The sequence below is a fragment of the Lactobacillus sp. ESL0237 genome (genome assembly GCF_003692985.1).
Lineage (GTDB): Bacteria > Bacillota > Bacilli > Lactobacillales > Lactobacillaceae > Lactobacillus > Lactobacillus bombicola.
In genome coordinates, this window is sequence record NZ_REHE01000006.1 from 173,014 (window position 1) to 230,684 (window position 57,671).

General features: G+C 35.3%; 52 protein-coding genes (1 of these 52 running past the window's edge). 39 read left to right on the forward strand and 13 right to left on the reverse strand.

The genetic code is table 11. The features are described from left to right. The first annotated feature begins 59 nt into the window (after nucleotides 1–59). The 3 genes from rapZ to whiA are packed head-to-tail and all read left to right on the forward strand — an operon-like array spanning nucleotide 60 to nucleotide 2,913. Nucleotides 60–938 carry an RNase adapter RapZ gene (gene rapZ, locus F5ESL0237_RS02450; RefSeq protein ID WP_122021481.1) on the forward strand — a complete coding sequence of 293 codons (879 nt, stop codon included), beginning with the start codon at nucleotides 60–62 and terminating at the stop codon, nucleotides 936–938. 3 nt (nucleotides 939–941) lie between these two features. After that, nucleotides 942–1,970: a gluconeogenesis factor YvcK family protein gene (gene yvcK, locus F5ESL0237_RS02455; RefSeq protein WP_122021482.1), complete on the forward strand. Its 1,029-nt coding sequence runs from the start codon at nucleotides 942–944 to the stop codon at nucleotides 1,968–1,970. Nucleotides 1,971–1,977: 7 nt separating this feature from the next. After that, nucleotides 1,978–2,913 (forward strand): DNA-binding protein WhiA, encoded by a 936-nt coding sequence (whiA, locus tag F5ESL0237_RS02460; RefSeq protein ID WP_122021483.1) that lies wholly within the window; start codon nucleotides 1,978–1,980, stop codon nucleotides 2,911–2,913. 43 nt (nucleotides 2,914–2,956) lie between these two features. Here the strand turns inward: whiA and clpP are convergent, their stop codons facing one another. Continuing rightward, on the reverse strand, nucleotides 2,957–3,544 hold the full coding sequence (gene clpP, locus F5ESL0237_RS02465; RefSeq protein ID WP_122021484.1) for an ATP-dependent Clp endopeptidase proteolytic subunit ClpP: 588 nt from the start codon (nucleotides 3,542–3,544) through the stop codon (nucleotides 2,957–2,959). A 170-nt stretch (nucleotides 3,545–3,714) separates the two neighbouring features. On the opposite strand from clpP, the gene F5ESL0237_RS02470 reads away from it, so the two are divergent. From F5ESL0237_RS02470 to F5ESL0237_RS02480, 3 genes are all read left to right on the forward strand, one after another. Continuing rightward, on the forward strand, nucleotides 3,715–5,451 hold the full coding sequence (locus tag F5ESL0237_RS02470; RefSeq protein ID WP_233551855.1) for an SH3-like domain-containing protein: 1,737 nt from the start codon (nucleotides 3,715–3,717) through the stop codon (nucleotides 5,449–5,451). A gap of 704 nt (nucleotides 5,452–6,155) precedes the next feature. Next, nucleotides 6,156–10,064, forward strand: coding sequence for a DUF1542 domain-containing protein (locus tag F5ESL0237_RS02475; RefSeq protein WP_122024539.1), 3,909 nt, complete (start codon nucleotides 6,156–6,158; stop codon nucleotides 10,062–10,064). A gap of 234 nt (nucleotides 10,065–10,298) precedes the next feature. Continuing rightward, a complete protein-coding gene (locus F5ESL0237_RS02480) occupies nucleotides 10,299–12,197 on the forward strand; it encodes a BspA family leucine-rich repeat surface protein (RefSeq protein WP_122024540.1) in 1,899 nt (632 codons plus the stop codon). 323 nt (nucleotides 12,198–12,520) lie between these two features. Here F5ESL0237_RS02480 and F5ESL0237_RS02485 read toward each other — a convergent pair whose 3' ends face one another. Next, entirely contained in the window at nucleotides 12,521–13,957 is a 1,437-nt protein-coding gene (locus F5ESL0237_RS02485; RefSeq protein ID WP_118897981.1) for an APC family permease, read from the reverse strand. Nucleotides 13,958–14,129: 172 nt separating this feature from the next. Here F5ESL0237_RS02485 and F5ESL0237_RS02490 point away from each other — a divergent pair, with 172 nt between their 5' ends. The 7 genes from F5ESL0237_RS02490 to F5ESL0237_RS02520 all read left to right on the forward strand — a co-directional run bounded on the left by F5ESL0237_RS02490 (nucleotide 14,130) and on the right by F5ESL0237_RS02520 (nucleotide 21,879). Further along, on the forward strand, nucleotides 14,130–15,656 hold the full coding sequence (locus tag F5ESL0237_RS02490) for an SH3-like domain-containing protein (protein WP_122021487.1): 1,527 nt from the start codon (nucleotides 14,130–14,132) through the stop codon (nucleotides 15,654–15,656). Between the two features lie 482 nt (nucleotides 15,657–16,138). Continuing rightward, complete coding sequence (locus tag F5ESL0237_RS02495) at nucleotides 16,139–17,170, forward strand: sugar-binding transcriptional regulator (RefSeq protein ID WP_122024541.1); 1,032 nt, start codon at nucleotides 16,139–16,141, stop codon at nucleotides 17,168–17,170. 62 nt (nucleotides 17,171–17,232) lie between these two features. After that, nucleotides 17,233–18,249, forward strand: a complete 1,017-nt coding sequence (gene gap / locus F5ESL0237_RS02500) for a type I glyceraldehyde-3-phosphate dehydrogenase (protein ID WP_090093108.1) — start codon at nucleotides 17,233–17,235, stop codon at nucleotides 18,247–18,249. A 99-nt stretch (nucleotides 18,250–18,348) separates the two neighbouring features. Then, nucleotides 18,349–19,560, forward strand: a complete 1,212-nt coding sequence (gene pgk / locus F5ESL0237_RS02505) for a phosphoglycerate kinase (protein ID WP_122021489.1) — start codon at nucleotides 18,349–18,351, stop codon at nucleotides 19,558–19,560. 22 nt (nucleotides 19,561–19,582) lie between these two features. Then, nucleotides 19,583–20,338 (forward strand): triose-phosphate isomerase, encoded by a 756-nt coding sequence (gene tpiA, locus F5ESL0237_RS02510; RefSeq protein ID WP_122021490.1) that lies wholly within the window; start codon nucleotides 19,583–19,585, stop codon nucleotides 20,336–20,338. A 328-nt stretch (nucleotides 20,339–20,666) separates the two neighbouring features. Further along, entirely contained in the window at nucleotides 20,667–20,978 is a 312-nt protein-coding gene (locus F5ESL0237_RS02515; protein WP_122021491.1) for a YxeA family protein, read from the forward strand. 244 nt (nucleotides 20,979–21,222) lie between these two features. Continuing rightward, nucleotides 21,223–21,879, forward strand: coding sequence for a hypothetical protein (locus F5ESL0237_RS02520; protein WP_122024542.1), 657 nt, complete (start codon nucleotides 21,223–21,225; stop codon nucleotides 21,877–21,879). A gap of 183 nt (nucleotides 21,880–22,062) precedes the next feature. Here F5ESL0237_RS02520 and F5ESL0237_RS02525 read toward each other — a convergent pair whose 3' ends face one another. Together F5ESL0237_RS02525 and F5ESL0237_RS02530 are read right to left on the reverse strand one after the other, a co-directional pair. Next, nucleotides 22,063–22,584, reverse strand: a complete 522-nt coding sequence (locus tag F5ESL0237_RS02525) for a hypothetical protein (protein ID WP_122024543.1) — start codon at nucleotides 22,582–22,584, stop codon at nucleotides 22,063–22,065. An 8-nt stretch (nucleotides 22,585–22,592) separates the two neighbouring features. Next, a complete protein-coding gene (locus F5ESL0237_RS02530) occupies nucleotides 22,593–23,468 on the reverse strand; it encodes a Cof-type HAD-IIB family hydrolase (protein ID WP_122024544.1) in 876 nt (291 codons plus the stop codon). 160 nt (nucleotides 23,469–23,628) lie between these two features. On the opposite strand from F5ESL0237_RS02530, the gene F5ESL0237_RS02535 reads away from it, so the two are divergent. From F5ESL0237_RS02535 to tsaE, 3 genes are read left to right on the forward strand one after another with little or no spacing between them, the layout of a single operon-like run. Continuing rightward, the gene (locus F5ESL0237_RS02535; protein ID WP_090093120.1) at nucleotides 23,629–24,324 is read left to right on the forward strand and encodes a uracil-DNA glycosylase; all 696 of its coding nucleotides are present in this window, start codon (nucleotides 23,629–23,631) and stop codon (nucleotides 24,322–24,324) included. Between the two features lie 10 nt (nucleotides 24,325–24,334). Beyond that, entirely contained in the window at nucleotides 24,335–25,321 is a 987-nt protein-coding gene (gene pta, locus F5ESL0237_RS02540) for a phosphate acetyltransferase (RefSeq protein WP_122024545.1), read from the forward strand. Nucleotide 25,322: 1 nt separating this feature from the next. Next, entirely contained in the window at nucleotides 25,323–25,805 is a 483-nt protein-coding gene (gene tsaE / locus F5ESL0237_RS02545; RefSeq protein WP_122024546.1) for a tRNA (adenosine(37)-N6)-threonylcarbamoyltransferase complex ATPase subunit type 1 TsaE, read from the forward strand. Between the two features lie 91 nt (nucleotides 25,806–25,896). On the opposite strand, the gene F5ESL0237_RS02550 is transcribed toward tsaE, so the two are convergent. Then, nucleotides 25,897–26,430 (reverse strand): 3'-5' exonuclease, encoded by a 534-nt coding sequence (locus F5ESL0237_RS02550; protein WP_122024547.1) that lies wholly within the window; start codon nucleotides 26,428–26,430, stop codon nucleotides 25,897–25,899. Nucleotides 26,431–26,527: 97 nt separating this feature from the next. Between F5ESL0237_RS02550 and murB the strand changes: the two genes are divergently transcribed. The 8 genes from murB to F5ESL0237_RS02590 all read left to right on the forward strand — a co-directional run bounded on the left by murB (nucleotide 26,528) and on the right by F5ESL0237_RS02590 (nucleotide 34,794). Then, complete coding sequence (murB, locus tag F5ESL0237_RS02555; protein WP_122024548.1) at nucleotides 26,528–27,427, forward strand: UDP-N-acetylmuramate dehydrogenase; 900 nt, start codon at nucleotides 26,528–26,530, stop codon at nucleotides 27,425–27,427. Nucleotides 27,428–27,460: 33 nt separating this feature from the next. Beyond that, nucleotides 27,461–28,306, forward strand: coding sequence for a diadenylate cyclase CdaA (gene cdaA, locus F5ESL0237_RS02560; RefSeq protein ID WP_122021498.1), 846 nt, complete (start codon nucleotides 27,461–27,463; stop codon nucleotides 28,304–28,306). Further along, nucleotides 28,303–29,280, forward strand: a complete 978-nt coding sequence (locus F5ESL0237_RS02565) for a YbbR-like domain-containing protein (RefSeq protein WP_122021499.1) — start codon at nucleotides 28,303–28,305, stop codon at nucleotides 29,278–29,280. The genes cdaA and F5ESL0237_RS02565 overlap by 4 nt, the downstream gene beginning before the upstream one ends. 24 nt (nucleotides 29,281–29,304) lie before the next feature. Beyond that, nucleotides 29,305–30,654, forward strand: a complete 1,350-nt coding sequence (glmM, locus tag F5ESL0237_RS02570) for a phosphoglucosamine mutase (RefSeq protein ID WP_122024549.1) — start codon at nucleotides 29,305–29,307, stop codon at nucleotides 30,652–30,654. Nucleotides 30,655–30,868: 214 nt separating this feature from the next. Next, a complete protein-coding gene (gene glmS, locus F5ESL0237_RS02575) occupies nucleotides 30,869–32,680 on the forward strand; it encodes a glutamine--fructose-6-phosphate transaminase (isomerizing) (protein WP_122021500.1) in 1,812 nt (603 codons plus the stop codon). Nucleotides 32,681–32,770: 90 nt separating this feature from the next. After that, nucleotides 32,771–33,586, forward strand: coding sequence for a Cof-type HAD-IIB family hydrolase (locus tag F5ESL0237_RS02580; RefSeq protein WP_122024600.1), 816 nt, complete (start codon nucleotides 32,771–32,773; stop codon nucleotides 33,584–33,586). 24 nt (nucleotides 33,587–33,610) lie between these two features. Continuing rightward, entirely contained in the window at nucleotides 33,611–34,048 is a 438-nt protein-coding gene (locus F5ESL0237_RS02585) for a CopY/TcrY family copper transport repressor (RefSeq protein WP_090093134.1), read from the forward strand. A 26-nt stretch (nucleotides 34,049–34,074) separates the two neighbouring features. Further along, on the forward strand, nucleotides 34,075–34,794 hold the full coding sequence (locus F5ESL0237_RS02590; RefSeq protein ID WP_122024550.1) for a hypothetical protein: 720 nt from the start codon (nucleotides 34,075–34,077) through the stop codon (nucleotides 34,792–34,794). A gap of 120 nt (nucleotides 34,795–34,914) precedes the next feature. On the opposite strand, the gene F5ESL0237_RS02595 is transcribed toward F5ESL0237_RS02590, so the two are convergent. Beyond that, on the reverse strand, nucleotides 34,915–36,060 hold the full coding sequence (locus F5ESL0237_RS02595; protein WP_122024551.1) for an IMP dehydrogenase: 1,146 nt from the start codon (nucleotides 36,058–36,060) through the stop codon (nucleotides 34,915–34,917). A gap of 293 nt (nucleotides 36,061–36,353) precedes the next feature. On the opposite strand from F5ESL0237_RS02595, the gene add reads away from it, so the two are divergent. The 3 genes from add (at nucleotide 36,354) to F5ESL0237_RS02610 (ending at nucleotide 39,807) form a co-directional block, all read left to right on the forward strand. Then, nucleotides 36,354–37,379, forward strand: coding sequence for an adenosine deaminase (gene add, locus F5ESL0237_RS02600; RefSeq protein ID WP_122024552.1), 1,026 nt, complete (start codon nucleotides 36,354–36,356; stop codon nucleotides 37,377–37,379). Between the two features lie 130 nt (nucleotides 37,380–37,509). Then, a complete protein-coding gene (locus F5ESL0237_RS02605) occupies nucleotides 37,510–37,881 on the forward strand; it encodes a cupredoxin domain-containing protein (protein WP_122024553.1) in 372 nt (123 codons plus the stop codon). Nucleotides 37,882–37,899: 18 nt separating this feature from the next. Beyond that, nucleotides 37,900–39,807 (forward strand): copper-translocating P-type ATPase, encoded by a 1,908-nt coding sequence (locus tag F5ESL0237_RS02610; RefSeq protein WP_122024554.1) that lies wholly within the window; start codon nucleotides 37,900–37,902, stop codon nucleotides 39,805–39,807. Between the two features lie 95 nt (nucleotides 39,808–39,902). Here F5ESL0237_RS02610 and F5ESL0237_RS02615 read toward each other — a convergent pair whose 3' ends face one another. The 3 genes from F5ESL0237_RS02615 to F5ESL0237_RS02625 are packed head-to-tail and all read right to left on the reverse strand — an operon-like array spanning nucleotide 39,903 to nucleotide 42,125. Then, on the reverse strand, nucleotides 39,903–40,625 hold the full coding sequence (locus F5ESL0237_RS02615) for an antibiotic transporter permease (RefSeq protein ID WP_122024555.1): 723 nt from the start codon (nucleotides 40,623–40,625) through the stop codon (nucleotides 39,903–39,905). Then, on the reverse strand, nucleotides 40,625–41,359 hold the full coding sequence (locus tag F5ESL0237_RS02620) for an ABC transporter permease (protein WP_122021508.1): 735 nt from the start codon (nucleotides 41,357–41,359) through the stop codon (nucleotides 40,625–40,627). Before F5ESL0237_RS02620 ends, F5ESL0237_RS02615 begins: the two co-directional genes overlap by 1 nt. 1 nt (nucleotide 41,360) lies before the next feature. Then, complete coding sequence (locus F5ESL0237_RS02625) at nucleotides 41,361–42,125, reverse strand: ABC transporter ATP-binding protein (protein WP_122024556.1); 765 nt, start codon at nucleotides 42,123–42,125, stop codon at nucleotides 41,361–41,363. A gap of 413 nt (nucleotides 42,126–42,538) precedes the next feature. Between F5ESL0237_RS02625 and F5ESL0237_RS02630 the strand changes: the two genes are divergently transcribed. Further along, nucleotides 42,539–42,694 carry a GrpB family protein gene (locus F5ESL0237_RS02630; protein WP_122024557.1) on the forward strand — a complete coding sequence of 52 codons (156 nt, stop codon included), beginning with the start codon at nucleotides 42,539–42,541 and terminating at the stop codon, nucleotides 42,692–42,694. A 201-nt stretch (nucleotides 42,695–42,895) separates the two neighbouring features. Here the strand turns inward: F5ESL0237_RS02630 and F5ESL0237_RS02635 are convergent, their stop codons facing one another. The 4 genes from F5ESL0237_RS02635 to F5ESL0237_RS02650 form a co-directional block, all read right to left on the reverse strand. Next, nucleotides 42,896–45,667 carry an FtsX-like permease family protein gene (locus F5ESL0237_RS02635; RefSeq protein ID WP_122024558.1) on the reverse strand — a complete coding sequence of 924 codons (2,772 nt, stop codon included), beginning with the start codon at nucleotides 45,665–45,667 and terminating at the stop codon, nucleotides 42,896–42,898. Between the two features lie 12 nt (nucleotides 45,668–45,679). Beyond that, nucleotides 45,680–46,381, reverse strand: a complete 702-nt coding sequence (locus F5ESL0237_RS02640; RefSeq protein WP_122021511.1) for an ABC transporter ATP-binding protein — start codon at nucleotides 46,379–46,381, stop codon at nucleotides 45,680–45,682. A 49-nt stretch (nucleotides 46,382–46,430) separates the two neighbouring features. After that, complete coding sequence (locus tag F5ESL0237_RS02645; RefSeq protein ID WP_122024559.1) at nucleotides 46,431–47,243, reverse strand: Cof-type HAD-IIB family hydrolase; 813 nt, start codon at nucleotides 47,241–47,243, stop codon at nucleotides 46,431–46,433. Nucleotides 47,244–47,350: 107 nt separating this feature from the next. Continuing rightward, nucleotides 47,351–48,952 (reverse strand): APC family permease, encoded by a 1,602-nt coding sequence (locus F5ESL0237_RS02650; protein ID WP_370448608.1) that lies wholly within the window; start codon nucleotides 48,950–48,952, stop codon nucleotides 47,351–47,353. A gap of 254 nt (nucleotides 48,953–49,206) precedes the next feature. On the opposite strand from F5ESL0237_RS02650, the gene F5ESL0237_RS02655 reads away from it, so the two are divergent. The 11 genes from F5ESL0237_RS02655 to F5ESL0237_RS02705 form a co-directional block, all read left to right on the forward strand. After that, nucleotides 49,207–49,932 carry a YebC/PmpR family DNA-binding transcriptional regulator gene (locus F5ESL0237_RS02655; RefSeq protein WP_122024561.1) on the forward strand — a complete coding sequence of 242 codons (726 nt, stop codon included), beginning with the start codon at nucleotides 49,207–49,209 and terminating at the stop codon, nucleotides 49,930–49,932. Between the two features lie 269 nt (nucleotides 49,933–50,201). After that, on the forward strand, nucleotides 50,202–51,122 hold the full coding sequence (locus F5ESL0237_RS02660; protein ID WP_122024562.1) for a nucleoside hydrolase: 921 nt from the start codon (nucleotides 50,202–50,204) through the stop codon (nucleotides 51,120–51,122). A gap of 11 nt (nucleotides 51,123–51,133) precedes the next feature. After that, entirely contained in the window at nucleotides 51,134–52,540 is a 1,407-nt protein-coding gene (gene dcuC, locus F5ESL0237_RS02665) for a C4-dicarboxylate transporter DcuC (protein WP_122024563.1), read from the forward strand. A 186-nt stretch (nucleotides 52,541–52,726) separates the two neighbouring features. Further along, the gene (comGA, locus tag F5ESL0237_RS02670) at nucleotides 52,727–53,701 is read left to right on the forward strand and encodes a competence type IV pilus ATPase ComGA (protein ID WP_122021516.1); all 975 of its coding nucleotides are present in this window, start codon (nucleotides 52,727–52,729) and stop codon (nucleotides 53,699–53,701) included. Next, nucleotides 53,667–54,671 carry a type II secretion system F family protein gene (locus F5ESL0237_RS02675; protein WP_122024564.1) on the forward strand — a complete coding sequence of 335 codons (1,005 nt, stop codon included), beginning with the start codon at nucleotides 53,667–53,669 and terminating at the stop codon, nucleotides 54,669–54,671. Before comGA ends, F5ESL0237_RS02675 begins: the two co-directional genes overlap by 35 nt. Nucleotides 54,672–54,682: 11 nt before the next feature. Next, nucleotides 54,683–55,033 (forward strand): competence type IV pilus major pilin ComGC, encoded by a 351-nt coding sequence (comGC, locus tag F5ESL0237_RS02680; RefSeq protein WP_122021518.1) that lies wholly within the window; start codon nucleotides 54,683–54,685, stop codon nucleotides 55,031–55,033. Further along, nucleotides 55,005–55,445 (forward strand): hypothetical protein, encoded by a 441-nt coding sequence (locus tag F5ESL0237_RS02685; RefSeq protein WP_122024565.1) that lies wholly within the window; start codon nucleotides 55,005–55,007, stop codon nucleotides 55,443–55,445. The genes comGC and F5ESL0237_RS02685 overlap by 29 nt, the downstream gene beginning before the upstream one ends. Nucleotides 55,446–55,464: 19 nt before the next feature. Further along, nucleotides 55,465–55,710 carry a hypothetical protein gene (locus tag F5ESL0237_RS02690; protein ID WP_147440866.1) on the forward strand — a complete coding sequence of 82 codons (246 nt, stop codon included), beginning with the start codon at nucleotides 55,465–55,467 and terminating at the stop codon, nucleotides 55,708–55,710. Next, on the forward strand, nucleotides 55,697–56,206 hold the full coding sequence (locus F5ESL0237_RS02695; protein ID WP_158592378.1) for a ComGF family competence protein: 510 nt from the start codon (nucleotides 55,697–55,699) through the stop codon (nucleotides 56,204–56,206). Before F5ESL0237_RS02690 ends, F5ESL0237_RS02695 begins: the two co-directional genes overlap by 14 nt. Nucleotides 56,207–56,375: 169 nt before the next feature. Continuing rightward, nucleotides 56,376–57,377, forward strand: a complete 1,002-nt coding sequence (locus F5ESL0237_RS02700; RefSeq protein ID WP_122024567.1) for a class I SAM-dependent methyltransferase — start codon at nucleotides 56,376–56,378, stop codon at nucleotides 57,375–57,377. 44 nt (nucleotides 57,378–57,421) lie between these two features. Beyond that, on the forward strand, nucleotides 57,422–57,671 hold the 5' end (the start) of the coding sequence (locus F5ESL0237_RS02705; RefSeq protein WP_122024568.1) for an acetate/propionate family kinase. It continues 935 nt past the right edge of the window; only the first 250 of its 1,185 coding nucleotides appear in the window; the start codon lies at nucleotides 57,422–57,424; its stop codon lies off the right edge, out of view.

A 57,671-nucleotide genomic window follows, 5' to 3' on the forward strand; every position in this document is an offset into this window, starting at 1 on the left:
TTTATAAAAAAATATGAAAACTGTGTGTGCTATAATTTAGATGATAGGAGACTTATGAAATGGCTGATGAAAAAAAGCAGTTACTGATTGTAACGGGAATGAGTGGTGCCGGTAAAACTGTAGCATCACATGCCTTAGAAGATATGGGGTATTTTGTTGTTGATAATTTACCACCGACGCTTTTACCTAGCTTTTGGGAACTGATTGTTAATTCAGATGATTTTACTAAAGTGGCAGTCGTTGTAGATTTACGCGTTAAAAATTTTTATAAAGATTTGCTCAATGAAGTAAATTCATTAGAAGATAATGGTAGTGTTCGTTCAATCATTGTTTTTTTGGAAGCGGCTGATGACACTTTAGTTGCCCGCTACAAGGAGACTAGGAGAATTCCACCATTAGGTAAAAGCGGACGTTTGCTTGATGGTATTTTAGAAGAACGTCAGATACTAACAGGTATTAAGAACCGTGCTAATTATATAATTGATACTTCAGATTTGTCTCCACAACAACTAAAGCAAAAATTGCTTAATGAGTTTAGTGATCAAGCAAAACAGCCATTTTCAGTTGAAGTAATGTCATTTGGCTTTAAATATGGTCTCCCCATCGATGCAGATATTGTAATGGATGTTCGTTTTTTGCCGAATCCTTTTTATTTGCCTGAACTTAGACCATTTACGGGTCTTGATAGACGAGTTTTTGATTATGTAATGAATAAAGAAGAAACGCAAGTTTTTTATCATAAACTGCTTAACCTAATTGAGTGTACCTTACCAAGTTACATTAAGGAAGGTAAGGCGAAGCTGACAATTGCTATTGGCTGTACTGGTGGTCAACACCGTAGTGTTGCAATTGCTAAGCAACTGGCTCATGATTTAGCCAATAATTATACAGTTGATCTTACCCATCGTGAAATTAGTCGTTATATTAGAAAAAGGTAAAGTATGAAGTATGAAGATGCAAAAGTAGTTCGGATAACTAAAAGTAGACGACCACAAGTTGTGGTGATTGGTGGTGGCACCGGCCTACCCGTGGTTTTAAATGCTTTAAAAGATCAAAATGCCGAAATTACCGCTATTGTTACCGTATCTGATGATGGCGGTTCATCAGGCTCAATTCGTAATTTTATTAATGTTGTTCCACCAGGTGATATTCGGAATGTTTTAGTTTCTTTGAGTGAAATATCGCAAGAAGAAAAGGATATTTTTCAATATCGCTTTGATTCATCTGATTCTTTCTTTTCTGGTCATGCAATTGGTAATTTAATTATTGCTGCTTTAAACGAAATGCATGGTAATATTTTTGATGCCGTTCAATCCCTTTCCAGAATGATGCGGGTTGATGGTCATGTTTTTCCAGCTTCTAATGAACCGTTAACTTTAAATGCAGAATTTATTGATGGCACAATTCAAGCTGGTGAAAAAGAAATTACTAATCAAGATAAGAGAATTAAACGAGTGTGGGTAACTAATACTAATTTGGCGGCCGAACCTGAGGCAGTGCCACCTGTACTTGATGCTATTATGCAGGCTGATGCAGTAGTATTAGGACCGGGTAGTTTATTCACTTCGATTTTACCTAATTTAATGATCCCTAACTTGGGCGAAGCAGTGCGTCAAACTGAAGCTGAAGTTATTTATATATGCAATATTATGACTCAGCTAGGTGAAACAGACCATTTTTCTGATTGCGAGCATGTTTCAGTAATTAATAAGCACTTAGGAGGGCATTATATTAACACTACCTTGGTTAATGGGGCCAAAATTGATATGTCTAAATTTAATCCTAAAGATTATGATGCGTATATTGAACCAGTTAAAAACGATTTTGCTGGTTTACGTGCGCAAGGTAGCCGCGTAATTACTGATGATTTTATTGATCAACGTAGTGGGTTAGTTTTTCATGATGGACAAAAAGTAGCTAAGGAGATTATTAATTTGGCTTTTGCTGCAATGTCTCGTAGAAAGGAATAGTTAAATAATGGCAAGCTATGCAAGCAAGGTGAAGAAAGAATTAACTTCATTAACAATTCATCCAGAACATGCTAAGGCGGAGCTGGCTGCTTTTTTACGTATGAATGGTGTTTTGAATTTTCATGATCACCGGTATAGTCTTGATATTACTACTGAAAATCCAGCAATTGCCCGCCGAATTTTTTCCTTGATAAAAACGGCTTATAAAGTAGAACCACTTTTGATTGTTTCACGTAAAATGAAATTGAAAAAAAATAATCAATACTTAGTTCGTTTGCAAAATCATGTTCATGAAATTCTAACTAATCTAGAAATCTTAGCTGCTGATTTAGGGATAATTACGCGAGTTCCTCCCCGAATTACCTCTTCCCGTGAAGGTGCTATGTCTTATTTACGGGGGGCTTTTTTGGCTAGTGGTAGTGTGAATAATCCTGAAACTAGTAGATATCATTTAGAAATTTATTCAGCTTATGAGGATCATAATAATGACTTGTTGGAATTAATGAATCACTATTTTCATCTTAATGCTAAGACGACTAAACGGCGGCGTGGTTTTATTGTTTACTTAAAAGAAGCAGAGAAAATTGGCGATTTTTTGCATATCGTTGGGGCTTTTAACGCAATGTTATCGTTTGAAGATTTACGTATTATGCGGGATATGCGTAATTCAGTTAATCGGTTAGTTAATTGTGATACGGCTAACTTAAAAAAGACAGCTACTGCGGCGGCTAAGCAAGTCGAAGACATTGAATTAATTGAACGTAAAATTGGTTTAGAAAATATTCCAGAAAAATTACAGACGATTGCCCGGCTTAGGTTAGCTAATCCGGAATTGTCTTTAAAGGAGCTAGCCCAGCAAATACCAGATGGTCCAATTTCTAAATCAGGTGCCAATCACCGCTTAAAAAAATTGCATGATTTGGCGCAAAGTCTGCAAGATTAGTAATAAAAAAAGCTCCCAGTAAAAGGGGGCTTTTTTTATTTTACTAATCTTGTTTTTGATTAACCATAATTTCATCAATTAGGCCGTAATCTTTAGCTTCTTCAGCTGTTAGATAATTATCACGTTCAGTATCTTTTTGAATTTTCTCAAGTGGTTGCCCGGTAGTTTCATGCAAAATCTTGTTAATCTTCTCACGACTCTTCAAAATTTCATTGGCTGCAATTTGAATATCAGTTTGCTGTCCTTGAGCTCCACCTAAAGGTTGATGAATCAAGACTGTTGAATTTGGCAAAGCAAACCGCTTTCCCTTAGCTCCACTGGTTAAAAGGATGGAGGCCATTGAAGCAGCCATACCAATTGCAATAGTGGAAACATCAGATTTAATGAAATTCATGGTGTCCATAATTGCCAAGCCGGAGGTGATTACACCACCAGGAGAATTAATATAAAGAGAAATGTCTTTAGTATTGTCTTGGGCGTCAAGAAACAATAATTGTGCGATTATTGTATTAGCCATGTCGTCATTAATTTCACCGCTAAGCATAATAATGCGGTCCTTTAATAAGCGTGAATAGATGTCATAAGCACGTTCACCACGTGCAGTTTGTTCGATAACTGTAGGTACTAGCATCTTTTCTACCTCCTAGTTTAAATTAAAAATATTAGCACTCTAAATAGTACAGTGCTAATTAAATCACTTACATTAAGTGCTGTCAATGAAAGTGTATCAAATTTGTATTCTCTGTAATGTTATTTTTATATTATAATATAAAGTGAATTTAAAATTTTGGAGGAACTATTTTGAAGCTTTTTAAAAAATTAGCTGCGATTACACTATTATTGTCAAATTTTGCTGTTTCAAGTCAATTAGCAACTGTTTCAGTTCTAGCGGCAGATGCAAGTGATTCGCAAGCACAAAGGCAAGATCAAGAGCAAGATGATGCTAGTAAGTCAGTTGATGATACTAAATCTGATAGTGATGATTCAAACAGTCGAGACAGGGATAAGACTGATAGCTCTGACAAGGATAAGACTGATGATAATCAGTCAGCAGTCCAAAGAAAAACTAAACCTAAGCAAACTATTACAGGTTTTTCAATGATGACTAAAGTTGCCGGTACTAAGAATTATGCGGTATGGCAAGATGTAGTTGATGGTAAAGTTAGCAAAAAAATCGCTGATGGAATTAACTATCGTTATAGCCATATTCAATCAGATCAATTAATTGAAACTAAGAAAAATCGCTACTGGCGTATATATGTAAACGGTCGTGAAGTAGGCTATGTTAATGAAAAATTCTTTGCCCGTAATCAAATTGCCGTACCCAAGACTGTAAGTCTGGTACGTAATGAGTATTATAGCTTTTTCCCTAAAGATGCAATCTCATACGTAACTAACGGCATGGGTACAGTAATCGATAATGAACAAGTTCAGGTTTCAAGAGATAGTATTGATTGCGCTACTCCTAAAACTTATAAAGTTAAATATACTTACGGTGATACTTCTGCGACCGTAAAAGTTACCGTCAGAAAGAGTACTACAGAAGGTATTGCTGACGCTGAAGTAGTCAATTCTTTTCCGGCCCAGGAAGGGACTAATGACTATAAAACTTGGAAAACACATTATGGTTCTTCTGTTAACTACATCAGCCCTAATGAATATAGCCCCGAAAATGATTCGCGCGAATTAACTAGTGGCGACTTAACACTTAGAACGCGCTTTTATCAACCTGTTTTGTTAAGTGTTAAAGATCCAAGTGATGATAATATTAACCGTGTAGGGCATATTCCAGAAGGATTAACTGTTTCACAAGGTTGGGCTTATACTAGTCTTTTAAGTCATACAAACTTAAATAATGGCCATATTGTTGGTTATGACTTAAATAATTTAAAGAGTCCTTATAATGCGCAACACTTACTTGATATGTCCCAAAAAGCTTTTAACAATTATGTCAAACATATTAAGGTTAGTCCATATATTCCAATTGGGCATGGTCAAGCCATGGGGGCTAGTGATAAATATATTTATGTTTTAAATAATATAAATACGATTCGTGATGGACGACCTGATTCAGAAGAATTAATTCAAATACGTAAAAGTGACTTACAAATCAATAAAATTTGGACAATTAAAACCTGGGTTGGTGATCAAACTAATCCGCGTTATTTCCAAAATGGAGTAATGATGTCTGATTATGAGATGTACACCGTTTACCGTGATACTAAAAATAATTGCTATGAATTTTGGCAATTAACACGCAGTGGTGATAATTGGTATCCTAAATTAGTGGGTAAGACTAGTGGTAGTTTTGTTAATAACAATGCCCCCTGCCAAGGCCTTACTTATGATCCTAAACACAAAAATTTCTATTTAGCTTTTAATGATTTAATTTTTAAACTCGGTCGTGATGGTACTTTAAAGCAAACTTACTCATTCGATACTGGACGCGAAATTGAGGGAATGTCAGTTAGTGGGAATAAATTATATGTTAATCTGGCTCAACGAGCAGAATTATTAGAAAGTATGGCTATTAAGTAAGTAGTCGAAACAAAAAAAGAGCTTTTTAGCTCTTTTTTTGTTGCTAAAATTTAAGCTTGCTAAAAATAAAAAATTATTAAAAGGTTAATCTATTTAATAATAAATGTTATTAAAACTTAAAAAAATCCAATAATTGACATAAATAATTAATTATTATATCAATTTATATTCTGAAAGCGTATACTGGAATCTTTGGTATATAAGCAAATTTAAGCGCTTGATTATTATTTAAAAATAACATTTGATATGTATATTTGTACCCTTTTATATTGCTAATTAAATTTGATTTTATATAAACTTCAACTACTTGGCTGATAGAGCTAACATAAACATAGTAATTTTATATTCAGTTTTTGATGTATAGATATAATTGCACAGTTGTCTGTATATTCATTAACTATTTATAACAAATTATCACCAATGAAAAGTGTTTGCTGTGAGCAACTGCTTTAACAGTAAAGTAAGCGCTAAGCATTAATTTGGTTACTTCTTTGTATGATAATTGGCTCTAATAATAGTGGCAGTTGAAAGGGATAGATTTTTAATTATACATGTGTATAAGATGACTAATCTAACATAAATAGTCACATTGGTAATGGTAAATTACACACGCAATGAAGATAACAGAATTTTTACAATTTAATTAATGCTTGCTACTTAAGTTACTGTTAATAACTTGCTTAGGTTTGTGAGGTTTAGAAATAATGAGTAAAAATAGTTTTTATAAAAAAATGATAATTTCTGTAGCTGGTGCTGCACTATTATCCGTTGGCGTTACTGAAAGCACTACTGCTACTAATAATGTTAGCGCTGCTACAGTAAAATCAGCTAAGAAAGTTGTTGCAAAAACCAAGGTTGTTGGTGCAACTTCTGCTGTTTACAAAAAAGCTGGTAAAAAAGTAGTTAAGACTAAGCAGACTATTAGTGCTGGTAAGAAAGTTAAGACTTATGGTAAAAAGACCATTGCTGGTGTGGCATATTACAGTATTGGTAAAGACCAATATGTTAAGGCTGCTAACCTTGATGGTAAAACCCGTCAGCTTGCTAAGAGTGTAGCTTTGTATGCTAGAAGCGGTAAAGTAATTAAAAATAGCAAGTTACGTAAAGGGCAAAGCGTTAAAGTTTATGGTACTGCTGTAACTATTAAGGGTAAAAAGTATTACTCAACTGGTAAGGGTTATGTTGCGGTAAAGGCTTTGGCTAAGAAAGTTGCCGAAGAAGTTCCAAACAACAAGACGAACATGCCAGCAACAGATACTAATAAACCAGCTGATAACAATAAACCAGCTGAAAATACTAATAACCCAAGCTCTAACAACACAAATACAAATAATTCTGGTTCAAGTTCGAATACTGGTACAGGCAATACTAATAATCCAGTTGATACCATGAAAGATGCTAAAGCAGTTGCAACTAAGGCCATTGATGATGCAGCAACAGCAACTAAGACCAGAATTGGTAAGAATGCTAGTTTAACTGATGCACAAAAAGCAGCAGCTAATAAAGCGGTTGATGCTGTAGCTAGTCAAGCTAAGGCTGCAATTAACAATGCCAAGACAATTGAAGAAATTGCTAAAGCTCAAAAAGATGGTGTTGCTAATGTTAATGCTAAAGATACAACTAAGCCAGGTGACTCCTTAGAAGATCAAAAATTAATGGCCGTTGGTGTCTTAGAAGATGCCGCAAATGAAGCTAGATTAAAAATTGTTTCATCCAATTTATCTGCAGCCGACAAGGCTAAGGCAATTGATGCAGTGAATAAGGTCCTAAGTGAAGGTAAGACTGCGATTGAACAAGGTAATACAGTTGAAGAAGTCTTACAAATGAAGGCGCAGACTGTAGCTAAAATCAAGCAACAAGTTCCAGCAGATACCTTGAAAGAAGCTAAAGCTGCAGCAGCTAGTGTTTTAGATGATGCCGCAAACGAAGCTAGAGTACAGATTACTTCTTCTAGTCTATCAAAAGATGATAAGGCTAAAGCAATTGATGCAGTGAACAAGGCCTTAAGTGAAGGTAAAGTTGCTGTTGAACAAGGTAATACAGTTGAAGAAGTCTTACAAATGAAGGCGCAGACTGTAGCTAAAATCAAGCAACAAGTTCCAGCAGATACCTTGAAAGAAGCTAAAGCTGCAGCAGCTAGTGTCTTAGAAGATGCCGCAAACGAAGCTAGAGTACAGATTACTTCTTCCAGTCTATCAAAAGATGATAAGGCTAAAGCAATTGATGCAGTGAACAAGGCCCTAAGTGAAGGTAAGGTTGCAGTTGAACAAGGTAATACAGTTGAAGAAGTATTACAAATTAAGACTAAGGCTGTAAATGAAATCAGAAAACAAGTTCCAGCAGATACCTTAAAAGAAGCTAAAGCTGCAGCAGCCAGTGTCTTAGAAGATGCCGCAAATGAAGCTAGATTAAAAATTGTTTCATCCATTTTATCTGATGCTGATAAGGCTAAAGCAATTAACGCGATAAACAAGGCTTTAAGTGAAGGTAAGGCTGCAATTGAACAAGGAAAAACAGATAAAGAAGTCTTACAATTAAAGGCTACGGCTGTAAATGAAATTAGAAAACAAGTTCCAAGTAGTACAGAAATTTCTTTGGAAGAAGCTAAGGCTACAGCAATTGAAACAATAGAGGATATTGCAAAAGCTGCTAAAGGTAACATTGGTAAAGATTTACCAGAAGATGTTTTAGCTGCTGAAAATAAAGTAATTGATGATGCTGAAAATAATGCTGTTGAAAAGATTAATAGTAGTAAATCATTAGCTGATATAACTGCAGCTATAGCTAGTGGGAAAGATGCTATTAACCTAGCCCTTCCAAAATATCAGGCAGAGTCAGAAATTATTGGTGCCGCAGCTAGAGCAAAAGCTTCAATTGGCAAAGATAATGTAGAAGGCGCAACTGCAATTGATAAGGTAGTTGAAACGATAAAGAGTAAAATTGCCGCAGCTAAATCAACTGATGAAATTTCTAAGGAAGTGGAATCCGGCAAGCAAGCTATTACTAATGCAGAAGAACTTGCTAAAATTAAACAAACAGCTAAGGTTGCAATTGATGATGCAGTAACTGCTACTAAAGAAAGAATTAGTAAGGATATTGCTTTAAATGATGCCCAAAAGGTGGAAGCCAAGAATGCAGTTGACACAGTAGCTACTCAGGCTAAAGATGCAATTAATAATGCTAAGACTGCAGAAGAAGTTGCTAAGGCTCAAAAAGAAGGTGTTGACAGTATTAATGCTAAAAGCACCAGTATTTCAGAAGATACGCTGAAAGTTTTAAAGAACGTTGCTAATGCCGCAATTGATAATGCTGCCGCAGCAGCTAATGCAGCTATAGACAAGTTAACTAATGAGAATGATAAAGCAATTCGTAAAGAATTAGTTGCAGATGCAGTAAAAGGTGCCAAGAAGGCTATCGACAGTGCTTCTAACGCTGCATTAATTGAAAGTTTAAAAAATACATGGACTGATACTATTCAAAACTTAGTTACTGTTTCAGATGCATTTAAAGAGCAAAGAACTTTAGCACATGATTTAATTAGTGATATCAAAGAATCAGTATTAAAAGTGGCTGACAAATTAGCTGATGATAAGAAGCAAGCAGCTAAAGATGCAATAAATAGTGCTTTTACAGCTGCGATAGCTGCGATTGATAAAGCTACAAAGCCTGCAGAAATTAAAAGTGCAAGAGAAAGTTTCTTTAGTGTAATTGATAAAGCTATTCCTGTAGCAGATTTGCAAACAGCAGCTATTGACGAAATTAAAGCTAAAGTTGACGAAGCTAATGGAAATATTGATAAAAGCCAAGCTAGTGATATTGATAAAACTGATCGTAAGAATTTAATTACAAAATTAGGCTCTAGTGCTGAAAAGGCAATTAAGGCATCTTCTAATGTTGCGTTGATTGAAAATGCTAAAAATACTTGGCTAAAGTCAATTGATAATTTGGGTGCCACTGATAAAGACGGTAATCTAGTAGTTCCAAATGAATTGCAAATTAAAAAAAATAATGTAGAAAACAATATTAAGGATATTATGTCTATAATTAAGGGTGTGGTTAATAAAACTATGGATCCAGCGGGTTCAATTTCCACGGGATTAGATAGTGCACAACAGATTGCTAATCTTGCAATTGATAAGGCAAGTAAATTGTCTGATATTGAAAATGCGCAAAGTATCTTCTATAAAGCAGTTAATGCTTTAATGGACATGTTTCATTTTAAGAAGGATGTAATTGATAAAGTTAAGAGTAACATATCAGATCTTGTAACTGGTTTAGCAAGTTCGATTGATGACCAAGATTATAAAGAAAAAATAACGAGTAATGCTACAAATATTAAAAATGATGCATTTAAAGAGCTCGAATCAGCTAATGATTTAGAGAAAATTATAACAGTAAAAAATCAGGCTATCTCACTTATTGAAATTGAGCAAAATAGAGCTGACGTAATTAAATCAATTAATGAGGATGTTAAAGCTAACACAACTGGAGATGCAGATAAAATCAAGCAAACAGCAGCTGACTATAAATCAAAAGTTATGAAAGCTCAATCTGTTTCTGAACTTAAAGCATTACAAGCGAGCGCTAAGAAAGAAATAAATCCTGAAAAATAAGATGCCAACCTTTTAAATGATTTTGCTATTATATATTTAGCTTATACATAGAAAGCGACAAGCTATTAAGGCTTATCGCTTTTTTTGTTACAAAGTTTACTAAATTAAAAATAATATATTTGTATATATTTTGTATACATACTTGCATATTTAATAGATATTATGTATACTTTGTTAAATAATTATCCCAACTATAGTGCCTTGAGTTATATTATTTAAAAAGAGATATTTCATATGTACGTAAACAAAAAATCATTTAAAGCAAAGCTATTATTTATTAGTATATACGTATTTGTCTTGTTCATGATTGGCTTTGATGTCATTAAAGCAGATACCCAGAATATTAGTGCAACTGACCAAGCAACAGTTACTTCTTATCAGATCCAATCCAGTGCAGATAATGGTAATAATGAAGAAATTAATTATTTTGAATCAAACCAAGATCAAGGCACAAGTGATGTATCTAGACAAGAGTCTAGTCAAATTGCTACAGAATTGCAAACTGATCCGCCTACTCCTAGGCTAGCCCTAGCACCGATTCAATGGGGAAATTCACAGTTAGCTTTTGATCAAACTACGGGTGTAGTGACAATTAACGGGGGACTAGTTAATAATCCATTACCAATTTCTCGAGTACTCCAACAAGAGCGAAATAATATCAAAAGTATAAAAATTACGGCTCCTTTAACCATCACTGGATCGGCAAGTTATCTGTTTGCCTCATTGCCGAATTTGACTACAATTGAAGGGCTAAATCTGGTAGATACTACGGCAATTACTGATATGTCAGATATGTTTAATAACTGCCGTAATTTGACAAGCTTAAAGATCCAATCCTTTAATACGGCCCAGGTTACTAATATGGGTGGTATGTTTAATGGGTGTGAAAGTCTTGCTAAATTAGATTTGGCATCCTTTAATACAGCCCAAGTTAAGAATATGAGATGGATGTTTCATAATTGCTATAGTTTGAAGCAGCTCGACTTAAGCCATTTTGACACTTCAAATACTGAAACAATGGAAATTATGTTTAATTCTTGTAAAAGTTTAACTAAGCTGGATTTGAGCAACTTCAATACTGCTAAAGTAACTAGTATGATGGCCATGTTTGATAATTGTGCCAGTTTAGTAGAATTAAATATTCGAAATTTCAATACTAAACAAGTTACGGACAAATCTTGGATGTTGGGGCTACCTAAGTTAAAGATTATTCATCTGGGTACGGAAATTACTGATTTGCAGAGAACCTATTTTTCAACTACTGGTGGTAAATGGGCTAATGTTGGTCGCGGTACGATTAATTCCCCAGAGAGTAGTAAAGTTTTTGCGGCAGCAGATTTAGAGCAAAACTATCACGGTGAAAAAGATGCGGATACCTATGTTCGTCTTGATTCAGATGTAGTTATCAGAGTCAAATACGTTGATGAAAATAATCAAGCGCTAGCGCCGGATGATATTTTAACTGGGAAACTTGGTGAAAATTATGTAACCACACCTAAGAACATTGCACAGTATTATCTTAAATACCAGCCTAGCAATGCTCAAGGAAAATTTGGCATATTTGAACAAGAAGTCATCTATGTTTATTCTCTGCTAAAGGATAGTGGCACTAGTCGGCCCCCACTTAAAGGTGCTGATATAATAATTCATTATCAGGATGCACAGGGTAATACAATAGCCTCAGATGAGATTCTTCATGGTAATGTTGGCGATGGCTATATTTCAATGAGCAAGGAAATAGCTGGTTATCAATTAAAAACTCGGCCAGATAATGCGACTGGATTTTTTACTGACCAGCCTCAAGTAGTTATTTATGTGTATACCAAATCTACTACTAGTGACAGCCCTCAATCTGGTGCTTCTATTATAGAGAAATCTAAGAATACTGATCCTGACTTGGGTCATTATGAGATAGCTTGCCCAGTTAATAAAGCAAAAAAGCAATTGGCGATTAAGGTTAATCACTTAGCTCGACCTACTAACTCAAGGCATCTTCATCCTGCTGCACCTAACAATTCTTTACCACAGACTGGCACCAATCAGAAACTGGCGAATCTATATTTTTTATTAGGAGGCATTTTATTATTAGCAAGTTTTGGCGGAGTAGTCTGGCACCTTGCTAAACAATTTTAAATAATGAAGCAATATTTTCTAAACCCGCAAACAGCGAATCAGCTATTTGCGGGTTTATTGTTGGTATTAATTATTGGCGCCACTTTTTATGAGAGCGTAACAACATCAGTTTGAAGTTGAGGTGCTGAATGATAGTAATTAGCTGTAATTTTAAAGAAGTTGTTCATGTGCGAAATTATCAGTAAATTGTGAGTTTAATTATTGGGGAAATTATATTAAAGTTTTACTTTCAAATGGAATTTTAGTACAAACTAAAAGAACTCGCTCCGACTATAGGTCAGAATGAGTTCTTAAAGTAAATCAATTTAAAATGCCCTTTGGGCTTAAGCTTTATTTTCTTGATGATTGCGAATAGCCGGCAAAATTAACCCGAGTAAGAACAAGACAATCGGTGTTGCAATGTTTAGCGTTAAAGTTACTGGATCGGTTGAGTAAACTCCCAAAAGACAGCAAGCAAAATTAATAAAGAAAGCCCAGAAACCAGCAGAATATGCTAGCCATTGATGTTTAGTCATCTGGTAATTACCAGGGGTATGGAATTTTTTGATTTGCTTACGTAAAGCAATGTAAGCCACAAATACCCATAAATAACGCATTGGCATCACAATTGAGTTAAGCTTAATTAATTGAGCCATAACTGCTTGCGCATCAGGTAGTAGAGCTTGGAAGACAATTAAACCACCGGATAGAATGACGATCATCCAGATACCATTAATATATGCGCCATGCTTGTTAACTTTGAGTAATTTTTTAGGTATGTAGTCCTTCGCTTCTTTACTACCTAAAAGCATTCTCAATGGGGCATCAATACTCAATACTAACGTAGAGAATTGACCAATCACATTACACCATGAATAGATATACATGAATAAGCCGCCAACCCCATAATATTCACCTAACTTGTTGAAGGCCATGTAAGGTCCATTAGAAATGTACTCGTTAAGGTTATTATTAACAACTTTTGGATCAAACATCATTGCTAAAGCAATTGTTCCCAGAATGGCACAGACCATAACCATTATGGCTAAACCAATCATTGCTTTAGGGAAATTCTTTGAAGGGTCTTTCAGTTTATTAACGTAAGGTGATATTTTTTCACAACCCCCTACGGCAAAAACTAAAATAGATAAGGAAGTAAAGTATTTAACGTTAAAGTCAGGGATAAGATTCTTCACATTCCAACTTATGTTCATAAAACCTGCGTGAGGATTAATTGCTGGTGCGGCAAACATCATCAAAATAAATAAAATAGACATTATAAACATTGATGATCCAGCGATTGTTGACAAAGTCTTAATAACTGGTACACCGCGACTAGCTACCCAGCAGAAGAATAAGAAGACAACTAAAGTAGCTAATTGGGTCCAGGCAGTAGGTAAACTATCATACCAATTAGTATTACCGAAAATGCCCCAAGCCATACTTCTTAAACCACCAGTACCCTTACTTGAAATGTAAACAACATGGACTGCCCAAAAAGTCCACCCGGCGTAATAAGCCCATTTTGGTCCCATGGTAGCGTTAATCCAAGAAGAAACGCCACCTTCGGAATCTTTAAAAACAGATCCTAATTCGCCGACCATTAATGAATATGGAACGAAAAATAGTAGGAAAATTAAAATCCAACTAAAAATAACTTTTGTTCCATCAAAGTAGATGAAACCATTAACTACGTTACCAAATCCCCACACGGTCGAAAAGGCCATGATTGCTAGGGTGGTCCACATCATTTTTTTTGAATTTTTTTCTGATTCAATCATAAAATTAATGCTCCTAATGAAAACTATAATAACTAGTTTATTTTAAACTAGACAAAGAAAAAAATCTATCATTTTATAGCTTAAATAAATAATTAGATAACATAATACATCTATTGCTTATAATTAATAATTATGCAAAAATACATATATAGTTTTAGAAGGTGGGTATATAATGAAGAAAAGAATTAAAAACTTAGCGTTTCTTACAAGTTTAATTTTAGTTATTGCTTTATTTATTGGAAGTAATAATTCAGCTGTAAGTGCTAAGACTTATCATAAAGCTGTTACTAAAATTGCTGGTAATGTAAATTATCCGATTTACCATCATGTTTCAAAGAAGGGACCTGCCGGTAAATTTTCTTCTACTAAATATTTTAAATTTGCTCAAATTCAGTCCAAACAGTCAATTTCTACTAAAAAAGGAGAGTATTGGAAAATTATTGTAGATGGGCGGCCGGTAGGATGGGTAAAACAAGATTTTTTTGCTTGCAATCAAATATCGGTTGCCAAAAATGTTAGTTTAGTCCAAAATAGTGCCTTTGCTTTTGATCCTAAAGATGCGATTAATTATGTTACAGATGCTCAAGGAACAGCCATTGATCTTAACCAAGTAAAAATCTCTCATTCTAGTATAAATTCTGCTTCACCAGGTAAGACGACAGTTGAATACACTTATGGTTCGGCTAAGGCCAGCGTTGACGTTGTAGTTCGCTCTGATAAGAATGAAGGGATTGCTCGGGCTGGTTTACGTCCAATGAACGGACCTAAAGAAGTTTCGACTTGGAAAGGTAGCTCTCCATCTTCTTCTCGTAATTGGAATGCTGCCCATAATTTTAGGTTAGAGACTAGAGCCAACGCCTTTAGAAGTAATGGTTTAACCTTGAAAACAATACTATTTCAACCACGATTTGTCAGCCTTGACTATAATAAGGCCGCAGATAAGATGGGACAAGTTGGGGTAATTCCAGAAGGAATAACGGTTAAGGACGCTAATTTTACGGTTGCAGTTTTTAATTCTAGCAGTGCTGCTTATGGACACCTTGTTTCATATAATTTAAATCAGATAAATAAATTTAAGGCACAAAATTTACCGCAACTTAAGTGGTCAACTTTTAAGCACTATGCAGCTAATATTAAAGTCAGTCCATATATTAAGTTGGGGCATGGCCAAGCGATTGGTTCATCAGAGAATTATATTTATGTAATTGCCAACGATAACAAGTCCAGAAATTCAAATAATTCGGAAGAAATATTGCAAATTCGCAAGTCTGACATGAAGATTAATCAAATTTGGAGTTTTCGTATTTGGAGTGGTACCTCACCTCGTTATATTCATAATGCGACATTTGCGGATGACAACACGATGTATTGTCTCTTTCATAATGGTGCTAATAATTACTATGAATATTGGAAAGTAACTCGTTCAGGTGATACTTGGACTCCTATTCAAGTTGGTGCTACTAAAGGTAATTTTATTAGCAATGGCTCGCCCGTCCAAGGCTTTACCTATGATAAAAAGCACCGTCAATTCTTTATTGGCTTTAATGATTACATTTTTAAAGTTGCAGAAAATGGTACTTATCAAGCAACCCATCATTTACATGTTAAACGTGAAATTGAAGGCTTGTCGGCCGATAAGGGTAAGTTATATGTTGAGTTTGCCCAACGAGGTGAATTAACAGCAGGAAAAATTAATTAAGTTTAAAAACAGGCTCATTGGTGTGAGCCTGTTTTTTTCAAAATATAAGTCTATGGCACTTTTGGCAAAAATAAATAATAAAAAAGCTAAGTAGGTATTTCTATACTTAGCTTTTTATTTTAATGGGTCCCCTGAGAGTCGAACTCAGATTTTAAGAACCGGAATCTTACGTGCGATCCATTACACTAAGGACCCAAACAATACTTTAGCTATTATAGCAGAAAAAGAAGGAAAAATGAAATCTTTTTTTAGCACTAAAAAAGAAAGTTGTAGTATGATTAAGTTCAAGGAGAACTTGGTTATCTTGTATAACTTTGTTTTTCTTGAATTATTTAAAATTGGTTGTTATACTATAGATGTCGATTGAGAAATGGGAGATTTAATATCTATTAGTCCACGTTTCTCTTATATTTTTAGGCAAAGCGGGACAAAAAATGACAACTGATGGGTCAATTTACGTCCCAAGATAAGGAGAGAAGTTGATGTACGCGGAATTTCCAGTGCTTGAAGCTCTCGTTCCTGACATACTAAAAGTTTTTCGGCAAAGATATCTTGTTCTTGAACAGATATCGCTGAATGCGCCCGTTGGTCGCAGAAGTGTGGCTCAGGCATTAGGTCTTTCTGAAAGAAACGTGCGAACGGAAACAGAGAATCTTCGTGATCTCGGTTTAATCGAAATTAAGAATTTTGGCATGTTTATGACAGAGAAGGGCGAGAAGATGCTGCAAGATGCAGCACCACTGATTGACCGTTTGTTTAATGCACGCGAAACCGAAATTGATTTGGCACGTAAACTGGGCATTGAACGAACAATCATTGTACCAGGTGATAGTGATTTACAAGAACTAGTTTTTGAAAGAATGGGTGAAGAGCTCAATGCAGCGCTTGACTTGCTTTTACCACTAGGTCATTCGATTATTACCGTACTTGGTGGGGCAGCACTTGCTAAATCTGCTAAAAATTTGTCTAAAAGTTTAGGGAAAAATCGGCAATTAGAGTTTGTTCCTGGTCGTGGTGCCTTGGGCGAAAATGTTGCTATTCAAAGCAATACAATTGTTCAAGAAATGGCTGCGGCAACTGGTGGCAAATACAAGACCTTATATTTGCCCGAGCAAGTTTCAACCGCAGCTTATAAATCGCTAATTCGTGAATCTACCGTGGCTGATGTTTTAGAAGACATTTCTAAAACAGATGTTTTAATTCACGGCATTGGACTTGCTCATGATATGGCTCGACGCAGAGGTTATAACGCAATGCGGCTATCTGAATTGCGGGAAAAAAGAGTCGTTACCGAATGTTTTGGGTGTTTCTTCGATAACAAAGGTAAGATTGTCGACCGCGTGCAACAGGTTGGCTTGCAGTTCGAGAATCTAAATAAAATACCCCACATATTTGCTTTTGCTTGCGGTAGCCATAAGGCTAAAGCAATCAATGCTTATATGCCTAATGCACCTCATCAAACCTGGCTAATAACTGATGAAGGTGCCTCAAATAAGATTTTAAAGGAGAAATAATTCTCGTTTAAAATAAAAGATGTATGTAGTTCTTACATAGTTCCTAAGGAGGACTTTAGAATATGACAGTTAAAATTGGTATTAACGGCTTTGGCCGTATCGGTCGTTTAGCATTTCGTCGCATTATGGATTTAGGCGAAAAGTCAAAGGATATTGAAGTTGTTGCTATTAACGACTTGACTACTCCAGCACTTTTGGCTCACTTATTGAAGTATGACTCAACTCATGGTACTTTCAACCACGAAGTTTCAGCTACTGAAGATTCAATCGTTGTTGATGGTAAAAACTACCGTGTATACGCTGAGCCACAAGCTCAAAACATTCCATGGGTTAAGAACGATGGTGTTGACTTTGTTCTTGAATGTACTGGTTTCTACACCAGCAAGGCTAAGTCACAAGCTCACCTTGATGCTGGTGCCAAGAGAGTCTTGATTTCAGCTCCTGCTGGCAACGACTTGAAGACTATTGTTTACGCAGTAAACGATGACACTTTAGATGCTAGCGACACTATTGTTTCGGCTGGTTCATGTACTACTAACTCATTAGCACCAATGGTTGATGCATTGCAAAAAGAATTTGGTGTTAAAGTAGCTACTATGACTACTATCCACGCTTACACTTCAACTCAAATGCTTTTGGATGGACCTGTTCGTGGTGGTAACAAGCGTGCTGCCCGTGCTGCTGCTGTTAACATTATTCCTCATTCAACTGGTGCTGCTAAGGCTATTGGTCTTGTTGTTCCAGAATTGAACGGTAAAGTTAACGGTCACGCACAACGTGTTCCAGTTACTGACGGTTCATTAACTGAATTAGTTTCAATTCTTGACAAGAATGTAACTGCTGATGAAGTTAACTCAGCAATGAAGAAATACGAAAGTGACTCATTTGCTTACAACGATGATGAAGTTGTTTCAAGTGATATCGTTGGTATGACTGCTGGTTCAATCTTTGACCCAACTCAAACTATGGTAACCACTGCTGGTGACAACCAATTAGTTAAGACTGTTGCTTGGTACGACAATGAATACTCATTCACTTGCCAAATGGTTCGTACTTTGTTGAAATTTGCTACTCTTTAATTTTTAAATTAATTAAGTAGTAAAAGAGAAGGCGGAGGGAAATTCTTCCTTCCGTCTTTTTTCTTATCATTAAAATAATTAAGTTATCGGAGGATATAGATGGCTAAATTAATTGTTTCAGACCTTGATGTAAAAGATAAAAAGGTTTTAGTTCGTGTTGATTTCAATGTGCCAATTAAAGACGGTGTGATTGGTGATGACAACCGTATTGTTGCCGCCCTTCCTACCATCAATTATATTATTGATAATGGTGGTAAGGCTATCTTACTTAGTCACTTAGGCCGAGTAAAGAATGCTGATGATAAAAAAGAATTGTCACTTAAGCCAATTGCTGAACGTTTAAGTGAATTATTGAAGAAGCCAGTAACCTTTGTACCTGAAAATGAAGGTCAAGAAGTTGAAAATGCAATTAACAACATGCAAGATGGTGATGTCGTAGTTCTTGAAAATACACGTTTTCAAGACATTGATAATGACTTTGGCAAGCGTGAAAGTAAGAATGACCCCGCTCTTGGTGAATATTGGGCAGCTCTTGGCGACATGTACGTAAACGATGCTTTTGGTACTGCGCACAGAAGTCATGCTTCAAACGTTGGTATTGCCGAAGCTATGAAAAAGGCTGGCAAGCCTGCAGCAGCTGGCTACTTAATGGAAAAAGAAATTAAATTCTTAGGCGATGCCGTAGCTAATCCAGTTCACCCATTTGTAACTATCTTAGGTGGAGCGAAAGTTTCTGACAAGATTGATGTTATTACCAATTTAATTCCAAAGTCAGACCACATTTTAATTGGTGGCGGGATGGCTTATACCTTCTTAGCTGCTCAAGGTCATAACATTGGTAAGTCATTATTTGAGCCAGATAAGGTTGACTTGGCTAAGCAATTGCTAAACGATGCTGATGGTAAGATTGTATTACCAGTTGATAACTTAGCAGCAACTGAATTTTCAAATGATGCTGCTCGTGAAGTTGTTGGTGATGATATTCCTGACAACATGATGGGACTTGATATTGGTCCTAAGAGTGTTGAAAAGTTCAAAGAAATCTTAAAAGATGCTAAGACAGTTGTTTGGAATGGACCAATGGGTGCCTTTGAAATGCCAAACTTTGCCGAAGGTACTTTAGAAGTTGGTAAGTCATTAGCTGAATTAACTGATGCCACTACGATTATTGGTGGTGGTGACTCAACTGCAGCTGCTAAACAATTAGGAATTGCTCCTAAGATCACCCACATTTCAACCGGTGGTGGTGCCTCACTTGAATACCTTGAAGGTAAGGAATTACCTGGAATTGTCTGCATTTCAGATAAATAGTTCTCAGAAAGGAATTTAAGATATGCGTACACCAATTATTGCTGGTAACTGGAAATTGAATATGAATCCTGAACAAGCTGTTGCATTTGCGACTGCCGTTAAGGATAAGTTACCCCAAGCAAGTAAAGTTGAATCCTTAATCTGTGCTCCAGCTGTAGACCTTGATGCTTTACAAAAAGCAGCTCAAGGTTCTGATTTACAGATTGGTGCAGAAAATGCCTACTTTGAAAATGAAGGTGCTTTTACGGGTGAAACTTCACCTAAGGTACTTAAAGAAATGGGTATTAACTACTGCATTATTGGTCATTCAGAACGTCGGGATTATTTCCACGAAACTGATGAAGATATTAATAAGAAGGCCAAAGCATTATTTGCCAATAACATTACCCCAATTCTTTGTTGTGGTGAATCACTTGAAAAGCGTGAAGCTAATAAGCAAGAAGAATGGGTTATTGGTCAAATTAAGGCTGCCTTAAATGGTTTGACTGCAGACCAAGTTTCAAGCTTGGTAATTGCTTATGAGCCAATTTGGGCTATTGGTACTGGTAAAACTGCAACATCAGATCAAGCTGAAGAAATGTGTAAAACCATTCGCGATACAGTTAGAGATCTATACGATAATGAAACTGCTGAAAATGTTCGCATTCAATATGGTGGTTCAGTTAATCCTGCTAACGTTAAGGAATTAATGGCTAAGCCAAATATTGATGGTGGTTTAGTTGGCGGAGCCAGCTTAAAAGCAGATTCATACTTAGACTTAGTTAATTACCAAGACTAAGTTATAAAATCTAAAAAAACAGCTATTGCATAGTGTAATAGCTGTTTTTTTATTGAAATACCGGGCAATAATAAAGTAATTAGTATAGATAGTAAAGTATATTTTTGCTTCCTTTTTTTAATTTTTTTATAAAGTTGCTGCTTGTAAGATGCAACCAAGGCCTCAATAATGATAAATTTCTTTTTAAGAAAATGCTATATTAACAGGCTTTAAATTAAGTAGCCATAATTATGGTGACACCACATGGTCCAAATGTTTGGTGATAATGTGATTACATGATTAAATTAAATAATAAAAAAATCAAAATTAATAAAAGTGAGGTTTGAAAATGAAAAAAATATTTTGTTCAATGATTGCTACTTTAGCTGTTTTATTGACTTTTCCATTTTTAATTCATAATAAATATACTGATTATTTTAACCCTTTATTAAAAACGGAAATTTCTTATGCTCAGGTGCCTAAAAACACGCAAAAATATTATAATGTTCAAGCTGTTAATAAATTCGGCAAGAAGTTACCCTACAAATTAAACTTTGTTGGTGGCTATGATGCCTCAAAAGAGTACATTGCGATTCAACATAAAGGGCAGTATGTCAAACTAGTTGACTATATTGCAGAAAAGCAAATGCCTATGGAATGAATAACTAAAGATACTATAGTGAATATCGTCTTTAATAGGTCTAAGAAGTAAGAGGGCGTGCTATGACTGCTATTAAGCAAATTAGGTTATGAATGCCAGTAATTTTATTGTATCTTTTTGATTACTAATATGACCGTTTGTTTACTATAACCTTACATCTAAGTTTTGTGGTCCAATTGGCTTGTATCGCAAATTACCTGTGGTATAATCCTAAGAATAATAAAAATTTATTAGGAGATAAAAAATGAAAAGTAATAAAATTTTAACTGTATTGGCAGCTGCTGCAATTGGTGTTTCTACTGCTACTAGCCTAGGTGCTATGCAAGCCCAAACATCTTATGCGGCTGCTAAGCAAGCTAAGACGGTTAAGCCAAGTAAACAAGCTAAAGCAGTTAAAGTTGCTTTTGGTAAGTCATATACCTTCCCTAAAGAGTGGGCTGGTAAATGGTATAGTAATGATCTTTTACGGATGGAGCCATTAGATTTTCATAAAACTGGACTAGGGTCACCAAGAAGTGGTGAATATGCTAAAGCAGTTACAAGTGCAAAATTAAAGGGAACTAATAAGTATCCATGGCAAATGTCTGCTGATTGGCAAGCTAAGAATGCTAAAGAATTAAATAAGTACGTTCGTGTAAGTAAAAAGAAGGTAAACGGCATTGACTGGATTATTGTTACTCCAGTTGGTAAAAAGTCAATTGATAATGGTTTCGCTTTTGCGGCTAGAACTGAAAAACTAAATGGCAAAAAGGAAACTGTTATTTTTGAAGCTAATCCACATGTTGGTGCAGCTACCCAACAATATTTCCGTACTAAGGAATTAGCTGATAAGTATGGTAAGCACCAATTCAAGAATATGGAATATAGTAAATGGGTTTTGCTTAGATCAAAAAACAAATAAGTTAGTTAAATAGTTATTTAGGGTCTTACTACTTAAGTAAGACCCTTTTGTTTGTGCGAATTATAAGAAATTAAAGATAAAATATTTATTAGGTAATTGAAAGTAAAACAAATCCGCCCCTAGTTTTAGTAACTCTGTGGAGCGGAATTTGTAATGGAGCTAATTTTTATTTGTAGCGGTAAATTAGTTAAAATTCACATTATACCGCGGGCCAATTGGTGGAAAGGTAGGCAAGCGTAAGGGAGTTGTGTGCCATTGAGTAAAAAGGGTTGCGCATAAGAGGATAAAGGGGACGTCTTCTGGACGTGAAATTTTACAAGTTAGCACCACGCCAATCTTAACCATAGTGGTTTGAACAGTAGCAATTTTTTTGACGCCAGTTAAAAATTTATAACGTCCATTTTTGATATTACCAGTGACAAGGTAATTTAACCTTGTAATATAAAAAAGATTGGCCAGGTTATTATTCAGGTGCTTGACCTTAACCAGCGAATGATTGACCACATCAATTGTAAAAGAGGAGATTAGACCATTGCCATCAGCATATAAGCGGCCAATTTCTGTTCCATTTACCGTTTTTAAATATAGGGTATGATTAGGATTATTCAAGTTACCTTCAATAATGTAGCGAATTTTGCCATTTTCATTGGCGACAGGAATTTGCCCATATTCTTGTTGTTGATTGAGTTCCAATAAATAGCGCATAACGACTCCTATTCCTTAGCATTTGCGCTAATAAACTTCCTTAATATATAACCGACACCATGATCATCATTTGATTTAGTAGTTACTTGGGCTATTTCTTTAATTTTAGGAACAGCATTGCCCATTGCTACACCGACACCTGCATCGCGAATCATACTTAAATCATTTAGATTATCTCCAATAGCTGCAATTTCTTCCCGCTTGATTTTTTTCTTGTGAGCATAATCAAGTAAAGCTGGTCCTTTTTGTGCGTGAATATCATTGATTTCAATATTGACGGGACCGCTAGAAGTAATCGCTAGGTCGCCTAAGGCAGCAATTTCTTGTTTGGCTTGCGTAAATGCCTGTTGCCCATTAGCATTAAAAGAAATAATTTTCATGACTTCGATTTGCGGATCATTTAAAAGTTCGGTAAAATTAGCTACAAATTTCATGCTTAACATCGCATTACTCCCAGCAGCAATTGCTACGGCCTTTTTAAAAGTTAGTTCAGCGTTTAATTGCATCAATGATCGTGCTAAATTAGCAATCCGCTGGCTTGTGTCCGTAGAATAAATTTGATCGGCAGTTACAAGTTCATAATAAAGTTGATGTCGTTCTAAAATAGCGACAATTTGCTTAGCCTTTGATTGAGGAAGGGCATGTTTGACTTGTAATTGGTCATTAGCATCATAGACTAAGGCGCCATTAATATTGATAAAACCGGTCTGTAACCCATATTTTCTAATTGCTTGACGTGATTGTTTAGGTGAGCGGCCAGTTGCTATTAAAAATTCAATATTATTTTGTTGGGCTGCTTTAATTGCGGCAATATTTTCGCCGGAAATGTCTAAACTACTATTGAACAGTGTTCCGTCAAGGTCACAAGCTACTAATTTAATCAAGGTTAAATGTTCCCCTTCCTAATAATTCTATAAGGTAATAAATATTCTGTCTATTAAGATTATATTTGCTAAAGAAGCGCTAAAATTATTCAGCTTCTTTTCGATAACAATTAATTTCATGATACCATAAAAGCTAATGAAAGCGAGGACGTTTTACAGAATGAAAAAATATATCGGCAATGACTGGGATCAAGTCTTAGCTCCAGTATTTGCTAGTAATGAATATCATAAGTTACATGAATTTTTAAAAGTAGAGTATGCAACTAGGCAAATTTTTCCAGATATGTACCATATTTTTACCGCTTTTAAATTAACCCCTTTTACTAAAACTAAAGTAGTAATTCTTGGTCAAGATCCATATCATAACCCTGGTCAAGCAACTGGGCTGAGTTTTGCCGTAATGCCTGGCATCTCGTTACCGCCATCATTGGTTAATATTTACCGTGAATTGTATGATGACGTTGGCTGTGCGCCAGTTAATCATGGTTATTTAAAAAAATGGGCTGATCAAGGTGTTTTACTGCTTAATGCCGTTCTAACCGTGCCTTTGGGTCAGGCAAATGGTCATCAAGGTAAAGGTTGGGAGCAGGTGACTGATGCAGCAATTAAAGCACTTAGTGATCGCGGAAAAGTGGTCTTCATTTTATGGGGAAGATACGCTCAAAATAAGATTAATTTAATTGACCAAAATCGTAATTTTGTGATTAAATCAGCTCACCCTAGCCCATTGTCAGCTAGCCGTGGCTTTTTTGGGTCCCGACCATTTTCACGTTGTAATGCTGCTTTGAAAAAATTTGGGACAGGTCCCATTGATTGGCAGCTACCGGCAGAAATTAAACAGATAGACTTAGCATAAGGAATGAAAAATGAGTATTTTTACATTGTTAGAAGACAAATTAAAAAAAACGGGCGTAAAATATCGCTTAGTGTTTCCTGAAGGAAATGAGCAAAAGGTTCTGGAAGCAGCCAGTAAATTAGCTGCGGGATCAATTGTTGAGCCAATCTTATTAGGTAATCCCCAAAAGATTATGACTACTATTAGGAGCAGCAAGTTAACTTATCCGCAACCAAAAATTATTGATTATCAGCATGATTCAGCAATTAGTGAATTAGTACCAGCCTTCATTGCTGCTCGCGGTAAAGAGGTGGATGAAGCCGATGTGTTACGAGCACTGAATGATGCTAATTATTATGCAACAATGCTAGTCAAAATAGGTAAAGCTGATGGAATGGTTTCTGGAGTTGCTCATTCTACAGCCGATACTGTCCGACCAGCTTTACAATTAATTCATACAGCTGCAGGGATGAAGCGAGTTTCTGGTAGCTTTATTATGGAACGTGGAGCAGAAAGGTATATTTTTGCAGATTGTGCGATTAATCCTGAACCTGATAGTAAAACTCTAGCTGAAATTGCCTATCAGTCAGTTGCCACTGCACGTATGATTGACCTTGAACCACGGGTAGCTTTTTTAAGTTTTTCAACTAAAGGTTCAGCTAAGGGGACTATGGTTGACCGCGCAGCGGAGGCTTATCAAATATTTGCTCACGCTCACCCCGATATTCTTGCTGATGGGGAATTGCAATTTGATGCAGCCTTTGTACCTGAAGTGGCTAGAAAAAAAGCGCCGACATCTCCGCTTAAAGGGCGAGCTAATATTTTTATTTTCCCAGAATTACAGTCAGGTAATATTGCTTATAAAATGACGCAGCGGTTAGGAAATTTCACAGCGATAGGGCCAATTTTGCAAGGAATTGCGCAGCCCATTAATGACCTTTCAAGAGGTGCTAGTAGTCAAGATATATATAATATGGCAATATTAACTGCTGCTCAAGTAAGTGCAGAGGGTGAGTAAGATGAAATTAACTGTAAATTCGGCAGCTGAAATGAATAAAATCGGTGCAGCTATCGCTCTGACAGCTAAGCCACATGATCTCTTGCTTTTAAAAGGTGATTTAGGTGCAGGCAAAACGACGTTAACGCAAGGAATCGGTCGTGCCCTTGGAATTAAGCGCCCAGTAAAGAGCCCAACTTTTACAATTGTTCGGGAATATCGCGAGGCACGTCTGCCCTTTTTTCATATGGATTTTTACCGTTTAGAAAACGACGATTTGTCCTCAATTGATCTAAACAGTTATCTAGCTGAACCAGGCTTAGTTGTGATCGAATGGCCCCAAGTGATTAAAGCACAATTACCAGAGTATGCTTTGCAATTGACTATCCGCCGTGTTGATGATCAGTGGGATTCGACTAAAAGAACGGTTGAATTTGAAGTGCAGGGTGAGCGTGCTAAACAATGGTTAGCGGATATTTTAGTGCAGCTTAAATCCATTAGCTAAAGTTTAAATTTTTAGCTTTAAAATATTTTATTAGTAAAAAGAGTTAGCATTGGTCAGTGCTAACTCTTTTAATATGGCCGATTTCTAGCCTTCATACTTGTTCAACTAAATTCTTAAGTGCCTCGTCACCAAATTGCTTATTTTGGGCAATCAAAATTCCGGCACAAGCTTCACTGTCGCTTAAGGCATTGTGATGATGCCATAGTTCAACTTGAAGTGCTTTAGCTACTGTATCCAATTTATGGTTTGGCAAATCAGGCTCAAATAACTTACTAGTTTTAAGTGTATCAAGAACGAAATAATGCGGTTCGGCAATATCATAACGTGCTAAGCTTTTACGCATGACATTAGTATCGAAACGAGCGTTATGTGCACACACTAACATACCAGGTTGGTATAAATCTTTAATTTGAGGCCAGACTTCAGCCATTGTTGGTGCCGTTTTTACTTTATCTGCGGTAATATCATGTACTTGAATATTACGACTGTCAAATGGCATTTGTGGATTAATCAAGGTATAAAAGCGGTCGATAATTTTATTATCTCGCACCATTACAAGTGCCAGAGAACAAGCACTTTCAGGCTGCCGATTGGCAGTTTCAAAATCCATAGCAATAAAATTCATTTTTTCTCCTTAAATAATTAATTTTAGTATAACATAGAGTGAAGCAAATGCCTTAATGCGGTAAAATAGAAAAAGTATTATAAAGGGGATTTTAACGGTGGAGTTATTTAATATAGAACAAGTAGGAACTAAAATTGAGAAACAAGTTCCGCTAAGCAAATATACTTTTACTAAAACAGGTGGTCCAGCAGAATATTTAGCTTTTCCTCAAACCATAACTGAGTTAAAGGAACTAGTACGTTATACATTTGAAAATGAGATACCCTTAACTGTAATTGGTAATGCATCTAATTTAATTATCCGTGATGGTGGAATAGATGGTTTAGTGGTTATTTTAACTAAAATGAACCAAATTAAAGTTACAGATAAGCAAGTAACAGCTCAAGCTGGTGCACGTATAATTGATACTGCTTTTACCGCAGCTGAACATGGTTTAAGTGGACTAGAGTTTGCCGCTGGGATTCCTGGTAGTGTAGGTGGAGCTGTCTTTATGAATGCAGGAGCCTATGGTGGAGAAACTTGTGCGGTAGTGAAAAATGTAAAAGTTTTGACACGCAAAGGTGAGTTTAAAGTATATTCTAATGAAGAAATGAAATTTGCTTACCGACACTCACTTATTCAGGAAAATGGTGATATCGTAATAGCTGTAGATTTTACTTTAAAAAGGGACACCAAAAGTAAAATTTTAGCTGATATGAATTATTTAAATGCCTTGCGTAAGTATAAACAGCCACTAGAGTATCCGTCATGTGGTAGTGTTTTTAAACGACCAAAAGGTCATTTTGTGGGCCCAATGATTATTGAAGCTGGCTTACAAGGTAAGCAAATTGGGGGGGCACAAGATTCCATGAAACATGCTGGTTTTATTGTAAATAAAGGCAATGCCACTGCTACTGATTATTTGGATTTAATTCACCTGATTCAACGTGTAATTAAGGAAAAGTTTAAGCTGGATTTACAAACTGAAGTTAGAATAATTGGAAAACCCACTGAATAAAAAGTAAATCTCTAATAGTGGAAAGGAGCAGAGATGAATTTTAATGTTGGCAACATCTTTACTTGGAATAACTTGTCAATTATTCTTGACGTATTAATCATTTGGTTCTTAGTTTATCATTTGGTTATTTTAATTAGGGGTACTAAGGCAGTTCAACTAGCCAAGGGTATCGTCTTAATTTTTATTGTCCGCATTATTGCAGGTGTTTTACAGCTGCACACTACAACGTGGTTGATAGATCAAATTGTTTCTTGGTCAGTCATTGGTATCATTATTATTTTTCAACCTGAAATACGTCGTGGACTTGAGCATTTAGGACGATTACCAATTTTTGGTGAGCGCGAAGATAGCGAGCGTAATGAATCGCTTAGGTTTATTAATGAACTTGATAAGGCTATCCAGTACATGTCTAAAAGGCGGATTGGCGCCTTAATTACCTTGCAACAAGAGACTGGACTTGATGATTATATCGAAACAGGAATTAATTTAGATGCTCGTGTTACAGGTGAATTATTAATTAATATTTTTATTCCTAATACTCCACTACATGATGGGGCAGTAATTATTAATCAAGACCATGAAATTGCGGTCGCAGCGGCTTATTTACCTTTATCAGATAGTACGATGATTCCTAAAAGACTTGGTACTAGACACAGAGCTGCTGTAGGTATTTCGGAAGTAACTGATGCAATTACGATTGTAGTATCTGAAGAAACCGGTGGCGTAACTATTACTCGTAATGGGCGGCTACTTTTGGATATTAGTCGGGATGAGTATATGAAGTATTTAACTGCCGCGCTTGTTCCTAAGAAAAATAATAATGAAAAATGGTATCAAAAGGCTTTGCGTAAAATTTGGAAATGGGGTGCTGACCGATGAAAGAATTTTGGCGCAAGGCATGGTTCATTCGTTTAGTTTCACTCTTAATTGCTATTTTACTGGTAATTTATGTAAATTATACTCAAAGTGGATTTTGGACACAGGGAGAACCTGAACGGACTAAACAAACTGCTAATAAAACGCAAACTATTAAAGTTCCTTTGCAAGTTTCGGTTGACACTGATAAGTATTATGTGATTGGTTATCCTGAAAAAGTTAGTGTTACTTTAGAAGGCTCGACGGCTTTAGTTACATCAATGGTCAATACCCAAAACTTTCGAGCATATATTGATTTAACTAATAAAAATATTGGTCGGCATACGGTTAAAATAAAGATTACGGGAATGAGTAAACAGGTATCATATTCTGTTAATCCTAAAACAGTAAATGTGAATATTCAACGACGAAAATCTACCACAATGCCTATACAAACAGAGTATAATAAGGGAGCAGTCGCCCGTGGATATAGGTTAGGGGATGTTAGCATTTACCCACAAGAAGCTGAAGTAACCGGTGCTCGTAGTGAAGTTGACCAGATTGATCAAATAATAGCTAAAGTAGTTTTACCTAATGGTATTGATCATACCTTTGAACGGCAAGTCAGTTTGATTGCTGAAGATCATAAAGGACGTCAGCTCAACGTAGTCATCGAACCGGCGACTGCTAAGGTAATAATTCCAATCACAATTGCTCAAAAAATGATAAAAGTTGAATTACAACCAATGCATGAAAAGCAAAATAAATTATACTCGATTAGTACTAGAAGTAATTATGTTACTTTGTTTGGGACCGAAGAGGCTTTGACTAAAGTGAAACACTTGAAAGTACCGCTTGATTTAAGCAAGATTAACAGTTCAACGACTAAGTTAGTGAAGTTAAAATTGCCTCAAGGTATAGTGAAGGCTGATCCGAGTCAAGTTAGTGTGGATCTAAAAGTCGAGAATACGAATAATGAAAAAATTAAAGGTAAATAATGGATAAGGAAGGTTGTTTATAAAATGTTGAAATATTTTGGTACAGATGGTGTTCGTGGCGTAGCTAATCGAGATTTATCTCCTGAGCTGGCATTTAAACTAGGACGTGATGGGGGTTACATCTTAACTAAGAATACTAAAAATGAACAGGCGAAAGTCTTAGTTTCAAGAGATACTCGGGCTTCCGGACAAATGCTTGAATATGCTTTGATTTCAGGATTACTTTCAGTGGGAATTGAAGTATTAAAAGTTGGTGTAATTACTACTCCAGGTCTATCATATTTAGTTAGAGCACAAGGAGCTGATGCTGGCATTCAAATTTCAGCTTCACATAATCCAGCTGAAGATAATGGTATTAAATTTTTTGGTAGTGATGGCCTAAAATTATCTGATGAGATGGAGGAAGAAATTGAAAAATTAATTGATAATGAAAAAGATGCCTTACCACGTCCATCAGCTGCGGGACTGGGTTCGGTAACTGATTTTCATGAAGGCAGTGCCAAATATCTGCAGTTTATTGAAAATACTATTCCTGAAGATCTCAATGGTATTAAAGTAGTTATTGATGGCGCTAACGGAGCGGCAAGTAGTTTAATCTCACGCTTATTTGCTGATTGTGGTGTTGACTTTACGACCATTGCTACTCATCCTAATGGCTTAAATATTAATGACCATGTTGGTGCAACGCATACTGAAAAATTACAAGAAGAAGTGGTTAAGCAAAAGGCTCAATTAGGCTTGGCCTTTGATGGCGATGCTGATCGTTGTATTGCTGTAGATGAAAATGGTCACGAAGTTGATGGTGATCACATTATGTACATTTTAGGTACTTACATGGAAGATAGTGGACGCTTGAAGGATGATACAATTGTGACCACTGTAATGAGCAACTTGGGATTTACAAAAGCTTTAGAAAAACATGGTATTAAGAATGTACGTACGCAAGTTGGAGATCGCTATGTTTCCGAGGAAATGAGAAAGCATGGCTATAACTTAGGTGGTGAACAATCTGGTCATGTAATTATGAGTGATTATCATAATACTGGGGATGGGATGCTAACTGGTTTACAGTTAATGCTAGTAATGAAAAAAACGGGTAAGTTACTGACTGAGTTATTAAAAGACTTTAAAGACTATCCTCAATGTCTAGTAAATGTTCCAGTTACTGATAAACATAGTTGGGAAAATCATCAAGCGATTGCTGATGTAATTAAGAAAGTTGAAGCAGATATGCAGGGAGATGGCCGGGTAGTGGTTCGTCCTTCTGGCACACAATCATTATTACGGGTAATGGCTGAAGGTCCAACACAAGAAATAACCGATGCTTATGTAAAGCAAATTACTGATGTAGTTGAAAAAGAGATGGGTATTTAAATTTTATAAAGTGATAAAAAAGCAGACCAAACACTGAGAAAATGTGTTTGGTCTGCTTTTTATTTTTAGATTAATACAAAATATTTCATTTAGTATATACCAATTTAGATAATTTAGCTTGACCAACTTTAATAAAAAAGCTATTATTCCTTTTGTTACAACTAATATTTAAAAAACCAATTTAACAAAATTAAATATACCAAAGGAGAATAATATGTGTGGAATTGTTGGTCTCGTAGGTAAAGAAGCAAAAGAAATCGTGCTAAATGGTCTAACTAAGTTAGAGTATCGCGGCTATGATTCTGCCGGAATCTATTTGAATGATTTGGCGGGTAATGAATATTTGACTAAGACTACCGGTAGAATTCAAAATTTAAAAGAGCAAATGCAAACAAAAGAGCAAGGATTAGTAGGAATTGGGCACACTCGCTGGGCTACACATGGCGAGCCCACTGATAATAATGCTCATCCTCAATTTGATCAAACGAAACGCTTTTATATGGTTCACAATGGGGTAATTGAAAATTATCAGGAAATAAAAGATGAATACTTAAAAAATGTAATTTTTAAATCAAATACGGATACTGAAGTTATTGTTCAATTAATCAGTAAAATTGTTCAAGAACAGGAGTTAGATACCTTTAGTGCACTAAAACAAGCTTTGAATTTAATTAAGGGTTCATATGCAATTTTATTAGTTGATAATAAATATCCTGATCATATCTATATCGCTAAAAACAAGTCGCCGTTAATGTTAGGTTTAGGCCATAATTTTAATATTATAGCTTCAGATGCTCTTTCAGTTTTGGATCAAACAAAAACTTTTATCGATATCCAAGATGGTGAAGTTGGCGATATTACTAAAAATAACTATAAATTAGAAACACTTGATGGAAAAGCGGTGGCACATCAGTCATATCAAGTTAATATTGACCCTAATGCTGCAAGTAAGGGAACTTACGAATTTTATATGTTAAAAGAAATTTGTGAACAACCAACTGTTTTACATCATTTGGCACAAACTTATCTCGATCAGTCTGGTACACCTCAAGTTGATCCGAAAATTACCACTGGTCTATCTCGTGCTGATCGTATTTATATTTTTGCTGCAGGTACAAGCTATCATGCAGGTCTAGTTGGCAAAGAAATTATTGAAGAATTGACAGAGATACCGACCGAAGTTGCTTTTGCTTCAGAAGCAGGATATCATTTTCCAATCTTATCGCAGCATCCTTTCTTTATTTTTCTTTCGCAATCTGGAGAAACGGCTGATTCTCGGGTGGTTTTGCAGGAAGCAATAAAGCGTAAAATTCCTTGTTTAACTTTGACTAATGTTCCCAATTCAACTCTAGCCCGTGAAGCTAATTATGCAATGTCGCTCGAGGCGGGGCCAGAAATTGCAGTAGCTTCAACTAAAGCTTACATTGCCCAAATTACAGTTGAAGCCATTTTGGCTAAGGCTGTAGGTGAGAAGTTAGCTAAAAAAAGAGCGAAAGATTTCTTGTTAAAAGAAAACCTTGCCTTGGCTGCTGAAGGAATTGAGCAGGTTCTTTCGACCCAAGATAAAATTGCTCAACTAGCCCGAAAATATTTAGTACCATCGCGTAGCGCATTTTATATTGGACGGGGAATTGATTACCCTGTTGCTTTAGAAGCAGCATTAAAATTAAAAGAAGTTTCGTATATTCAAACAGAAGGTTTTGCAGCTGCAGAATTAAAGCACGGTACGATTTCATTAATTGAACCCGGTACGCCGGTAATTGCATTAATCAATGATCCATTAACTGCAGATTTAATGCGCGGAAACATTCAAGAAGTTATTGCCAGAGGGGCAAAAGTAATTACTATTGCTAGTCAAAGTTTGGCTAAAACTAATGATGATATCGTTTTGACTAATCTTAATTATTATTTAAGTCCACTTATTTCTGTTGTAGCGGCACAGTTATTTGCCTACTATACTTCTAAAATAAAAGGACTAGATGTTGATAAACCAAGAAACTTAGCTAAAAGTGTTACCGTAGAATAAAGTATATCTAAATAAAAAGAAAAGGTCGTAAGTAATTACGACTTTTTGTATAATGAAGCTAATAATGCTAAGAAGTGGGAGGAAAAAATTTTGGCAATTAAAATAATTGCAGTTGATTTGGATGGAACTTTGCTCACAAGTAATAATCAAATCTTACCTGAAACTGAAAGAGTGTTAAAGCAGGTAAGTCGTCAGGGAATTAAAGTTGTTTTAGCAACAGGTCGTCCTTTATCTGGTGCAATGCCCTATAATCAACAATTAGAATTAATGGGAAAAGACCAATATGACATTGTTTTTAATGGTGCAGTAATTCAAGACTTAGCTGGTAACATTTTAATGAATCAAAAGATGGGCTATCAAGATTTTACTAATATGTTACGTTTACAACGTTTAGCTCATGTGAATTTACATTTTGAAACGCCTGATTGCTTTTGGACTTGTGATCGAGATGTAGGAACTAACTTGGCAAATAACGGTGCAGTTACTAACAATATGATTAAAATTAGACGACCAGAAGAAATTCCGCAAGCTTTTTCTTTTAACAAGATTGGTTTCAGTTTAATTGATGATCTTCAAGAAATGGACAAACTATGGAATAATATTCCTGAATGGGTATTTAAGAAGTACGATGTAGTAAGAAGCTTTGCAGAAATCATTGAAATCAATGACAAGATTGCTTCTAAGGGTAATGCTTTAATCCAATTAGCTGATCGCCTTAAAATTCAGCAAAAAGACGTGATGATTTTTGGCGACCAGGGTAATGATATTTCAATGTTTTCTAACCCCAACTTTAAAAAAATAGCGATGGGTAATGCTATCGAATTAATTAAGGATAAAGCTGATTATGTAACTGCTGATAATAATCATAATGGAATTGCCAAAGCAATAAAAAAATTTGTTTTGTAGTAAAATAAAGTAGAGTTGATTATTATGGTAGAAAAAAAGATAGAACATAATGTTTCAGAAGCTGAGTGGGAAGTAATGCGGATTATTTGGACCCTTGGTGAAACTCATACTGGTGACGTGATTGAACAACTGCAAACAAAAAAGCATTGGTCAGAATCAACAATCAAGACTTTAATGGGACGTTTGGTCAAGAAGGGCTTACTACAAACGCGCAAAGATGGGCGACGGTTTGCTTATTCGGCGACAGTTAGTCAAATTGAAATGATGATTAAGGTGACTAACCAATTAATGGATCATATGTGTGATATGCATAAGGGTCAGGTATTGATTGAAATACTAAAAGGGCTGCCCCTATCTCAAAGTGATATTGCAACTATTGAAAATGAGCTTATTTTAAAAAAAGCCCATGCACCTAAAATGGTTCCTTGTAATTGTTTAGCTTCAGGTCAACACAATTGTTAATCAAATTAATAATTAGGAGGTTATAAATGAGAAAGTTTGGCAGTATTTTAATGCGTTTGGTATTTACTGTTTTGTTATGTGTATCAGGATTTTTGTTACTGGAAAGTCCAGTAATTATGGCTGTACCTAATGTCCCGCAAATGGCTAAAACACTTATTCAAAAGAGTATTGACCAATCAGATAATGATAGTTTTAAAGGTACATATCGGTTGGCTAAGGAATTGGGCGTAGAAGATAAAATTCTAGAACAATTGCCGCGCAAATACCACCAAAATATATCTTATGTTAGTATGTATAACCTTAGTGTTACCTATCGCGAAAATGGAGAGTTAACCGCAAAAAATTTAGCGCTACCGGCTAATAACAAAGTACAAGAAGCGGTAAATTATGTAATTATAAATAACATTAATGATAACCTTAAAAAGAATAAAAAAGATGTTAACCAAACTATTGCTATCTTTCATTATTGCTTCTTTGGTTTGATTATTCTCTTTGCAATTGCTATTATCCTTGTTTTATTTGGTAGATGGTGGGCATCAATTGCTATTTTGCTAGCTACTGTTGGCTCTTTTGGAGCCTTACAGTTCTACAGTAATAATGTTTTGCATAATTTACAAACGCAATATCATGGTATCACGTTGACCACTTCGTCTGCACTTTGGTTAGGATTAGCCATCGGGTTGGTTGCTCTGATTCTCTGGCCACCAATTTTGAAAATTACGAAAAAAAATGGACATGATAATTAAAAATGTTAAATGACTAATTAGCTAAATAACCGCTAGTCTCAGAGACTAGCGGTTATTTTATTGCGTTCTTAAGAAATTCAAATTTAGACTATTTGTACTGGTCTAACTTATTAGCAATAATTACTTAGTATAATTTGGTGCTTTTTTAGTAATTTGGACATCATGGGGGTGAGATTCACGTAGTCCGGCATTAGTAATACGTATAAATTGTGAATTTTCCCGTAAGTCAGTGATTGAAGCAGCACCAACGTAGCCCATACCTGAACGTAAGCCACCAAGAATTTGAAAAATAATGTCCGAAACATCACCTTTATAGGCAACCCGAGCTTCCACTCCTTCTGGCACGAGTTTATTAGCTTCGTTAACACCACCTTGGAAATAACGGTCAGATGAGCCATGAGATTGGGCCATTGCGCTAACTGAACCCATCCCGCGGTATGCTTTATATTTTTGCCCATTACTTTCAAAAATTTCCCCGGGTGCTTCAGTGGTGCCTGAAAGCATACTACCAAGCATTACCGCATGTCCACCTGCGGCCAGGGCCTTAACAATATCGCCAGAATATTGCATACCACCATCTGCAATGATTGGTTTATGATATTCTCGCGCTGCAGTAGACGTGTCGTAAATAGCAGTGATTTGGGGTACGCCAACCCCAGCAACTACCCGAGTAGTACAAATTGAGCCCGGGCCAATTCCTACTTTAACAACATCAACACCTGTATCAAAGAGGGATCTGGCTGCATCACCAGTTGCAATATTGCCAGCAATTAAAGTAGTTTGAGGGAAATGCTCTCTAATTTCTTTGATTTTGCGAAGAACACCTGCTGAATGCCCATGGGCGGTATCAATAACAATTGCATCGGCGCCATTTTCAAGTAAAGTAGCAGCGCGTTCAAAGGTATCACTAGTAACTCCAACGGCAGCAGCTACTAGCAGATGATTGTTTTGATCAATGGCTGCCTTAGTAAAATTATTTGGGACAACGACATTTTTAACATTGGCAACTTCACTGGCTTGAGCTGTAATTGACATGTTCTTATGAATGACTCCCAACCCACCTTGTAAAGCAATTGCGATTGCCATGGCACCTTCTGTTACAGTATCCATTCCGGCGCTAATAATAGGAATGTTTAGCTTAATATTTGGTGCTAGTTGCGTGTGAAGATCAACTTCATTAGGTAGAACGTGACTTTCAGCGGGAATTAATAAGACGTCATCAAAGGTTAAACCTTCTTTATTAAATTTCGTTGTCCAATTTGACATTTAGTGCACTCTCCTTACTTAGAATTATTAAAGTTAAATTGATTACACTTTACTAGGGAATTGCATGGCGGTCAAGTGCTAATTTTTAATTAAATTAAACTTTGCATGTAAACCGAACAAAAAAATGGTTTTTATTTTTATTGTAAACCTTTAAGCAAAGTGATATTATTTTTTTAAATCAGAAATAAGTAGTTATATTTCTTGTGCTAAGTTAATTATATTTACTGAAAAGCGATTGCTTAAATGTTTATTTAGGTATAAATAATAAATTTAAGAAAAAGAAAGAGGAGCAAATGAATAAAGAATTGACCCGTGAATTTATTGCTGGTTTACCTAAAGCCGAACTACATGTTCATATTGAAGGAACGCTTGAACCAGAATTAGAATTTACCTGTGCGCAACGTAATCAAATTGATATTCAAGCTAAGTCACCGGCTGATATAGATCATAGCTATGGTTATGGTCTAACGGAATTCTTGAAGGCCTATTACCGTGGTATGAAAGTTTTGCGTACTGAACAAGACTTTTATGAAGTAACTTGGTCCTTTTTACAAAAGATGGCTCAAAGTAATGTTAAACATGTTGAGTTATTTTTTGATCCTCAAGCTCATACTACTAGGGGGATTGCTTTTGAAACTGTGATTGAGGGGATTCACGCCGCAATTGTGGATGCGCAAGCTTTAGGAGTTGATACGCAATTAGTCATGTGTTTTTTACGTGAGCTTTCCAAACAATCTGCATGGGAAACTTTAGCATCAGCTAAACCATATCATGAAAAAGGTTGGATTATTGGGGTGGGGCTTGATTCAGCTGAACACCATAATCCGCCTTTAAAATTTATGACTGTCTTTGATGAGGCACAGCGACAAGGATATTTTTTAACCATGCATTGTGACCCTAAGCAAGTTGATTCGGTTGAGCATGTTAAGCAAGCTCTTGAAATTATTGAAGTTAATCGGCTCGACCATGGTATGAGTATAGTGCAAAATACGGATTTAATGGAATATTTAATTAGTCAACAAATTGGGATTACCGCTTGTCCAATTGCTTATTATTATACTCGTAAGGATATGGAGCAAACGGCTATTATGGAATTGTTTGCTAAAGGTGCTGTAATCAGTCTTAATTCTGATGATCCTTCATATAAGGGCGGCAATTATATCAATGATGTTTATTATAAGTTTGGTCAAAAATGTGGTTGGGGTGAAGATGAGATTGTACAAATAGCTCGAAATTCTTTCCAGAGTGCGTGGATTAGTCCTGAAGCTAAAGCTAGCTATTTACAACAGATTGATGCTTATTTACAAAATTTGGGTTAAAGCTAAAAAAGGTTATTCTAACTAAGAATAGCTTTTTTTATAAACAATTTTGTTTACATCTGTCGTCATATCCTGTATATTTAACTTAGTTTACAAATGTAAATACTGCTTTTGCTAAGGAGAGTACATTATGGCTAAAATTATTATTTTAATAACTGGTCTAGCAGGCATCGCTTTTATTGCTTGGTGGTTTTTTGGTCAACATCATGTGCAAACAAAACAGGCCAAAATGGCAGCCAATAAACAAAGTATTGATATCGAAGTTAAGGGTGGCTATTCACCAGAAAAAGTAATTTTAAAGCAGGGCATTCCAGCGACTTTAAATTTTAAACGTTTAGATTCAGCAAGTTGTTTGGATCATGTTGTATTTTCTGATTTTGGAATTAATCAAGTATTGCCTCAAGGTAAAGTTGAACAAGTTGAAATTGATACCAGTAAACCTGGTGAATATGATTGGGAATGTAGTATGAATATGTTTCATGGTAAAGTTATTGTAAAGTAAATTTGCGGGAGATTTAATATGAAAATTACAACACGATTTTGGACGTCGTTAATCCTATCAATACCAATGTTGTTAGAAATGATCATTCATCCCTTCACGGGTTGGATGCTCCCGGGTGGTAATTGGACAATGTTTGTGCTTACAAGCATTATTATGTTTCTTGCTGCTGGTCAATTTATCACAAGTGCTTGGGCTGCTTTTTTAAAGCATCATGCCAACATGGATACATTGGTTGCGCTTGGGACATTAACGACTTACATTTATAGTGTTTATGCAATATTGACTAAGCGACCGGTTTTCTTTGAAACGGCCGCTTTTGTTATTACATTCGTTTTACTAGGTCAAGTGTTAGAAGAAAAAATGCGTAGCAATGCTTCTAGTGCTATAAGTAAACTAATTAACTTAAATGCAAAAAATGCTCTGGTTAAACGTGGGCAAGATTTTATCCAAATTCCCGTTAGTCAAGTCGTTAAAAATGATTTAATCCAGGTAAAACCTGGTGAAAAAATTCCGGTTGATGGAAAGATAATTTCAGGTTCATCAAATATTGATGAGTCAATGATAACAGGTGAAAGTATGCCTGTGACAAAGACAGTTGGTGACCAGGTAATCGGAGCAACAATCAACCAAACAGGCTCGTTTGTTTTTACAGCTGAAAAAGTTGGTAATGATACAATGCTTGCTCAAATTATTGCAATTGTCAAAAAAGCGCAAAATAGTCATGCTCCAATTCAAAAGTTAACCGATAAAGTGGCTAATATTTTTGTACCAACTGTATTAATTATTGCTATTGCTACTTTTGTTGTTTGGAATGTCTTCTTAGGACAAGACATTCCAACTGCACTTAATTATGCCGTTGCTGTAATGGTAATTGCCTGTCCTTGTGCCCTAGGCCTGGCTACGCCAACTGCTTTAATGGTTGGAACTGGCCGGGGAGCCAAGATGGGAATTTTGATCAAAAATGGTGAAACTCTTGAAGCTGCTAATCATATTGGAACAATGGTTTTTGATAAAACTGGCACGTTGACCGAAGGTAAACCTGAAGTAACTGATCTAATTGGTAACAAGCAACAGGTAGTGCCAATTGCTGCTGGATTAGAAAAGTTATCGGAACATCCACTGGCGGCTGCAATTATTACCTATGCCAACAAAGAAAAGATAGTACCTGCAGTTGTTAGTGACTTTCAAGTTCTAGAGGGCCGCGGCGTTTGTGGTAAAATTGGGACTGAATCTGTCTACATTGGTAAATTAATAGCTGCTGCTAATTTGAAAATTTCTGTAAGTCTGGCCAATGAGGCAGAGAGATTAGAGACAGCAGCTAAAACGGTTGTTGCTGTTTCAGTTCAAAATGAAGTCATTGGCTTAATTGCAATTCAAGATGCGCCAAAAAAGAACGCAAAAGAAGCGATTAGTGAGCTTAAGCAAATTGGTTTGCAAACCGTAATGTTAACTGGTGATAATCAAAAAGTAGCACAGTCAATTGCCGAGCAAGTCGGCATAAATTGGGTAATCGCTGGTGTCTTACCCACCGATAAATCAGATGTTATTAAAAAATTGCAAGAAAAACACTATGTGGCTTTTGTCGGTGATGGTATTAATGATGCGCCCGCATTAACACAAGCAAATGTTGGAATTGCAATGGGATCCGGTACAGATGTGGCAATAGATGCTGGTGGCATTGTTCTAATGAATAATGATTTACTAGCAGTTGTTCGTGCACTCAAGTTGAGTCGGAAAACTTTTCAACGAATAAAACTCAACTTATTCTGGGCATTTATTTATAATGTTTTAGGCATCCCGATTGCCGCTGGCGTTTTTGCCGGAGTTGGTTTGGTTTTAAGTCCAGAGATTGCGGGTTTGGCAATGGTCTTTAGTTCATTATCAGTTGTTATTAGCTCGGTTTTATTAGGTAAAAGTAAAATATAAATACTTAAGTGATAGCAAAAAGCGAATACTGTTAACAGTACCCGCTTTTTATTTGAGCCATTTTTTAGCTTAAGTTAGAAAAAGTAATAATTTGCTTAATTATATTTATGATGTCTGGTCTTTAACACATGTTTGCTCTGTATGATATAAGTTATAATTCCAATTATTAACCAAATTAGCGTAACTAAAAGACTGCTGCGTAAAGCGGCATATTTAAACTTAATTAAATTAATAGGACCATAAAAAGGGAAGAGTAGAGCAATTTTTTCTAGCCATTTGGGATAGGCCGAAATAACTACTAAAATTCCGGCAACTAAACTCATTACCGAACTAATCAGATTTGACAGAAAATATGGGTCATTCATTTCCCAACTAATGGCCCAAGCAGTAAAGCCTAAAATTATGCCAAATAAACATAGTAAGGGTAAGACTAGGATAGTGCGATTAATAATTACCAGTGGGGCACCAAAAATTAGGGCCAGGATTAAGTTAGATGTTGCTAGAATAAAGCCAGCTATCAAGGCTACGAAAACTTTATTTGTCCAGTAATGTAGGCTAAAAGGCCGTTGGGCAATCATTTCGTAGTCAATGCCTAAATTGGCATCGGTAATTAGTGATTGGGTCATGGTCGTCATTGAAAGATTAGTGGCATCAATGGCAATTGATGCTAAAACGATGGACCAGTTAAAGTGACCGGTATATTGCATATTAATTAAAACTAAAAGGATCATGTCAACAAAAGGTGTGATAAAAAAGTAAACTAGGATAGTGCGCCAATTTGCTAAAAATGATAATGATGAAAATTGTGTTTTAAGCATCAGATTAAATTTAATTCTCCCTTCTTACGTGCCAACTGGTTAATTTTTTTAACCATTAAAATTATTAAACAAAACCAAATTATTAAACTAGAAAAATAAGCCGACCAATTAAAGGTTGAACTAGTGCCAGTTAAAGTGGCTATTGGAGTTGTCATGGGAATAAACCACTGGGCGATTTTTATAAATGGCCGCAAAAAATTAGGATTGCCAAAGAGTCCTGAAAGTAGAACAAGTGGTGTACCAATCAAACTTTCATAAGTAATGGCATTGGGAGTGAGGGTAAAGAAAGAGGCAATAAAAATTCCCATAGTTGCCATGGCTAGCCATAATAAAATAACAGTTAAACTAAACTTGAAAGTAATTGCGTCAGTTGTAACCCCTAAAAGTTGGGCAAGCAACCATGCTAGCGGAAAAGCTGCTAAGCCATAGGTTGAAGCTGGTAATAATAAAGCAATTAAAGACAAGCGTTCATCGTAAGCGTTATTAATTAAATAAGGTAAAGTTCCCTTGTATCTTTCAAAGCCGATACTGCCAGCAGCAGTGGTACAAGAAGACCACATGCCAAAGATTGCACTTTGTAACCATACACTAGTGTTGGCTAATTGATGATTGGCATAAGCGAGCGTATATTGTACCAAAAAGATGGACAGGGTACTCGTCAAAGTCAAAGTGACAAAATATTGATCTGACAAATATTCTTTAAAATGGAACCAAAACAGGCGGACAAATCTCATTTTATTTCCTCCGCAATTCTGGTGCTAAGGCTAAGTATGATTCTTCTAAGGTCGCAGGGCGGTCGATATGGCTCACCTGTGACTCTTTAACAATGTCTTCAACTGTTCCAGTAGAAAAAATGCGCCCAGCACCAATTAAGATAATTTGGTCAGCTAAAGCCTCTACTTCAGACATGGTATGGCTGGTTAGTAAAATACTAATGCCAAGATCAGAAAGATTCTTAATTGTATCGCGAATGCTTTTAGCAATTTCGACGTCGAGTCCGCTAGTTGGTTCATCGAGCAGAAGCAGTTGCGGATTACCTAAGAGTGCGCGCGCAATATGCAGCCGCTGCGTCATACCTTTAGAAAATTGCCCGACTTTTTTCTTCGCCACGTTGCTTAAATTAACAATTTCTAGTACACGAGTGATTTCAGTTTTTTGCTGGCGGTATGGCACTCGCGCCAAATCGGCAAAGAAAGCAAGATTTTGGGCGGCAGTTGCTCGATGGTAAAAGCCGAGCTCACCGCCAAAAGAGACACCTATATGCGGGTGATGGGTTGTGCCAATAATATTTTGCCCATTAAGCAATACTTGTCCCTGGGTTGGAAGTAAATAGCCGCCAATAATTGATACAATCGTTGTTTTACCAGCACCATTAGGACCAAGTAATGAAACGATTTGTCCTTTCTTAATGTTAAAAGAAATATCTTCAAGGGCATGAAATTCTTCATTTTTGCTATGATAAATCTTTTTTAAATGTTTTACTTCTAAAATATTTTCCAAAATAAATTCTCCAAAATTAGTTGTAAATTTAAGTGTCACTATTAAGGAAGGGTGACATCATGATTTTACAGGTTAAGTTGAAGATCTTTTGTTGATTTACATTAAAGCTTTGTAAAAATTATAACATAAAAATATTATTTGGCTATTTAAATTAATTAGTTTTTTATTTTAAGGGTAGAAAATGACATCTCTAAAATATTTATAACAAGTAACAGTTGGTCAAGTTAAACAAAATCAGTTGGTTAAGTTGGTTAAATATGACAGTAAATGGTCCCCAATTTTTTCAAATTAATTCAACAGGCTTTGGTTCTACTGCGGTTATGGGACGCAGGTCTAAGCATTTTATTGGGTGTTGCTCATCCTAGTGTTGAAGTAAGTTATGCTCTGCAATTACAACAAGCTGGTTATACTATATGAATTTGGGAGTCGGAATTGCAAGAGCATCGAATGGTTCTGATGTACACCTTCATGTATATGATCTGGCTGGTCAAGAAGTTAAAGACTTAATCCTCTTTGGTGATTGGTTTAAAAAAAATAAGACCAATCGGTTAAAATATCAAGAGTTTTAAAAAAACTAGCAACCCGGTGCTGGCCAACGGTTCAAGATGATGCTGATGCAAAGGGACCATTGATATATAAAATTAAGCAACGAGCAATTAATAATTGTAAGAAAGATTGAATGATATAAATAATAATTAAAATAAAGAAATATTAAAAGCCAGATCCAATCTAATTTAGAATCTGACTTTTAAAATTAACTTCTTTTAAGCCTAATCAACCGATTTTAGGGCTTCGAGCATTTCTAAATTTTTCAACTTATTGTTGACAATAAACCCAAGAATGAGCGTGACGATACCAATTACTCCTAGTGGCCACAAAAAACTTGAAGCAGATAGAGCCGGATTAAACATGACATTAGCTGGTGGTACGACATAAAGAATATAACGGTAGAGTAAATCGCCGATAAAGTATCCGATTAGAATACCGATAATTGTTAATAAAATAGTTTCACGATAGATATAGAGGGTAACTTCATTATTATAAAAACCTAGTACTTTAATCGTTGATAATTCGCGAATACGTTCTGCAATATTAATATTGGTCAAGTTGTATAAAATAACAATTGCCAAAAGTCCAGCGACTACAATCAAGACAACCATAATCATGTTCAAAGATTGGACGACTACATCTAGTTCTTGACTGATAGCAGTATTTTGAACAACATTACCAACGCCAGCTAAATTCATAAATTTAGCAGCAATTTTTCTGGTATTAGCTGGCTGACTATCTTTTAAGTTAACCAAGTAAGCATTGGAAGTATATTTTTTAGTAAAAATATGTTCGTACTGTCTTTGATTCATAAAGATAAAGTGTCCCATGTACATTTCACTTATCCCTGCAACTTTCATCGTACGTTGCTGATTATTCTTGTCAGTCAAAGTAATCTGGTCACCTTCTTTAATTTGCAATAAGTTGGCTAAGCGTTCAGAAATGATGACACCGTTATTGTCTAAAGTAAGGGATTGGTGACTGCGGCGATTATTTAACTGGACATATTTTTTTAGCTGCTGACTAAATTTAGGTGCAATTAAGGTTATTTCTTGGGTATCACCATTTTTTCCGGCAACTTTGGTCATTGATTCATAATAAATAGGCATTTCAGCAGCAATGTTAGTAGCATGCAATTTGGTTTTAATTACTTTTTTTTGTTTAGCGGTGACGGGTGCTTTTTCAGCCACAATCAGGTTATAGTGGATTAATTCAGAAAATTGGCGCTCATTCATGTTACTAATTGAATTTTTTACGGCAAAGCCCGCAAATAAAAGAGTAGCTGCTCCACAAACACCAAAAATTGTCATCAACATTCGTTTTTTGTAACGAAAAATATTACGAGCAGTAACTTTATGAGTGAAACTCAACTTGTTCCAAATTAAAGGGCAACGTTCAAGTAAAATTTTAGAGCCAGCGGCTGGTGGCTTAGGTAAAAGTAAAGCCGCTGGCTTTTCTTTAAACTCATTTTTGGCCGTTAAATATGCAGGTAAAACGGAACTAATCCACGATAATAAGAGAGCAATCAGGCTAATTTGCCAATAAAAATGTTCTTCAATTGCTGGAAGGGTAATTGACTGATAATAAGCGTGGTAAACAATTTGCGGCAATAATGTATGGCCTAGATAGACACCAATGATTGTGCCGATTGTCCCTGATAAGAAGCCATAAAAAACAAACTTACTAATGATTACCGTATTGCTGTATCCAAGTGCTTTTAGTGTGCCAGAATTTATTCTTTCTTCATCAATAAAGCGATTCATGGTGGTAAAAGTAACTAAGGCAGCAACAAAATACAAGAAAATGGGAAAAACTTTAGCTAAGTCTTCCACTACTTGAGCCACCGTAGTATAAACGACAGTTCCTTCACCACCTGGTAATTCGCGGCGGTTGTAAACACTATAATTTAAAACTAGCGCCTTAATTTGCATTTTTGCGTTAGCAATTTTCTGAACACCAGTATTAATTTTTCTTTGAGCAGTTGCTGCTTTTTGTTCTAAAGTATAGCTTTGCTTTTGCAACTCTTGCGTTTGAGTGTTTAATTTAATTTGTGCTTGTTGCAAATTTGCCTGCATTTGTGGTGAAGTTGCTTGGCTAGCTTGCTGTTTGAGTTTGCTTTCTTGTGAGCTTAACTCATTTTGGGCAGCTATCAGTTGTTGCTTAGCAGTGGCTAACTTATTGTGGGCCAATGCCAAAGTTTGTGCTTTTGCCTTTAGCAGCTGTAAGCCCATTTTTTTAATGCGTTTTTCGCGTTGAGGTGTTTCTTCTTTTAGAACTTGTTGTGCAACTTTCTTATGTTGACCTAGGCGTTTAGCATATATTTTGCCATATGAGTCAAGCCCCCTTAAATCCTGATAAGTCAGGTTGGCTACTGTGTAAACAGTCTGATTAAAAGCTTGAGGCATGGCTACTGCATAACCTTTAAGCTCTCCAGTACCGCTACTACTTTGACCAAGATTAACATTAGAAAGAATTTGACTTGAGCGAACAAAGCCAACAATTTTAAAATTTTTATTTTTTAAAAAAGTAGTTCCTAAAATATTCTTTTTTTCATGAAAGCTAATTTTTGAGCCCAGTTTATATTTTGAACGATAGTAATCAGTAATGGCAACTTCATCTGACTTTTGAGGAAGATGCCCTTTGATGACTTGATAAAGTCCAACCTTTTGGGGTTTAGAAAAGATGCGAAAGCTAGCGTGACTATTTTTTAATACAGTATCAGTCATATAACCAAATTCTGCATTTTTAAGTCCCTTAAGCTTACGTATTTTTTGTGCGTCTTGTTTATCAAGCCCATAATTAGAAACAATGGTTAAATCAGGTGTGTTTAATTTTTGGGCATAATGATTGCCGGTTGCTCGCATATTAGGTCCGGTGACAAACAGTCCTACAAGAGCAAAGGAACCGATGAGCATTAGACCCATGATTGACAAAAACTGCCCTTTAGTTTGTATAATAGATTGCCAAAAATCTTTCCAAATTATTTTTTTCATTGTTAATCTTTTCTACCATTTAATATTAGCTATATTTTCAGGATGCTTAGTTTGGGTAACTTTTGTTACTTGTCCGTCATGAAAGTGAATCACACGATTGGCAATTGGGGCAAGGGCGCTATTGTGTGTCACAATAATTACAGTGGTGCCATGGTTGCGACTCATATTAGCAATTATCTGTAAAACGTTTTTCCCAGTTTGATAGTCAAGCGCTCCAGTTGGCTCATCACAAAGTAGAATTTTGGGATTTTTAGCAATGGCACGAGCAATTGCTACTCTTTGTTGCTCACCGCCAGATAATTCTGCTGGAAAATTATTAACACGTGCTTTTAATCCAACGTCAATTAGAGTTTGAACAGGATCAAGTGCATCAGCAACAATTTCAGCAGCAAGCTCCACGTTTTCTTTAGCAGTTAAATTTTGAATTAAGTTATAAAATTGAAAAACAAAACCAATGTCATTGCGACGATAGTTGGTTAGCTGAAGTTGATTATAATTGGCAATATTTTCTCCATCAATAATTATATTTCCAGAGCTATTAGTATCCATTCCCCCTAAAATATTAAGCATAGTTGACTTGCCAGCACCAGATGCCCCTAAAATAATTGCTAGCTCACCTTTTTCAATCGAAAAGCTAACATCATTATTTGCTAAAATTTCGGTGTCACCTGCTTGATAGCGTTTAAAATTATGTTGAACTTCAATGTAACTCATAAGATCTATCCTTCATATTAAAAAAATATTTTTTACTTTACTAACTATTTTAAGCTAAATATTTTTCAAGTACTTGTAAAACGCCCATCTCATTGTTACTCGGTGCTTCATATTTGGCAATCTTTTTAAGACGCTCATCTCCGTTACGCATAGCATAGCTTAAGCCGGCCAGTTCGATCATTTCTTTATCATTCATGCCATCACCAAAAGCGATTAGTTCTGCTGGTTTGATATTGAAATAGCGTAAAAAATATTTCAAACCTTGCCCTTTATTGACATTTGCGGGCATGACATCGATATTATTAAAGCCGCTACTAGTACAATGGATTCGTTCACAATTAGCTTGATTAAATTTTCGTTCCAAGTCATTAGCCAATTCTGAGGAACAATTAAGGGTTAATTTGGTTAAATTATCACTGGAGGGAATATCAGTTAGCTTTGCTATTTCAATTATATTGGGATAAAAGAAATGCATTAAATTTTTAAATTGAATTGGCGCTTTTTTGTTAACATATGCTCGTTCTAAGCCACTGGCTACAATATTAATTTCTGGATAATTTGTCTCAATAAAATTAATCAACTTGATTCCAGTGCGGTAAGTAAAAACATGTCGTGAAATAATTTTATTATCCTGGGTTAAAATTGAGCCATTGTCAGCGACAAAATCAATTCGATCTAAAAAGTCGTAGAAATCTCGTTGTAATCGAGAGAGCGGACGTCCACTTGATACAATAAAGTGAACATGTTGTTTGCGTAATTTGGTTAATACTTTTTCAAAACGCTGCTGGTCAAACTGTTTGTCATCATTTTCAAAAGTTCCATCCATGTCGACTGCAACAGCTTTAAAAGGTAAAAGTGTCATGTTTAAACTCCTTATTTTGTAGTTAATAATGTCCTAGCTATATTTTAAAGCAAAAATAGCTTCATTTAATATTAATGAAGCTATTTTTCAAATTTACTAATTAAATTTTACTTTGTAACAGGCTTTCTTCGCCCTACAAGCCAGCATATCAAAATTGCTAGTATAGTTTCGCTAATAATCAAGATAATATTAAGCCCTAGTTTTATTTGTCCAATAGCAATTGAGTTAATGCCAAAAAGTTTATTTTTCTCACCTAAGTATAAATCAAAAATAATTGAGCCAATAACTAAAGTGAAAATAGTAATCCATTGGTTTCGACTAAAGGCAATGCCGTATTCTTCTTCTCTGCGCCTAATGCTTGGCAAAATGACCCCTAATCCAATTAAAACAACAACGGCAATAATATTAATAATTAGTTCGTACCACCAATAACCGCTAAATTCTTTGATGTCTTGAGGAGCAATTCCTAAAATTGTTGCGACAGCAGTTACTATTAGGAGAAATAATCCGGCTAAGTAGGCAAGTTTGTCATTTTTTAAGAAAACATAATCTGATGGGAATTTTTGCGAATTTTTTCTAATCTGCATAAAGGAGAAGAAAATCCAACATGTCACTCCAGGAGAAATAATGCCATTTAAGTTGAGTAGCCAGTTAAAAATATCATTCATATCTGGCAAAAAAATTCCTAAAAGCATGATAAAAGCAGATAAGGCAACAGTTAAAATGTAACCATTAATTGGCAAACCATTTTTGTCTTTCTTTTGCAAGAAATGAGGCATATATTTATCGCCTGTATCTGAAATCAACATTCTAGTCATTGCATCGAGTAAAACAGCTAGTAGTGCTGCATTATAAAAGACAGAAGTCCATGCCCAAACATAAAGTAGCGTTTTGCCCCAACCATATTGGTGCCCCACCATATCAAAAACATAGTATGCACCATTCATTTTTAAATCATTAGGAATGTGATAACTGTTAAAGTAAATTCCGAGAGCAAAGGAGCCAAAAACAGTTAAAAAGATGGTCATTAAGGCCAAAGCAATCATTGCCTTGGGAAAATCTGATTTTGGCCTCTTCATTTGTGTAACATATGGAGCAACTAATTCGCAACCATTTAACGCATAAATAAGCATAGCGATTGTTGTCCAATAATGCATGTCAAACTTAGGAATTAAAGTTCGCCAGGTAAAAGGTTGAGTTGCCATATGTCCACCAGATCTTACTAGTCCAGTAAAGGCTAAAAAGACAAACATTAATGTCATAATCAACATAAGTCCACCACCAATAGTGGATAAAACTTCCATTGATCTTGAAAAATAGTGTTCAATTACAATAAAAATAATAAACATTGCAAAGGTCATCAAAGCAAATTTTGTATTTGAAATTTGGCTTTGGAACTTTTCCGAGCCAGTTATTGCCCAACCAATATCTACAATTATTTCGTTAGCTGAATCGACAGCATAGGGAATTGATGCTGCCCAGTAAGTCCACGCAGTAAAATAACCGAGAAATTCGCCATTAGTTCCGCGTACCCATGAAGAAAGCCCACCACCTTCATCGTCAAAAACTGATCCAAGTTGCCCCACCATTAATGAATAGGGAATAACATAAAAAAGACACATAATAATCCATGATGTGACTACTGGCATTCCTTGGTTTTGAAAATTGTACATGATATCATCAAGACCAATGACCGTGCAAAATGCCATTAATGTCAATATTGGCCAAGATATATATTTTTGATTTGAATTTATTTCCTCCACTTAAACTATCTCCTTTTATAATAATCAATGTTCTTATTTTACTAATTAAAAAGAATATTGACTAGATAAAATCATAATTTCTTAGCTAATAAGGCAAAAATATAAAAAAATATGCTTAATCAATTGCTGGTATTGAATTTTATTAGTCTATGCGGTAAGATTATATCGTTAAATATGATGAAAAAGAAAGAAGGATTCTCATGTCAGGACATTCAAAATGGCACAATATTCAAGGCCGCAAGAATGCGCAAGACGCAAAAAGAGGTAAGATTTTTCAAAAATTATCTCGTGAAATATATATGGCTGCAAAGAATGGTGGTCCTGACCCTTCCGGAAATCCTAATTTGCGGATGGTAATGGATAAGGCACATGCAAATAATATGCCTAAGACCAATATTGACCGCGCACTTAAAAAGGCTGAAGGTAATTCAGATGAGCACTATGATGAAATTACCTATGAAGGTTATGCGCCAGGTGGTGTTGCTGTTTTTGTTGAAGCTTTAACTGATAACAAGAATAGGACAGCTTCTAGTGTAAGAGTAGCTTTCACGCGTAATGGTGGTTCACTTGGTGCAACAGGTTCAGTTGCCTACATGTTTAACCGTAAGGGTTATATTGTAATTGATCGCACAACTACTGATGCTGATGAAGATCAGATGTTACTTGATGTTATGGATGCTGGTGGTGAAGATTTACAAACTAGTGCTGAAGCTTACGAAATCTATACTGATGCTAAGCAGTTTGCCCAAGTTAGGGATGCTCTGGAAAAGGCAGGTTATAAGCTGGTTGATGCTGAATTAACTATGATTCCAGAAAATACAACTCCCGTGCCAGAAGATAAGAAGGAACAATTTGATAATCTGGTTGAAGCTTTAGAAGATGATGATGACGTGCAGAACGTTTATACAGCAGCTAGTGAAGAATAGGATTAATTAAGTAAGTTAGAAAGACCTTGAGCAATTATTTGCTCAAGGTCTTTTTGTTTAAATTACCTTAATTTGAGGTATAAACGATTTATTTTTGCGTTTATATACATAATAGTTCGCTTTTTGCTTGAAAAAAAGTAAATTATTTAAATTTTTATAATATAATTCGTAATATACATGGTATAATTCGTAAATATCAATTGTTGAAAATTGATGTTTTTTTAATAAAAAGCTCACAATATGAGTTATAAGGCTAAGGAGGCTATTGAATGAAGAAACCTATAATTTTGAGTACAGATCCTGGCATTGATGATGCTGTGGCAATTGCAATTTTATTGTTTAGCAAACAATTGGATGTTAAATTGATTGCTGCAGCTGCAGGAAATGTTGGAGTTGATCAAACTTTAAATAATGTTTTGAAGCTTGAAACATTATTTAAAAAAGAAATTCCAGTTGTACCAGGCTGTAGTCGTGCACTAATTAAGCACCCAATTGATGCAGTAGCAGTTCATGGAAAATCGGGCATGGATGGTTATGACTTTCCTGAGCCTAATCGGGATCTTATTCTTGAAAATAAAATAGCCCCAGTAGCATTTCACGAAGTTGTGACTGCAACGAAAAATAAAGTAACACTTGTAGGAATAGCTCCTTTAACTGATATTGCTTTATATCTCCGTCTTTATCCTGAAGATTTTAACCAAATTGAAGAAATAATAATTATGGGATGTAGTATTGGTCGAGGTAATTATGGTGTTTTTTCAGAATTTAATATTGCCAGTGATCCCGAAGCAGCTAAAATTGTTTTTGAAAGTGGATTAAAAATTCGTGTGGCGCCGTTAGAATTGGGGATGCAAGCAAAAATCCAACCAGAAATTAGTGAAAAAATCGAAAATCTAGGTAAAGTTGGTGCAATGTTTTATAGCTTATTTAAACGTTATCGTGGAGGTGGTTTTGCGACCGGATTAAAAATTTATGATGCGCTAGCAGTTGCAATGTTGCTACAACCAGATATGTTTGAATTTGTAGCAACTCATGTTGAAATAGTGACGCAAGCAGGATTTACTTATGGCGCGTCTCTAATGGACTTTAATAATAAGTTACAACAATCTAATAATGCTTTGATTGGTACTAAGGTAGATGTTGACCAATTTATTGAGTGGTTTATAAATGCTCTAAAAAAGGCTTGCTAAGGAGAGATAAAATGAATCAGCTTTTTGCAATTATTTTGACGCTATTGTCAGTAATAGTTTTAGTTTACATGTTATCTAAAAAAATGGATATCAAAATTGTATTATTTGCACTTGGGTTAGTTTTATTGTACTGCGGCGTCTTTATGGGGAATAAGATTAGCCTATTACAGCCAGTTGCCAATCAATTGTTACAGCCAATTCAAGTGATTATTGATCAATTTACAACGACTTTGTCGCAAGCAGGATTTGTTATTTTGCTACTGGCTGGATATAGTTCATATATGACTTGTATTGGAGCTAATAATGTAACCATTGGCGGTTTAACTTCGACAATGAAAGGAATTAAATCAGTATACTTATTAGTGCCAATTGTTTTTCTAATGGGAAATATTCTCTCTTTGGTAGTTCCAAGTGCTGCTAACTTGGCAATTATCTTATTGGCAACACTATATCCAGTTTTGCGGACAACTGGAATGAGTCGATTAACTGCTGCAGCTGTAATTGCTACTACTGCAACGATTATTCCCACTCCACTTGGCTCTGATAATGTCGCAATTGCTGCAGCTTTAAAAATGTCAGCAACGCAATACGTATTTAGTTATCATGCTTTAATTTCAATTCCAACCTTATTGTTAATGGCAATTGTCCATTATTTTTGGCAAAAACATGAGGATAAAAAAGATGGTCAAGGTCTTAGTTATCAAGCAGAATTAGCTCAATATGGTTTAAAAAATGATGATAAACAACAAACCCAAGTGGTTGGCAGTAAGTTTGTTCGTTTTATTTACGGGCTACTACCTTTATTGCCAATTATTATTTTAATAATAGATTTTATTTTTAATGTTACTCAAGGTCGAAATTTAACGATGAACGTGCAATCAGTGACTATTATTAGTTGGATTGTGGCGATTATAATTGAGTTAATTAATAAAAAAGATACCAAGCAAGTTTTAAACGATACCAATGCCTTTATTAAGGGAATGGGTAATGCCATGGGGATTGTTGTTTTGTTAATTGCCGCTCAAACTTATGTACAGGGGTTAAATGCTGTAGGAATTATGACCATGATTCAAAAGTTAATGACTAATATTCATGGTGCTGGAATTTTATTGCCATTAATAATGGTAATCTTGACCGCAATAATTGTCCTATTAAGTGGTAGTGGGCTAGCTCTTACCTTTGCCCTTATTCCGCTGATTGTTCCATTAGCCAAGTCAGCCGGAATTGAGCCCCAGCAATTGGCAGTACCACTACAGTTGGCTGGTAATTTGTTGCGGGCAGTTTCACCAGTAGCTGCGGTAATTTTAATTGTGGCTGGAGCAACACATTTAGAACCAGGTCAAATTATCCGTCGTACAGCTGTACCAATGATTAGTGGTGTCTTGATCATGCTGGTTTTATCATTTTGCCTACTATAAATAAAGTAAATGAAATTTAAAAATTAAATCTTAATAAGAACGCAAACCATAGCTTACTGTGATTTGCGTTTTTATTATTTTTTGAATATGGTTAAGCAATTTTATACACTGCTAAAAAATTATAATCTCGGCAAACAATTTTTTCTTTTTTGCGTATTTAATATTGACACAAAAAAGGAGGTTTTTATGCAAATCAAGCAAGTGGTTAACTCATTAATTGAAGCAGCAATTATAGCTCATGCTAGTGACCTATTTTTTTTGGTGCGTAGGACAAAGTTAGTTGTCAACTTGCGTACTACTGATGGAATTACTAGCCAGGCTGATTTTACGGTTAACGAAGGGATGGAGATTATTAATTATTTAAAATTTATAGCTCAAATGGATATTGCAGAACATAGGCGACCACAGGTAGGAGCATTCGAATATCCTTATCAAGGAGAAAATTATTTTTTGCGCTTATCAAGCATTGGTGATTTTAACGATTATGAATCTTTGGTTATTAGAATTATTTATCAAATTGATCATAGTAATTATTTTTTTCCAAATCAAATTGAACATTTAAAAATGCTGACACATCAACGCGGCTTAATAGTTACAAGTGGTCCCACAGGTTCAGGTAAGACTACGACAATGTATAAATTGGCTAAATATGTAGGGCAAAAGCAAATGGTAATGACAATAGAGGATCCTGTCGAAATTCATGAAGCTAGTTTTTTGCAAACACAGGTTAATTTAAATGCTGAAATCACATATTCAAGTTTATTAGAAGCTGCGTTAAGACATCGCCCAGATATTTTAATTATTGGGGAGATAAGAAATGAAAAAACTGCTCGCTTGGCGATTGATGCTGCTTTAAGTGGACATTTGGTATTTGCAACTGTGCATGCTAAAAGTACTTTGCAAACGATTCTGCGACTTGAAAGTCTACATGTCAATATTAATGAACTTTATAATTGCATAACAGCAGTTTGTTATCAGCGCCTCTTACCGACTAAGGATCACTTATCTTGTTTAATGGATATTGCTAGTGGGGAATTCTTACAAGAACAGCTTACTTGTAAAAAGCGTAAAGAATATATTAGCTGGTATGAAAATCTAAGTGAATTAAAAGAAAAGGGTGAAATTAGTGCGCAAGTATTTGAACAATTTAAGAAAGGATAAGTTGACACAAGAGCAACGATTAAATTTTCTTGACTACTTACATCATAGTTTAGCTAATGGTTTTTCATTAAATGCTAGCTTAGAATTAATGCCAATTTTATGGCCAAGTCGTAAGAACTTAATTGATAAGTTATATCAGAGAGTTCAAGCAGGAAATAAATTAAGTAATTTAATGCTGGAACTTGGTTTTTCAAAAACAGTAGTAACGCAAATTGATCTTGCTTTAGAACAAGGCAGTTTAGTAGAATGCTTGTCGCAGTTAGCTACACTAAATCGCTTAAAATGTGAACAAGAAAAGAAATTGAAGACGGAATTGTCTTATCCTTTTGTATTAGTAGTAATGATGATTTTATTGTTATTTTTTATGCAAACTTTCGTTTCAAACCAGTTTGCTAATTCTGATGAACACATAGGTGATCTCATGCTGTTAGGGCTATTATTCTTAAGCTTGGGCTTTGTTTATTATCTGATACGAGTCTTAATGTTATTAAAAAGGCAAGATTACCATTCTTTATATAAATTAGCTCATTACCCAGTCATTGGTTCGTTAGTTAAACTCTATGTAAAATATTTATTAATTTACGATGCAGGACTTCTGTTGGCAAGTGGGTTTTCTTTACAAAAAATATGTGAGTATGCTGAAAATCAAGAGCAAGGCTCGCTTCAGCAGTTTATAGGTGAGAAAATAGCTAGTCAGCTCGATTCTGGTAAAAAACTAGCGGACATAATTGTCCAGGAATATTTCTTACCCGATGAATTATTATTGTTATTGCGGGTAGGATCAAAAAAAGCAGATTTGAGCCAACGTTGCCTTTTATTGGGACGTACTTTATTTTCAGATTTAACAAGTGGTATTGAGAAATTGATTGTTAATGTCCAACCATTCTGCTTTATTCTAATTGGATTATGTATTATTGGGATGTATTTAAAACTATTGTTGCCAATGTATGCAATGATGCAAAATATTTGAGGTGAATTGTAATGAAAAACAGAATTAAAAAACATCTTTTAGCTATTATTACTAAGGCTGAGAAGCCTCAAGGCTTTACTTTAATTGAAATGGTAGTAGTCATTGCAATTATTGTGATGCTATTAATTATAATTGCTCCTAATTTAACTAAGCAAAAAGAAAGTGCCAGTGAAAGAACTGATGATGCTTTTAAAACTACTTTACAAACACAAGTTAATCTTTATGAAGATGATAAAGATCGTAATGGTAAAGAAATAAATTTTAAAAATATGTTTGACGATGGCTATTTGACCAAGAAGCAACTTGATAAAGCTAAAAATTATGTGGTATCTAATGGTGTGGTTGAAAAGAATTCGAATTAGAAATAGCTTACCTGCTTTTACTATTGTTGAAATAATTATTACTTTGACTATAACTCTTACTTTAACTTTATTAGGAGTAGTTCAGCTCAAAACCTATAATCAAAGATTGATTTTAGATAATACAACTAAGGAAGTTAAAAGCTCGATTGAACAAGCGGCACGGATCTCGGCTATTCGGCATCAAGCCATTATTATTAGATATTATCCAGTATCCAAAAGTCTCATTTTAATTGGTAAAAAATATTACCGAGAACTAAAGGTTGCTAATGATATAGAAATATATAATCTGACTTTATTGCAAATATCACCCAATGGCTCGCTACCAGCTCACACAATAACGATTACAAATCATAAAAATATTAGAAAAATTAAGTTACAAATGACTTGGGGGCGACCAATCGATGATACTTAATAAGCTAAAAGGTTTTTTAATGGCTGAGGGTATAACCGCCTTAGCTATTGCCATTGCTGGTGTATCATTAATGGCGTTAGTTATAGGGGAAGGTCGAAGCATAGAACAAAGGATGGAGTTAAAAACTGATCGAGCCTATGCCTGGCATATTTTAAAAAAACTCGATCTAAAGGAAGTTAAAGTTCATGATCGAGTTTATGAATTGCGAGGTGCTAGTAGTGTATATGATAAGACAAGTCAAGAAACTTATCTTGTCAAGAAATAAGGGCTTTGTATTAGCTGAGGCCATGTTTGCTGTCATAATCACACTTTTAATAGTCTTGATTTTACAAAACTTATTAAAAACTATCATGCTTTCTGACAAGGCTGACCATAAAACTGATGATGTGGTTTTTGCTTATGTTCAATTCAATCGTTTTTTACATGATGATGATACGGAACTAGCATATCCTTTTCCAGAAATATCGACTTCTAAGCAAGCTGGGATAGTAAAGGTTGATCGTGATAATAAATCAAAGATATATAAATTGAATTTTTATAAAAATATGGTACGTGTCACTACTCCAGATGGTGGTCATATGCCACTTTTACTTGAAGTTAAAAAAGCTAATTTTGTTACCACGAATAATCATATTAAAATAAGCATTACAGAAAAAGATAATCGTAGTACAGAAATATATTTTAAATTAGATGCTAAATCAAAAATAAAAGAAAGAGGGAGACAAAAAAATGAAAGTAAAAGCCAGTACTCTGCTCAGTAGTGTTTTTGTCTTAGCAACCTGTTTACTTTTTATTCGCTTTTATCAGGATATATATCATGATAGCATGCAAAATGATTTATTATTAATTGAATACTTGGTAAATAATTGATTTACTTGCGCTTGTTGCCTTAATTCTATTAAAATGGATAAAAGATAAGGGGAATAAGTGATGAATAATATTGAAGAGTTATTTGAAAATTTTTTGAATTGTGTAGAATACTTACAAAAAGCATTAAATGTATCTTTTGGTGAAGCTTTGACTGAAACCTTTGATAATCTTGAAAATAATCAAATTAAGGTTGAACTTGGCGCTCCGGATAAAGCGACTGTTGTAAAATTAAGTCAAAAGTATAAAAAGTTAAATTATGATAAATTGTCACAACAATTAAAGGTACAAGTATATACTTATTTAATACTCAAGGCAGTAAACGAAGATGCTTTAGAGATTAATCAAATGCCAACACCACCAATAGTTGCAACAATAGTAGCAATGCTTATGCAAAAATTGCTACCTGACAAAAAAATAACAATTGCTGATCCAGCAATTGGAACAGGAAATTTGTTGTTTTCGGTAATTAATCAGTTAAAGTATGCAAATCATTCTAAGATGAACTATCACTTACTGGGAATCGACAATGATGAAGAAATGCTTAGCTTTGCTGATATTGGTGCCCATTTAAATAGGCTTGACATCGAATTATACTGTCAAGATGCTTTAACGCCATGGTTATTTGCCAATCCAGATGTTGTTGTAGCGGATTTGCCAATAGGGTATTATCCAATTGACGAGAATGCTAATAATTTTGCAACTAAAGCGGAAAAGGGTCATTCGTTTGCTCATCTTTTATTTATTGAACAAATTATTAAAAATTTAAAAGCTGGTGGCTATGCTTTCCTCGTGGTTCCTAAAGCAATCCTTACTGGCAAAGGTGGCAGTGACTTTATGCCATGGCTATCAGATAAGGTCTTTTTAAGAGCAATTATTGAGTTGCCAGATAGTGTATTCCAAAATAAGACAAATCAAAAATCGATTTTAGTGTTTCAAAATCATGGTAATAATGTTCAAAATAGTGAAGTTTTGCTCACAAAATTGGACTCATTAAAAAAGGAAGAAGACTTAATAAAGCTTAATGTTAACCTAAATGAGTGGTATACTAAAAATATTCATTAATTTGTGAAAAAGTCAAAAGTATGTGTAGTGGAGGAATCTCATTTATGAAAAAAGTTTTAGCAATTAACTCAGGTAGTTCTTCATTCAAGTATAAGTTATTTGCCCTTCCCGAAGAACAAGTATTGGCGGAAGGAATTGCTGATAGAGTTGGCATTGAGGGCTCTTCTTTTGAAATTAAATTACCAAATGGCGAAAAGCATACTGATGAAGTCTCTATTCCAGATCAAGAGTCTGCAGTTAACTTGTTACTGGTAGCATTAAAGAAATATCAAGTTGTTACTGATCTAGACGAGA

What these genes read in the sequence shown, in the direction of transcription:
- F5ESL0237_RS02475 (WP_122024539.1), top strand. Translation starts at nt 6,156, where the DNA reads ATGAGTAAAAATAGTTTTTATAAAAAAATGATAATTTCTGTAGCTGGT.
- cdaA (WP_122021498.1), top strand. Translation starts at nt 27,461, where the DNA reads ATGAATTTTAATGTTGGCAACATCTTTACTTGGAATAACTTGTCAATT.
- F5ESL0237_RS02615 (WP_122024555.1), bottom strand. Translation starts at nt 40,625, where the DNA reads ATGCTTAAAACACAATTTTCATCATTATCATTTTTAGCAAATTGGCGC.
- F5ESL0237_RS02485 (WP_118897981.1), bottom strand. Translation starts at nt 13,957, where the DNA reads ATGATTGAATCAGAAAAAAATTCAAAAAAAATGATGTGGACCACCCTA.
- F5ESL0237_RS02590 (WP_122024550.1), top strand. Translation starts at nt 34,075, where the DNA reads ATGAGAAAGTTTGGCAGTATTTTAATGCGTTTGGTATTTACTGTTTTG.
- F5ESL0237_RS02645 (WP_122024559.1), bottom strand. Translation starts at nt 47,243, where the DNA reads ATGACACTTTTACCTTTTAAAGCTGTTGCAGTCGACATGGATGGAACT.
- F5ESL0237_RS02640 (WP_122021511.1), bottom strand. Translation starts at nt 46,381, where the DNA reads ATGAGTTACATTGAAGTTCAACATAATTTTAAACGCTATCAAGCAGGT.
- F5ESL0237_RS02685 (WP_122024565.1), top strand. Translation starts at nt 55,005, where the DNA reads ATGGTGTGGTTGAAAAGAATTCGAATTAGAAATAGCTTACCTGCTTTT.
- comGA (WP_122021516.1), top strand. Translation starts at nt 52,727, where the DNA reads ATGCAAATCAAGCAAGTGGTTAACTCATTAATTGAAGCAGCAATTATA.
- whiA (WP_122021483.1), top strand. Translation starts at nt 1,978, where the DNA reads ATGGCAAGCTATGCAAGCAAGGTGAAGAAAGAATTAACTTCATTAACA.
- F5ESL0237_RS02495 (WP_122024541.1), top strand. Translation starts at nt 16,139, where the DNA reads ATGTACGCGGAATTTCCAGTGCTTGAAGCTCTCGTTCCTGACATACTA.
- F5ESL0237_RS02635 (WP_122024558.1), bottom strand. Translation starts at nt 45,667, where the DNA reads ATGAAAAAAATAATTTGGAAAGATTTTTGGCAATCTATTATACAAACT.
- tpiA (WP_122021490.1), top strand. Translation starts at nt 19,583, where the DNA reads ATGCGTACACCAATTATTGCTGGTAACTGGAAATTGAATATGAATCCT.
- glmM (WP_122024549.1), top strand. Translation starts at nt 29,305, where the DNA reads ATGTTGAAATATTTTGGTACAGATGGTGTTCGTGGCGTAGCTAATCGA.
- F5ESL0237_RS02565 (WP_122021499.1), top strand. Translation starts at nt 28,303, where the DNA reads ATGAAAGAATTTTGGCGCAAGGCATGGTTCATTCGTTTAGTTTCACTC.
- dcuC (WP_122024563.1), top strand. Translation starts at nt 51,134, where the DNA reads ATGAATCAGCTTTTTGCAATTATTTTGACGCTATTGTCAGTAATAGTT.
- F5ESL0237_RS02690 (WP_147440866.1), top strand. Translation starts at nt 55,465, where the DNA reads ATGGCTGAGGGTATAACCGCCTTAGCTATTGCCATTGCTGGTGTATCA.
- F5ESL0237_RS02550 (WP_122024547.1), bottom strand. Translation starts at nt 26,430, where the DNA reads ATGAATTTTATTGCTATGGATTTTGAAACTGCCAATCGGCAGCCTGAA.
- clpP (WP_122021484.1), bottom strand. Translation starts at nt 3,544, where the DNA reads ATGCTAGTACCTACAGTTATCGAACAAACTGCACGTGGTGAACGTGCT.
- tsaE (WP_122024546.1), top strand. Translation starts at nt 25,323, where the DNA reads ATGAAATTAACTGTAAATTCGGCAGCTGAAATGAATAAAATCGGTGCA.
- F5ESL0237_RS02655 (WP_122024561.1), top strand. Translation starts at nt 49,207, where the DNA reads ATGTCAGGACATTCAAAATGGCACAATATTCAAGGCCGCAAGAATGCG.
- glmS (WP_122021500.1), top strand. Translation starts at nt 30,869, where the DNA reads ATGTGTGGAATTGTTGGTCTCGTAGGTAAAGAAGCAAAAGAAATCGTG.
- F5ESL0237_RS02620 (WP_122021508.1), bottom strand. Translation starts at nt 41,359, where the DNA reads ATGAGATTTGTCCGCCTGTTTTGGTTCCATTTTAAAGAATATTTGTCA.
- F5ESL0237_RS02525 (WP_122024543.1), bottom strand. Translation starts at nt 22,584, where the DNA reads ATGCGCTATTTATTGGAACTCAATCAACAACAAGAATATGGGCAAATT.
- F5ESL0237_RS02660 (WP_122024562.1), top strand. Translation starts at nt 50,202, where the DNA reads ATGAAGAAACCTATAATTTTGAGTACAGATCCTGGCATTGATGATGCT.
- comGC (WP_122021518.1), top strand. Translation starts at nt 54,683, where the DNA reads ATGAAAAACAGAATTAAAAAACATCTTTTAGCTATTATTACTAAGGCT.
- yvcK (WP_122021482.1), top strand. Translation starts at nt 942, where the DNA reads ATGAAGTATGAAGATGCAAAAGTAGTTCGGATAACTAAAAGTAGACGA.
- pta (WP_122024545.1), top strand. Translation starts at nt 24,335, where the DNA reads ATGAGTATTTTTACATTGTTAGAAGACAAATTAAAAAAAACGGGCGTA.
- F5ESL0237_RS02515 (WP_122021491.1), top strand. Translation starts at nt 20,667, where the DNA reads ATGAAAAAAATATTTTGTTCAATGATTGCTACTTTAGCTGTTTTATTG.
- gap (WP_090093108.1), top strand. Translation starts at nt 17,233, where the DNA reads ATGACAGTTAAAATTGGTATTAACGGCTTTGGCCGTATCGGTCGTTTA.
- pgk (WP_122021489.1), top strand. Translation starts at nt 18,349, where the DNA reads ATGGCTAAATTAATTGTTTCAGACCTTGATGTAAAAGATAAAAAGGTT.
- F5ESL0237_RS02480 (WP_122024540.1), top strand. Translation starts at nt 10,299, where the DNA reads ATGTACGTAAACAAAAAATCATTTAAAGCAAAGCTATTATTTATTAGT.
- F5ESL0237_RS02605 (WP_122024553.1), top strand. Translation starts at nt 37,510, where the DNA reads ATGGCTAAAATTATTATTTTAATAACTGGTCTAGCAGGCATCGCTTTT.
- F5ESL0237_RS02595 (WP_122024551.1), bottom strand. Translation starts at nt 36,060, where the DNA reads ATGTCAAATTGGACAACGAAATTTAATAAAGAAGGTTTAACCTTTGAT.
- F5ESL0237_RS02520 (WP_122024542.1), top strand. Translation starts at nt 21,223, where the DNA reads ATGAAAAGTAATAAAATTTTAACTGTATTGGCAGCTGCTGCAATTGGT.
- rapZ (WP_122021481.1), top strand. Translation starts at nt 60, where the DNA reads ATGGCTGATGAAAAAAAGCAGTTACTGATTGTAACGGGAATGAGTGGT.
- F5ESL0237_RS02650 (WP_370448608.1), bottom strand. Translation starts at nt 48,952, where the DNA reads ATGGCATTTTGCACGGTCATTGGTCTTGATGATATCATGTACAATTTT.
- F5ESL0237_RS02585 (WP_090093134.1), top strand. Translation starts at nt 33,611, where the DNA reads ATGGTAGAAAAAAAGATAGAACATAATGTTTCAGAAGCTGAGTGGGAA.
- F5ESL0237_RS02610 (WP_122024554.1), top strand. Translation starts at nt 37,900, where the DNA reads ATGAAAATTACAACACGATTTTGGACGTCGTTAATCCTATCAATACCA.
- F5ESL0237_RS02700 (WP_122024567.1), top strand. Translation starts at nt 56,376, where the DNA reads ATGAATAATATTGAAGAGTTATTTGAAAATTTTTTGAATTGTGTAGAA.
- F5ESL0237_RS02535 (WP_090093120.1), top strand. Translation starts at nt 23,629, where the DNA reads ATGAAAAAATATATCGGCAATGACTGGGATCAAGTCTTAGCTCCAGTA.
- F5ESL0237_RS02490 (WP_122021487.1), top strand. Translation starts at nt 14,130, where the DNA reads ATGAAGAAAAGAATTAAAAACTTAGCGTTTCTTACAAGTTTAATTTTA.
- F5ESL0237_RS02630 (WP_122024557.1), top strand. Translation starts at nt 42,539, where the DNA reads ATGAATTTGGGAGTCGGAATTGCAAGAGCATCGAATGGTTCTGATGTA.
- add (WP_122024552.1), top strand. Translation starts at nt 36,354, where the DNA reads ATGAATAAAGAATTGACCCGTGAATTTATTGCTGGTTTACCTAAAGCC.